The sequence below is a fragment of the Nocardia abscessus genome, assembly GCF_015477775.1.
Classification (GTDB): Bacteria; Actinomycetota; Actinomycetes; order Mycobacteriales; family Mycobacteriaceae; genus Nocardia; species Nocardia abscessus_A.
Window position 1 is genome coordinate 115,343 of sequence record NZ_JADLQO010000019.1, and the last position, 56,697, is coordinate 172,039.

56 protein-coding genes (1 of these 56 running past the window's edge) are annotated in these 56,697 nt (G+C 67.8%); 27 read left to right on the forward strand and 29 right to left on the reverse strand.

From position 1 onward, the window contains the following. Positions 1-255: 255 nt before the first annotated feature. Entirely contained in the window at positions 256-1,185 is a 930-nt protein-coding gene (locus tag IU450_RS34190; RefSeq protein WP_195153850.1) for a LysR family transcriptional regulator, read from the reverse strand. 157 nt (positions 1,186-1,342) lie between these two features. Here IU450_RS34190 and IU450_RS34195 point away from each other — a divergent pair, with 157 nt between their 5' ends. The 3 genes from IU450_RS34195 to IU450_RS34205 all read left to right on the forward strand — a co-directional run bounded on the left by IU450_RS34195 (position 1,343) and on the right by IU450_RS34205 (position 2,967). Beyond that, positions 1,343-1,630 carry a hypothetical protein gene (locus IU450_RS34195; protein ID WP_195153851.1) on the forward strand — a complete coding sequence of 96 codons (288 nt, stop codon included), beginning with the start codon at positions 1,343-1,345 and terminating at the stop codon, positions 1,628-1,630. A gap of 140 nt (positions 1,631-1,770) precedes the next feature. Then, positions 1,771-2,016: a hypothetical protein gene (locus tag IU450_RS34200; protein WP_195153852.1), complete on the forward strand. Its 246-nt coding sequence runs from the start codon at positions 1,771-1,773 to the stop codon at positions 2,014-2,016. A 132-nt stretch (positions 2,017-2,148) separates the two neighbouring features. Further along, positions 2,149-2,967 (forward strand): class II glutamine amidotransferase, encoded by an 819-nt coding sequence (locus tag IU450_RS34205; protein WP_195153853.1) that lies wholly within the window; start codon positions 2,149-2,151, stop codon positions 2,965-2,967. Between the two features lie 93 nt (positions 2,968-3,060). Here the strand turns inward: IU450_RS34205 and IU450_RS34210 are convergent, their stop codons facing one another. After that, positions 3,061-4,041 (reverse strand): alpha/beta hydrolase, encoded by a 981-nt coding sequence (locus IU450_RS34210; RefSeq protein ID WP_228835519.1) that lies wholly within the window; start codon positions 4,039-4,041, stop codon positions 3,061-3,063. 77 nt (positions 4,042-4,118) lie between these two features. On the opposite strand from IU450_RS34210, the gene IU450_RS41085 reads away from it, so the two are divergent. From IU450_RS41085 to IU450_RS34225, 3 genes are all read left to right on the forward strand, one after another. Beyond that, entirely contained in the window at positions 4,119-4,907 is a 789-nt protein-coding gene (locus IU450_RS41085; protein WP_195153854.1) for an AraC family transcriptional regulator, read from the forward strand. 348 nt (positions 4,908-5,255) lie between these two features. Continuing rightward, complete coding sequence (gene helR / locus IU450_RS34220; protein ID WP_195153855.1) at positions 5,256-7,451, forward strand: RNA polymerase recycling motor ATPase HelR; 2,196 nt, start codon at positions 5,256-5,258, stop codon at positions 7,449-7,451. A gap of 262 nt (positions 7,452-7,713) precedes the next feature. Next, positions 7,714-8,559, forward strand: coding sequence for a sulfurtransferase (locus IU450_RS34225; RefSeq protein WP_195153856.1), 846 nt, complete (start codon positions 7,714-7,716; stop codon positions 8,557-8,559). A gap of 137 nt (positions 8,560-8,696) precedes the next feature. On the opposite strand, the gene IU450_RS34230 is transcribed toward IU450_RS34225, so the two are convergent. From IU450_RS34230 to IU450_RS34275, 10 genes are all read right to left on the reverse strand, one after another. Next, entirely contained in the window at positions 8,697-9,869 is a 1,173-nt protein-coding gene (locus tag IU450_RS34230; protein WP_195153857.1) for a hydroxymethylglutaryl-CoA synthase, read from the reverse strand. Beyond that, positions 9,866-10,915, reverse strand: a complete 1,050-nt coding sequence (locus IU450_RS34235; RefSeq protein WP_195153921.1) for a hydroxymethylglutaryl-CoA reductase — start codon at positions 10,913-10,915, stop codon at positions 9,866-9,868. Before IU450_RS34235 ends, IU450_RS34230 begins: the two co-directional genes overlap by 4 nt. 5 nt (positions 10,916-10,920) lie before the next feature. Then, the gene (fni, locus tag IU450_RS34240; RefSeq protein ID WP_195153858.1) at positions 10,921-12,009 is read right to left on the reverse strand and encodes a type 2 isopentenyl-diphosphate Delta-isomerase; all 1,089 of its coding nucleotides are present in this window, start codon (positions 12,007-12,009) and stop codon (positions 10,921-10,923) included. After that, on the reverse strand, positions 12,006-13,112 hold the full coding sequence (locus IU450_RS34245) for a phosphomevalonate kinase (RefSeq protein WP_195153859.1): 1,107 nt from the start codon (positions 13,110-13,112) through the stop codon (positions 12,006-12,008). Before IU450_RS34245 ends, fni begins: the two co-directional genes overlap by 4 nt. After that, positions 13,109-14,245 carry a diphosphomevalonate decarboxylase gene (gene mvaD / locus IU450_RS34250; RefSeq protein WP_195153860.1) on the reverse strand — a complete coding sequence of 379 codons (1,137 nt, stop codon included), beginning with the start codon at positions 14,243-14,245 and terminating at the stop codon, positions 13,109-13,111. The genes IU450_RS34245 and mvaD overlap by 4 nt, the downstream gene beginning before the upstream one ends. Next, positions 14,242-15,264 carry a mevalonate kinase gene (gene mvk / locus IU450_RS34255; RefSeq protein WP_195153861.1) on the reverse strand — a complete coding sequence of 341 codons (1,023 nt, stop codon included), beginning with the start codon at positions 15,262-15,264 and terminating at the stop codon, positions 14,242-14,244. Before mvk ends, mvaD begins: the two co-directional genes overlap by 4 nt. 161 nt (positions 15,265-15,425) lie before the next feature. Beyond that, positions 15,426-16,262: a methyltransferase family protein gene (locus IU450_RS34260; RefSeq protein WP_195153862.1), complete on the reverse strand. Its 837-nt coding sequence runs from the start codon at positions 16,260-16,262 to the stop codon at positions 15,426-15,428. Then, positions 16,253-17,269, reverse strand: coding sequence for a fatty acid desaturase (locus IU450_RS34265; protein WP_195153863.1), 1,017 nt, complete (start codon positions 17,267-17,269; stop codon positions 16,253-16,255). The genes IU450_RS34260 and IU450_RS34265 overlap by 10 nt, the downstream gene beginning before the upstream one ends. A gap of 73 nt (positions 17,270-17,342) precedes the next feature. Beyond that, positions 17,343-18,599, reverse strand: coding sequence for a hypothetical protein (locus IU450_RS34270; protein ID WP_195153864.1), 1,257 nt, complete (start codon positions 18,597-18,599; stop codon positions 17,343-17,345). Continuing rightward, complete coding sequence (locus tag IU450_RS34275; protein ID WP_324197926.1) at positions 18,596-19,735, reverse strand: polyprenyl synthetase family protein; 1,140 nt, start codon at positions 19,733-19,735, stop codon at positions 18,596-18,598. Before IU450_RS34275 ends, IU450_RS34270 begins: the two co-directional genes overlap by 4 nt. A gap of 492 nt (positions 19,736-20,227) precedes the next feature. Between IU450_RS34275 and IU450_RS34280 the strand changes: the two genes are divergently transcribed. Further along, positions 20,228-20,419, forward strand: coding sequence for a DUF6011 domain-containing protein (locus IU450_RS34280; protein WP_195153866.1), 192 nt, complete (start codon positions 20,228-20,230; stop codon positions 20,417-20,419). Positions 20,420-20,469: 50 nt separating this feature from the next. On the opposite strand, the gene IU450_RS34285 is transcribed toward IU450_RS34280, so the two are convergent. Continuing rightward, positions 20,470-21,405 (reverse strand): MerR family transcriptional regulator, encoded by a 936-nt coding sequence (locus IU450_RS34285; RefSeq protein WP_324197927.1) that lies wholly within the window; start codon positions 21,403-21,405, stop codon positions 20,470-20,472. Positions 21,406-21,474: 69 nt separating this feature from the next. On the opposite strand from IU450_RS34285, the gene IU450_RS34290 reads away from it, so the two are divergent. Beyond that, a complete protein-coding gene (locus IU450_RS34290; RefSeq protein ID WP_228835520.1) occupies positions 21,475-22,131 on the forward strand; it encodes a maleylpyruvate isomerase family mycothiol-dependent enzyme in 657 nt (218 codons plus the stop codon). Here the strand turns inward: IU450_RS34290 and IU450_RS34295 are convergent. The 5 genes from IU450_RS34295 to IU450_RS34315 form a co-directional block, all read right to left on the reverse strand. After that, on the reverse strand, positions 22,128-23,633 hold the full coding sequence (locus IU450_RS34295) for a PP2C family protein-serine/threonine phosphatase (RefSeq protein ID WP_195153868.1): 1,506 nt from the start codon (positions 23,631-23,633) through the stop codon (positions 22,128-22,130). The genes IU450_RS34290 and IU450_RS34295 overlap by 4 nt on opposite strands. 54 nt (positions 23,634-23,687) lie before the next feature. Beyond that, on the reverse strand, positions 23,688-24,437 hold the full coding sequence (locus IU450_RS34300) for a GAF and ANTAR domain-containing protein (protein ID WP_195153869.1): 750 nt from the start codon (positions 24,435-24,437) through the stop codon (positions 23,688-23,690). Positions 24,438-24,739: 302 nt separating this feature from the next. Next, complete coding sequence (locus tag IU450_RS34305; protein ID WP_195153870.1) at positions 24,740-25,702, reverse strand: sensor histidine kinase; 963 nt, start codon at positions 25,700-25,702, stop codon at positions 24,740-24,742. Next, positions 25,699-26,010 carry an STAS domain-containing protein gene (locus IU450_RS34310; protein ID WP_195153871.1) on the reverse strand — a complete coding sequence of 104 codons (312 nt, stop codon included), beginning with the start codon at positions 26,008-26,010 and terminating at the stop codon, positions 25,699-25,701. Before IU450_RS34310 ends, IU450_RS34305 begins: the two co-directional genes overlap by 4 nt. Positions 26,011-26,223: 213 nt before the next feature. Beyond that, on the reverse strand, positions 26,224-27,474 hold the full coding sequence (locus IU450_RS34315) for an MFS transporter (RefSeq protein WP_195153872.1): 1,251 nt from the start codon (positions 27,472-27,474) through the stop codon (positions 26,224-26,226). Between the two features lie 285 nt (positions 27,475-27,759). Between IU450_RS34315 and IU450_RS40310 the strand changes: the two genes are divergently transcribed. Continuing rightward, positions 27,760-28,233, forward strand: a complete 474-nt coding sequence (locus IU450_RS40310) for a DMT family transporter (RefSeq protein ID WP_324197928.1) — start codon at positions 27,760-27,762, stop codon at positions 28,231-28,233. 56 nt (positions 28,234-28,289) lie between these two features. Here the strand turns inward: IU450_RS40310 and IU450_RS34325 are convergent, their stop codons facing one another. Continuing rightward, entirely contained in the window at positions 28,290-28,508 is a 219-nt protein-coding gene (locus IU450_RS34325) for a hypothetical protein (RefSeq protein WP_195153874.1), read from the reverse strand. Between the two features lie 387 nt (positions 28,509-28,895). Here IU450_RS34325 and IU450_RS34330 point away from each other — a divergent pair, with 387 nt between their 5' ends. The 6 genes from IU450_RS34330 to IU450_RS34355 all read left to right on the forward strand — a co-directional run bounded on the left by IU450_RS34330 (position 28,896) and on the right by IU450_RS34355 (position 34,447). Then, positions 28,896-29,732, forward strand: coding sequence for a glutamate ABC transporter substrate-binding protein (locus IU450_RS34330; RefSeq protein ID WP_195153875.1), 837 nt, complete (start codon positions 28,896-28,898; stop codon positions 29,730-29,732). A gap of 59 nt (positions 29,733-29,791) precedes the next feature. Next, a complete protein-coding gene (locus tag IU450_RS34335) occupies positions 29,792-30,001 on the forward strand; it encodes a TOBE domain-containing protein (RefSeq protein WP_195153876.1) in 210 nt (69 codons plus the stop codon). 104 nt (positions 30,002-30,105) lie between these two features. Beyond that, complete coding sequence (locus tag IU450_RS34340; protein ID WP_195153877.1) at positions 30,106-30,402, forward strand: hypothetical protein; 297 nt, start codon at positions 30,106-30,108, stop codon at positions 30,400-30,402. Positions 30,403-30,619: 217 nt separating this feature from the next. Next, a complete protein-coding gene (locus IU450_RS34345) occupies positions 30,620-31,669 on the forward strand; it encodes a fatty acid desaturase family protein (RefSeq protein ID WP_195153878.1) in 1,050 nt (349 codons plus the stop codon). A gap of 120 nt (positions 31,670-31,789) precedes the next feature. Next, on the forward strand, positions 31,790-32,962 hold the full coding sequence (locus IU450_RS34350) for an aminoglycoside phosphotransferase family protein (protein WP_195153879.1): 1,173 nt from the start codon (positions 31,790-31,792) through the stop codon (positions 32,960-32,962). Positions 32,963-33,193: 231 nt separating this feature from the next. Then, positions 33,194-34,447, forward strand: coding sequence for a cytochrome P450 (locus IU450_RS34355; protein WP_195153880.1), 1,254 nt, complete (start codon positions 33,194-33,196; stop codon positions 34,445-34,447). A gap of 75 nt (positions 34,448-34,522) precedes the next feature. Here IU450_RS34355 and IU450_RS34360 read toward each other — a convergent pair whose 3' ends face one another. Beyond that, positions 34,523-35,827 (reverse strand): serine hydrolase, encoded by a 1,305-nt coding sequence (locus IU450_RS34360; protein WP_324197929.1) that lies wholly within the window; start codon positions 35,825-35,827, stop codon positions 34,523-34,525. Between the two features lie 197 nt (positions 35,828-36,024). Further along, on the reverse strand, positions 36,025-36,585 hold the full coding sequence (locus IU450_RS34365; RefSeq protein WP_228835522.1) for a TetR family transcriptional regulator: 561 nt from the start codon (positions 36,583-36,585) through the stop codon (positions 36,025-36,027). Between the two features lie 181 nt (positions 36,586-36,766). Here IU450_RS34365 and IU450_RS34370 point away from each other — a divergent pair, with 181 nt between their 5' ends. Beyond that, positions 36,767-37,987, forward strand: coding sequence for an alpha/beta fold hydrolase (locus IU450_RS34370; protein WP_195153883.1), 1,221 nt, complete (start codon positions 36,767-36,769; stop codon positions 37,985-37,987). A gap of 18 nt (positions 37,988-38,005) precedes the next feature. Here the strand turns inward: IU450_RS34370 and IU450_RS34375 are convergent, their stop codons facing one another. After that, a complete protein-coding gene (locus IU450_RS34375; protein WP_195153884.1) occupies positions 38,006-38,959 on the reverse strand; it encodes a hypothetical protein in 954 nt (317 codons plus the stop codon). Positions 38,960-39,512: 553 nt separating this feature from the next. On the opposite strand from IU450_RS34375, the gene IU450_RS34380 reads away from it, so the two are divergent. Beyond that, a complete protein-coding gene (locus IU450_RS34380; RefSeq protein WP_195153885.1) occupies positions 39,513-40,679 on the forward strand; it encodes a hypothetical protein in 1,167 nt (388 codons plus the stop codon). Then, positions 40,676-41,308 (forward strand): ankyrin repeat domain-containing protein, encoded by a 633-nt coding sequence (locus tag IU450_RS34385; protein WP_195153886.1) that lies wholly within the window; start codon positions 40,676-40,678, stop codon positions 41,306-41,308. The genes IU450_RS34380 and IU450_RS34385 overlap by 4 nt, the downstream gene beginning before the upstream one ends. Before the next feature lie 106 nt (positions 41,309-41,414). Here the strand turns inward: IU450_RS34385 and IU450_RS34390 are convergent, their stop codons facing one another. Further along, on the reverse strand, positions 41,415-42,026 hold the full coding sequence (locus tag IU450_RS34390; protein WP_195153887.1) for a TetR/AcrR family transcriptional regulator: 612 nt from the start codon (positions 42,024-42,026) through the stop codon (positions 41,415-41,417). A gap of 61 nt (positions 42,027-42,087) precedes the next feature. Here IU450_RS34390 and IU450_RS34395 point away from each other — a divergent pair, with 61 nt between their 5' ends. The 3 genes from IU450_RS34395 to IU450_RS34405 all read left to right on the forward strand — a co-directional run bounded on the left by IU450_RS34395 (position 42,088) and on the right by IU450_RS34405 (position 45,522). Further along, a complete protein-coding gene (locus IU450_RS34395) occupies positions 42,088-43,452 on the forward strand; it encodes a flavin monoamine oxidase family protein (RefSeq protein ID WP_195153888.1) in 1,365 nt (454 codons plus the stop codon). Positions 43,453-43,698: 246 nt separating this feature from the next. After that, positions 43,699-44,718, forward strand: a complete 1,020-nt coding sequence (locus tag IU450_RS34400) for a BtrH N-terminal domain-containing protein (protein ID WP_195153889.1) — start codon at positions 43,699-43,701, stop codon at positions 44,716-44,718. A gap of 495 nt (positions 44,719-45,213) precedes the next feature. Beyond that, the gene (locus IU450_RS34405; RefSeq protein ID WP_195153890.1) at positions 45,214-45,522 is read left to right on the forward strand and encodes a hypothetical protein; all 309 of its coding nucleotides are present in this window, start codon (positions 45,214-45,216) and stop codon (positions 45,520-45,522) included. A gap of 197 nt (positions 45,523-45,719) precedes the next feature. Here the strand turns inward: IU450_RS34405 and IU450_RS34410 are convergent, their stop codons facing one another. Then, complete coding sequence (locus tag IU450_RS34410; protein ID WP_324197930.1) at positions 45,720-46,622, reverse strand: aminoglycoside phosphotransferase family protein; 903 nt, start codon at positions 46,620-46,622, stop codon at positions 45,720-45,722. Positions 46,623-46,809: 187 nt separating this feature from the next. Here IU450_RS34410 and IU450_RS34415 point away from each other — a divergent pair, with 187 nt between their 5' ends. Together IU450_RS34415 and IU450_RS34420 are read left to right on the forward strand one after the other, a co-directional pair. Next, complete coding sequence (locus IU450_RS34415) at positions 46,810-47,577, forward strand: SDR family oxidoreductase (RefSeq protein WP_195153892.1); 768 nt, start codon at positions 46,810-46,812, stop codon at positions 47,575-47,577. 37 nt (positions 47,578-47,614) lie between these two features. Next, positions 47,615-48,523, forward strand: coding sequence for an RNA polymerase sigma-70 factor (locus IU450_RS34420; protein WP_195153893.1), 909 nt, complete (start codon positions 47,615-47,617; stop codon positions 48,521-48,523). A 5-nt stretch (positions 48,524-48,528) separates the two neighbouring features. Here IU450_RS34420 and IU450_RS34425 read toward each other — a convergent pair whose 3' ends face one another. After that, positions 48,529-49,041 (reverse strand): Dps family protein, encoded by a 513-nt coding sequence (locus IU450_RS34425; protein ID WP_195153894.1) that lies wholly within the window; start codon positions 49,039-49,041, stop codon positions 48,529-48,531. 185 nt (positions 49,042-49,226) lie between these two features. On the opposite strand from IU450_RS34425, the gene IU450_RS34430 reads away from it, so the two are divergent. Further along, positions 49,227-49,964 carry a TIGR02206 family membrane protein gene (locus IU450_RS34430; protein ID WP_195153895.1) on the forward strand — a complete coding sequence of 246 codons (738 nt, stop codon included), beginning with the start codon at positions 49,227-49,229 and terminating at the stop codon, positions 49,962-49,964. A gap of 69 nt (positions 49,965-50,033) precedes the next feature. Here the strand turns inward: IU450_RS34430 and IU450_RS34435 are convergent, their stop codons facing one another. Next, on the reverse strand, positions 50,034-50,888 hold the full coding sequence (locus tag IU450_RS34435; protein ID WP_195153896.1) for an NmrA family NAD(P)-binding protein: 855 nt from the start codon (positions 50,886-50,888) through the stop codon (positions 50,034-50,036). Between the two features lie 567 nt (positions 50,889-51,455). Between IU450_RS34435 and IU450_RS34440 the strand changes: the two genes are divergently transcribed. Next, the gene (locus IU450_RS34440) at positions 51,456-53,078 is read left to right on the forward strand and encodes an ABC-F family ATP-binding cassette domain-containing protein (RefSeq protein ID WP_195153897.1); all 1,623 of its coding nucleotides are present in this window, start codon (positions 51,456-51,458) and stop codon (positions 53,076-53,078) included. A 165-nt stretch (positions 53,079-53,243) separates the two neighbouring features. Here IU450_RS34440 and IU450_RS34445 read toward each other — a convergent pair whose 3' ends face one another. Together IU450_RS34445 and IU450_RS34450 are read right to left on the reverse strand one after the other, a co-directional pair. Further along, a complete protein-coding gene (locus IU450_RS34445) occupies positions 53,244-53,831 on the reverse strand; it encodes a hypothetical protein (protein WP_324197931.1) in 588 nt (195 codons plus the stop codon). A 107-nt stretch (positions 53,832-53,938) separates the two neighbouring features. Continuing rightward, positions 53,939-54,868: an AraC family transcriptional regulator gene (locus tag IU450_RS34450; RefSeq protein ID WP_195153898.1), complete on the reverse strand. Its 930-nt coding sequence runs from the start codon at positions 54,866-54,868 to the stop codon at positions 53,939-53,941. 80 nt (positions 54,869-54,948) lie between these two features. On the opposite strand from IU450_RS34450, the gene IU450_RS34455 reads away from it, so the two are divergent. Next, the gene (locus tag IU450_RS34455; protein ID WP_195153899.1) at positions 54,949-55,794 is read left to right on the forward strand and encodes an NAD(P)H-binding protein; all 846 of its coding nucleotides are present in this window, start codon (positions 54,949-54,951) and stop codon (positions 55,792-55,794) included. 176 nt (positions 55,795-55,970) lie between these two features. Here the strand turns inward: IU450_RS34455 and IU450_RS34460 are convergent, their stop codons facing one another. Further along, positions 55,971-56,309, reverse strand: coding sequence for a hypothetical protein (locus tag IU450_RS34460; RefSeq protein WP_195153900.1), 339 nt, complete (start codon positions 56,307-56,309; stop codon positions 55,971-55,973). Positions 56,310-56,561: 252 nt separating this feature from the next. Here IU450_RS34460 and IU450_RS34465 point away from each other — a divergent pair, with 252 nt between their 5' ends. Beyond that, positions 56,562-56,697: the 5' portion of a hypothetical protein gene (locus IU450_RS34465; RefSeq protein WP_195153901.1), read on the forward strand. The gene runs 11 nt beyond the window's last position; only the first 136 of its 147 coding nucleotides appear in the window; it begins with the start codon at positions 56,562-56,564; the stop codon falls past the right edge of the window.

Consider the following 56,697-nt stretch of genomic DNA (forward strand, 5'->3'; position numbering starts at 1 on the left):
GCGCGTGATCGCATCGGGTCCGGACACGCCTGAGTATCGATTATGGATGCCGGTGAATCGGGTCGACCCAGTGCAGCTGGTCCCGTGTTGCCGGACGTCCGGGTCCGTCTCCGGGACGACATGATCGTACGTCGAGCGCCCGTCGAGGGTGGTCGGTGATTTCGACCGCCTTGTAGTGCGGAGAGCCGGTCGAAGAGATCGGCCCGGTAGCGGTCACGCGGCGCGACAGGTACTCCGGGAGGTCCGGAGGACGCGCTAGCTCACCGAGCGAAGGCGGTGCAGGGTGGCGGGATCGATGTCGAGGGTCAGCTCGATCGGCCCGAGTTCGGTGGCGATGCGCGCGAATTCCGCGACCCAGCGGCTGACCGGCCCGGCACGGTGCACGAGGCCCCAGTTCAGCGTCGGCCCCTCGGCGATCGGGAGGTACACGGCGTCGCCGCGGTCGTAGTACTTGATCGCTTGCCCGCACGCGAAGGCCACCGCATCACCGGATGTCACGGCCCACAGGACCTCCTCCCGCGTGGGCGCGGGAGCGTCCGAATCCCGCGGGCCCGCCGTCACCGGCGAGAACGACTCCTCCCAGTACTCCGGGATCGGCAATCCGGAGGGAAGGACCTGGTAGTCGGCCAAGTCGGCCAAGGACACCGATGCGCGGCCGGCCAGCTCGTGCGTGCGCCCGACCACCAGCACGATGGGCTCGGTGAACGCTTCGGGTCCCACCCTCAGGTCCGGTTCCCGCACGGGCAGAGCCACCAGTGCCACGTCGACCTCGCCATTGCGGATCAGCCCGAAGGGGTCGTCGATCCGGATCTCGCGCATGCGCAATTCGACATGCGGACAGCGGGTCCGGAACAGCGCGGTCATGGGAGCCAAGTCCTGCCACATCGGCCCCAGCACGCCCAGCGTCAACGTGTCCGGTCCACCACGCGCGGTGTTCGCGGCCGACTCCATGCCTTCGAGGATCCGGCGATAACCCGCTTGGAGGTCGTCTCGCAGCTGTTCGCCCAGCGGTGTCAAGGTCACTTTGCGACTGGTTCGCTCGAACAGGGGAGCGCCGATCCGCCGCTCCTGCTTGGCGATCGTCTGGCTCACCCGGGGTGTGGAGATGTGCAACCGCTCAGCAGTACGCCCGAAGTGCAACTCCTCGGCGAGGGTCAGGAAGATCTCGATTTCGCGTAACTCCACCTGGTCATCGTCCTCATCGTTAACCTCCGGCGCAACCGGCGTTTCGCGATTGCTCGTTGTTCGCGAGGCATCTCGACGGAAGGCTATGAGGCGTAGGAGAAATCAACCAGGCGGGAGAAAAGGTGCACACCAGGATCCGAGACGAGAGGGCACGATCATGGCAGTTGTACGAACGCACCGATACGTCGTCGTGACCGGCAAGCTGGCGCAGCTGCTCGAGCAGCGCACCCGGTTGATCCGGAGCATCCAGGCGGCGAACGCGGCGTTCACCGCAGCAACCTTGATTCGGCAGGACGACGGGTCCTACCTCGACATCTGGCGCTGGGAGTCGGCCGAGGCCATGCGCGGAACAACGCTGGTGCAGAACTTCCCGCTGATCGAGGCGACCGCGACACTGACCACCCACCACTGCGTACTGGACGGCAAGGTACTCGACGAGCGGTAGCCCGCCCGCCGGAACCGTCCGGTTGTCACCCCATCCGTGCCTCTCGCGCGGATTCACCTGGAAAACCATCGCACGAAATCGGTGCCGACCGCCGCTGGGCTGCCGTCGCCGATCGGTCGTGCGCAGAAAAGGAGATCACAATGAACCGCAACAACTGGTACCGGCAGCTGCACCGCTGGATGTCCGTCATCTTCACGGCGACCGTCGTGGTCTGCTTCGTCGCCGCCGCGCTGGGGCTCACCGAATCCGCGATCTGGGTGTTCTATCTGCCGCTGCCCCCGCTGTTCTTGCTCATGGGCACCGGCCTGTACATGTTCGTCCTGCCCTACCGCAGGAAGCGGCGGCCGAGCTCCGCGCTCGCCGCTTCCGGTGGGGTCTCCTCCTGACGGGGTGGTCCACGCTCGGACAGCGTGAGCGGCGGGGCGCCCGGGTACCGGGCGCATCGTGCGGCGGCGGGGCCCGCGGTACTGCTGGCCGAGTGCCGATCGTTCTGCTTCAATCGATATATGTGCAGGTGGATGGCTTACTCGGGTGAGCCGATCCTGGCCGAGGACCTTTTGTTCCGGCCGGTGCATTCCCTGATCGATCAGAGCTTGCACTCGCGTCTCGGCGCCACGACGACGAACGGTGACGGCTTCGGCATCGGCTGGTACGGCGAGGGCCCGCGACCGGCGGTTGTCAAGAATGTCGAACCGGCATGGAACGACCGCAACCTGCGGGAGATCGCAGCTCAGGTGCGCACATCGCTGTTCTTCGCGCATGTGCGCGCGTCCACCGGCACCGCGGTGCAGCGCAGCAACTGTCACCCGTTCCGGCACGGGCACTGGTTGTGGATGCACAACGGAGCGCTGCGCGATTTCCACAGGACCAAGCGCGACCTGATGACGGCGGTCGACCCGGCCCTGTTCACCGATATCGAGGGTTCCACGGATTCCGAAACGTTCTTCTTTCTGGCGCTGACCTTCGGACTCGTCGACGACCCGTTCAGCGCGGTCGCCCGTGCGGTCGGCTTCGTCGAGGACGTCGGCCGCGCATACGGCATCGAGGCCCCGGTGCAGATGACCGTCGCGACCACCGACGGCGAGTCCATGTGGTTCTTCCGGTACTCCAGTGAACACCTCACCCGGTCGCTGTTCTATTCCAACGATGTCGCGAAAGTGCGGGCTCTGCATCCGGAGGTGAAGTCGCTGCGCCAGCTGGGTGAAGACGCGCGATTCGTGGTTTCCGAGCCGCTGCGCGACCTGCCGGGGGCGTGGAACGAGGTCCCGGAATCCTCCGCAGGCGTCGTCCGTACCGGTCATGAGGAAACTCGCCCGTTCCAGCCGATCGCTCCGTGACCCGGAGCCATCGCGGATCATCGGCGTCACTCGTTCGGCACGGTGGACGTCTCCCGGAATCCGGCCTGGTCGCCGCCGTGGTGCGGGCCCTTCCTACCGCGTCGGCATGCCCGAGCGCTCCAGCAAGTGGCTGCGCAGGTGGGCGAGGATCTCGGTGCGTGCGGGCCGAGCCGCCGGGACCAGTCCCGGCATGCTGAGGAAGGCATGCACCGCTTCCGGGTAGCGGGTGAGCGTCACGTCGACTCCCGCTTCTCGCAGTCGGTCGGCATAGGCCGGGGCCTGGTCTTCCAGCGTGTCCAGCCCCGCGGCTTGGATGAGCACCGGGGCGAGTCCCGCGAGGTTGTCGCTCGACAACGGTGAGATCACCCGGGGGTCGAACGATTCGGGCAGCGCAATGCGTTGCACGGCACGGCAATTGGCCGGGGTCGCGGTCGGGCTGTCGGCGTTCTCGGTGAAGGAGGGGTACTCGAAGACCCGGGGGGTCCAGTCCAGCTGCGGGTTGATCAGTACCTGCGCGCGCAGCGGCAGCCCGAGTTCGGCCGCCCTGATCGCGGTGAGAGCCGCGAGGGTGGCTCCCGCGCTGGCGCCGAGCAGGGCGAGCCGAGTGGGATCGGCTCCCCATACGGCGGCCTGGTCGACCAGGCGCGGCACAGCGTCGTAGGCGTCCTCGACGGGTGCGGGCACCTGGTACTCGGGTGCCAGCCGATAGTCGACCGAGATGACTACGGCCGGGCAGTTCACCGCGAGGTGGCTGAGCAGCCAGTCGTCCTGATCCGGTACGCCGCCGATGAATCCGCCCCCGTGGAACGCGACGATCAGCGGCAGCCGCGAACCTCCCCGCGCGGGCTGGTACACGCGAAGGTTCAGCCGACGCCCCGGCAGCTCGAGTACGGAGGTGGTGATCCGCGCGCCTCGGTCGGGCTTGCCGGTGGCGAGCCTGCCCAGTGCGGACCGGCGCTTGCGGTCCTGGGCTGCGCGCAATTCGACGACTTGGTCCGGGGTGATCGAATCCCAGTCCGGCTCGGTCGTGAGCGCGGTCAGGATTCGGACTCGCAGTGGAACTCTGCCTCGCATGATGTGCCCTCCGAACGGTTCGTGATCATCGTCGTCGGCCGCCGTGTTCCCGGCGGCCCAGCGATACCCTGGCAGCTGTGACCGTGGGTGCGCTTTCGGAAATATGCGGTCGGGCGAAGTCGCCGACGGTGTGGCTGCGGCCGGGGCATGTCGGGTACATCGGCCCGGAGCTCGGCGTCGACGTGCATTCCGTCTCGGTCGCGGTGCTCAGCGTCGGCCTGGAGGGGCCCTTCGTCCTGGAGGGGCCCTTCGTCCTGGAGAGCGCCACGCATGGGGAGATGCGTACCGGCAGCTCGTTCGCTCCCGCCCGTGCGGCGCACCGCGTCGTCGCCCCCGAGCGATGGATCCTGCTGCTGTTCGTCGATCCCGCGGGAACGCCCGCCACGGGCATCGCGGAAGAGATGACCGCTACCGCCGGGCCCTACGGTCTGGCCCACCGACGGGAAGCCGAACTCGTCGAGCTGTGCGGTGGAGCCGACGCGGATCCGGACCGGATCTTCGCTCGGGCCACGGCCGGCCCCGCGTCGGTCGCCGATCCGCGGATCGAGTCGGTTGCCGCCGCCATCCGCCGGGACCCGAATCACACCTTTCGTGCCGAGGCGATCGCCGCGAACCTGGGCCTGTCCACCACCCATTTCCTCCGCTTGTTCGCCCAGCGGTCCGGCACCACATTCCGCGGCTATCAGCGGTGGACCCGCGTCATCCACACCTTGCGGGACGCCGCGGCAGGCCACGATCTCACGCGCTCGGCCACCGACGCCGGGTTCGCCACCCCGTCCCACTTCAGCGAAACCTTCCACCACATGTTCGGACTCTCCGCCACCGCACTGCTGCGCTCCGGTGTTCGCTTCGATCTCGGAACCTAGCCTGCGCCTCGATATTCCGCTGATCGCGGACGCTCGGAACGATGCTCTCGGCGCGGTCGGGTCGGCGATATCTCGCCGAGCGTGTGCGGGTTCGGTGGTGTTGTCGCAGGCGTGCACGTGTTCGGTGAGCGCAGCCGAGCGCTGAGGGCTTGCGAGGAGATCGACCGTCCACAGCGGACATGGAAAAGGAAAGGAGCGTATCGGCTCCCTTCCACTCTCAACATATAGCGCACCCGGGGGCTTGCGGCAAGACCCGGGTGGTGCCGCAAAATCGCTGGTCGATGCCGAAACGGTCGTCCGTGTTCGCGTGAACCACCCGGATGTCGAGCGACGAAAAGTAAGGGGCCTATGTCAACGCGAGAGTACGAAGACGAATTGCGGTCCGAGCGAAGCTACGTGACCGCGCTCTACGCGCGACTCGACGCCGAGCGCGCGCAAGTGAAGGGCAGGTACGGCGCGGCGCTGCGGGGCAACGGCGAGACACTCGTGGATCGGGACGCCGAGGTGCGTGCGCTGGCCGAACAGGTGAAGCGGCTCGACGTGGCGGACAACGGATTGTGTTTCGGCAGGTTGGACACCCTTTCGGGGGAACATTCCTATATCGGCCGCATCGGACTGTTCGACGAGGGGAACGAGTACGAACCGCTGCTGCTGGATTGGCGCGCGCCCGCGGCGCGCGCGTTCTATGTCGCCACCGCCGCCAGCCCGGAGAACATGCGCCGCCGTCGCCAGTTCCACACCCGAGGGCGTCACGTGGTCGATTTCACCGACGAGGTCCTCGGCCGTCCCGGTGGTGGCGAGCGGGGAGACGCGGCCCTGCTCGCGGCGGTCAACGCGCCGCGCGGGGCGGGGATGCGCGACATCGTGGCGACGATCCAGTCCGAACAGGACGAGATCATCCGGCTCGAGCACCCAGGGGTGCTGGTGATCGAGGGCGGTCCGGGCACCGGGAAGACCGTGGTGGCTCTGCACCGCGTGGCGTACTTGCTCTACACCCAGCGGGAGCGGATGGAACGCCATGGTGTGCTCGTGGTGGGGCCCAACCCCGCGTTCCTGAACCACATCGGCCGCGTTCTTCCGTCGCTGGGCGAGACGAACGTCGTGTTCACGACCACCGGCGACCTGATGCCCGGTCTGCGCGTCACCGCGGACGACACTCCGGACGCCGCGCGGCTCAAGGGCTCGCTGAAGATTCTGGACGTGCTCGCGGCGGCGGTCGCCGATCGGCAGCGGCTGCCGGAGCATCCGCTGCCGATCGAACTGTCGGACGTCACGGTGCGGATCGACGCCGAGACCGCGGAGTGGGCCAGGGAGGAGGCGCGTGCGAGCGGACTGCCGCACAACGAAGCCCGCGCCGTGTTCGGTGAGATCGTCACGTGGGTGCTCACCGAACGGGCGATAGCCCGGATCGGCCGGGGCTGGCTGACCCGGGAAGACCGTGAGGCATGGGAGAACCTGCGGGCGGACCTGCGCGCGGAGCTCGCGGACGACGACCGGTTCACCGCCGCGCTCGACGAACTGTGGCCGATCCTGACGCCGGAAGCAGTGTTGGCACAGCTCTACGCGTCCCCGGAACGGTTGCGAGCCGCAGGCGCCGACCGGACGTTGTGGCGCGCCGACGGCGCCGCCTGGACGGTGTCGGACGTGCCGCTGCTCGACGAACTGGTCGACCTGCTCGGCCGCGACAAACCGGCCGACCGCGCGGCCGAGCGGCAGCAGCAGGCCGAGGCCGAGTACGCGGCCGGGGTACTGGACATCCTCGTCGACCGCGCGGACCTGATGGACGACGAAGACCATCTGCTCGCCCAGGACCTGCTGTACGCCGAGGACCTGGCGGATCGCTTCCTCGAGCGGGACAGCCGCGAACTCGCCGAGCGCGCCGCCGCGGACCGGGACTGGACCTACCGGCACGTCGTGGTCGACGAGGCCCAAGAACTGTCCGAAATGGACTGGCGGGTGCTGATGCGGCGCTGCCCGGGTCGTTCCTTCACGGTGGTCGGCGATCTCGCGCAACGCCGGTCGGTCGCCGGAGCGACCTCTTGGGGCGCGATGCTGGAGCCGTATGTGCCCGGCCGCTGGGTCTACCGGTCGCTGTCGGTGAACTATCGCACGCCGGCGGAGATCATGACCGTCGCCGCCGCGCTGCTCGCCGAATTCGCGCCCGGAGTCCAGCCACCGGAGTCGGTTCGCGCGTGCGGCGTCCAGCCCTGGTCCAGGCGGGTCACCGAGGACGAATTGCCCACTGCCATCGAAGAATTCGTACGCGACGAAGCCGATCGCGAAGGCACGAGCATCGTGATCGGGCCGCCGGGTGTGCCGGGCGCGGTGGCGGCGTCGGAGACGAAGGGCCTGGAATATGACGCCGTGCTGGTCGTGGACCCGGAACGGATCCTCGCCGAGTGCCCGCGCGGGGCGGCCGAACTCTACGTCGCTCTCACCCGCGCCACACAACGACTCGGCGTCCTGTACCGCGACTCGTTGCCGCAGGCTCTGACCGGCCTCGCCGAAGCCCCTACGCGCGCCGGGCCGGCAATCAACGGTTAGCGCCACGGTTCGTGGCCGCGGTGTCGTAGCCGTTGCTCGTCTCGCCACACCTACGGAGCTGCCCGCGGCGGGCGATGCGGCCGTCGTGGGGCATGCTCGTATCCGCGCGGACGGGTGTCGCGGGCGATGCGTGCCGCCCGGCACGCATCGCGAACATCTTTCCGCCGCTTAATGATCCGCGAGAGTTCAACAGTTCACGCCCGGCGGGCGTCGCACTAACGTCGGCCGCGTCACACCACCGCCTCTCGGGCAAAGGATCGCGATGAGCTCTGTCCCTCCCGTAATTTCCGCCGCCGAACTCGCCGCCGCGCTCGACGCGGGATCGGATGTCGTCGTCCTCGAGATCCGCCGCGATCGTGCCACCATTCCCGGTCAGCTGGCCCTCGCGCTGCCGGAGCCACCCGCGGGTCACATTCCCGGCGCGCACGCGGTGGACTTCACCGAGCTGATCGGCCCACGTACCGAAACCTCGGGCCACGCGCCGCTGCCTGAGGAGGCGCAGGTGCGTGATCTCGTCGAGCGCTCGGGAATTCACGAGTCGAGCCTGGTCGCGGTGTACAGCTCCGACCTCGCCTCGAGCGCGACCCGCGCGTGGTGGGTACTGCGCTGGGCGGGACTGCCGGACGTGCGCTACCTCGACGGCGGTGTGCACGCCTGGCTCGCGGTGGGCGGGGAACTTTCTCAGGTGCGTCCGGCCGCGGGTGGCGGTACCGCACGGGTGCGGCTCGGCGCGTTGCCGACCCTGGACGCCGAGGCCGCCGCCGCACTCGCCCGCGCCGGTCACCTGCTCGATTCCCGGCCGCCCGTCGCGTACGCCGGCTCGGCGGACGACGCGACAAGCGGCCACATTCCCGGGGCGCACAGCCTGCCCGGTGACGAGAACCTCCGCGAGGGCTACCTCGGGGACGGCGACACACTTCGCTCGCGCTACGCGCCCTACCTCACCGGCGCACCCGTCGGCGCCTACTGCGGTGGCGGCGTCGCCGCGACCCTGGACGTGCTCGCTCTGAGCAAGCTCGGTGTGACCGCCGCGCTCTACCCAGGCTCATGGTCGCAGTGGATCACCGACCCCACCCGGCCGATCGCCACAGGCACCGCTCGCGGCTGACCGGCAGGCACACGAAGGCGCTAGCGCGAAGCACCGCCCACCAGGGCGTCTCCGACGAGACCTGGGTCCAGGTGCGCGAGCAGTACGACGACGACCAGGTCGATGATGTGCCCACGGGTTGCCGGGGCGAGCCGGTGTCATCGGGATTCGTAGATGCGTTTGTGGCCGGAGATCGCGGCCAACCGGAACGGGCGGGCGGTCTCCTCGGGAATGGCGTGGTACCTGCCGTCGGTGGGGGTTCGGGCTTCGTGGAGTTCGCGGTAGCGGTCGTAGCCGAGGGGTTCGCGAGTGGTGACGGCGTTCCGGTTCGCCTCGGTTCTGAGGTGCTCGTGGTAGCCGGATGCCAAAGTACCGCCGAAGAATTCGGCGACGCTGCCCGATCCGTAGCTGATGAAGGCGACGGGTCGGTCGGTGAGGTCGTCGGCGTGGTCGAGCAAGGAGACCAGACCGAGGTAGAGCGAGGCGGTGTAGCTGTTACCGACGGTGCGGTTGTAGCTGGTGGTATGGCGAATCGCGGCGTCGATCGCGGCCGAGTCCGCGGTGTGGCCCTGGCTTTCGAGAAGGTGGCGATGTGCTTTGGCAGCCATCCTGGTGAACGGTTGGTGGTAGCAGAACGCGGCGAACTCGCCCAGGTCGCGGCCGCCTTGCCGCCGGTAGTCGGTCCAGGCTTCCTGGGTGGCCTTCTGGTACGCGTTGACCGATGTCTTGCCGTCGACCAGCGCGGCGGTGCGATAGTTGGGGCGCCAGAAGTCCATGATGTCGGCGCTGTAGAGCCCGGAGTGGGGTTCCAGCCGCAGGATCGCCGGATTCGCGCTGACCAGCATCGCGACCGCGGCGGCGCCCTGCGTCGGTTCGCCGGGGGTGTCGAGTTCGTACTTGGCGATGTCGGTGGCGATGACCAGTACGCGCTGGGACGGGTCGCGGGCGATCAGTCCGGCGGCGAACTGAAGTCCGGCCGTGCCGCCGTAGCAGGCTTGTTTCAGTTCGACGACGCGGGCGGTATTGGGCAGTCCGATCAGGGGGTGGAGGTAGAGGCCCGCTGATTTCGACTGGTCGACACCACTTTCGGTGGCCAGCAGCACCGTGCGGATGTGGTCGACGCCGTGGCGGTCGATGATGGGCTTGGCGGCGGCCGCGGCGATGGTGACGATGTCCTCGTCGGCGGCGGCGACGCTCATCTTCTCCTGGCCGATGCCGAGGTAGAACTTGTTGGGATCCACGCCGAGGCGCTCTGCGAGCAGGGCGTGATCCAGCGCGTAATGAGTGGTGGCGAAGGACAGGTCGTGGATTCCGACCGGCTGGGTGGTCATGGCAGTACTCCGTTGCTCGTGGTCGACCGTTCGAATCGGGTGTGGGAGCGCATCAATTCACCGCGGTTGGTCTGCGCCGCCATCAGGGACAGTTCGCCGCACAACACGGTGGCCGCCGCGATCACGGCGAGACGGCGGGCGTTGTCGCCGTCCTGCCGCTGCGAACGGCAGCCGAGGCGGGTGAGATTCTCGTCGACGAAACTCTGGTGCTTGCCGTTCCCGACGGTCCCGACGATGAGGTTGGGCAGCGTGCACGAGAAGTAGAGATCCCCGGCGCGGTCCTCGGCGTGCGTGACGCCTTGGGATCCCTCGACGATGTTCGCGGAGTCCTGCCCGGTGGCCAGGTAGAAGGCCAACAGCATGTTGGCGTAATGCGCGTTGGCGGATCGGATTCCACCGGCGAGCAGCGTGCCGATGAGATTCTTGCGGATGTTCAGCTCGACCACCTGTCGAGCGGTGGTGTGCAGTCTCCTTTCCACCACGTCGCGGGGTATGAGTATTTCGGTGACGACATTCTTGCCGCGGCCGAGGATCCCGTTGACCGCGGTGGCTTTCTTGTCCGTGCAATAGTTTCCGGACACCGAGACGTAGCGCAGCCCGGGAATCGTCGCCACGATGTGGTTCATCAGATGATCGGAGGCGAGCGTGGCCATGTTGTGGCCTGCGGCGTCACCGGTGGTGAACGCGAATCGCAGGAACAGCAGATTCCCGGTGATCTGATGGTGCAGGTCGATGAGGCGGGCGTACCGGCTGCTGCCCGCGGCCACCTCCTGCAGTTCGCCGAATCGGCTCACGAGCCGCTGCACGGCGGTGTGGGCGGTGTTCGCGTCGTCGGCTTCGAGCAGGATCGAACGGGTCATGCGGTCGTCGACCAAGGTTGCCACCACACCGTTGTCGGTCAGCGTGGATATCCGCGCGCCGCGCCCGACCGAGGGCCACAGCGGAGATTCGTAGGTGGCCAAGGGAACCTCGACGGCGTCGTCGACGGTATTGCCGGTGATGCGCACGGGTCCCACCCACCGCAGCGGGACAGCCGCATACGACATGTCGTTCACGGGTGGCTCCTTCTCTCCGATTCGTTCCACCACAGGCTCCGGTGGGCGTACGAGGCCGCGTCGATGCCGCGAAGGCGGCAGAACGTCGCCACGTCGCCGGTGATCAGCAGATCGCAGCCGACCAGGTCGGCGGGCGTGGCGGCGCCGAGCACGGTCGCGATCCGGCGCAGTTGGACGAGCCACGCACGGATCATCTCGATCAACGCGGCGGCGCCGCGGCCGACGAGCGTCTCGAGGAAGCGTCCCGCGACACCGGTCGCGCAGGCGCCCAGCGCCAGCGCCCTGGCGATATCGAGGGGCGAGCGGATACCGCCCGAGGCGAACAGATCGATCCCGGTGACGCCCGCGCAGTCCAGCAGGCAGCTCGGCGTCGACTGGCCCCAGCTCTCGATGAAGGAGAAATCCGCGGCCGCGCGCCGATCGTTCTCGATACGCGCGAAATTGGTGCCGCCACGGCCGCCGACATCGGCCACGGCGACTCCCGCGTCGCGCAACCAGGCGACGGTGGGCCTGCTGAGTCCGAACCCGACTTCTTTGACGATCACCGGCACGGGCGCATGGGCCGTGATGTGCTCGATCTGGCGTGGCCAGGACCCGAAGGATCGGTCGCCCTCGGGCATCACGATCTCCTGGACCGAGTTGAGGTGGATCTGCACGGCGTCGGCCTCCAGCAGGTCGATGGCCCGGTGCACTTGGTCCAGGGTGGCCGTCGCGTTGACGTTGGCCATGACGAACCCGCGCGGGTTCTCCTGCCGCAGCACCCGGTAGCTGTCGGCGACCGAGCAGTCGCGGAAGTAGGCGCTCATCGACCCGGATGCGATGGGGATGCCGGTCTCGCGGGCGGCGATCGCCAGCTGGCGATTGATCTCACCGGTGTGCGGGCTTCCTCCGGTCATCGCGTTGACGAACAACGGTGTGTCCCATCGCTTCCCGGCGACGTCGACGGCCAGCGACACGTCTGCGCTGTCGATGCCGGCGAGGGCGTGGTGCACGAAGGTGACCGAGTCGAAGTCGTTGGACCCGGTGCCGTCGCGGTGCTGGTCGACGGCATGCCGGACGTGGTCGTCCTTGCGGTTGCCGGTCATCCGCGGTCCTCCTCGTGCGGGTGGGTGCGCAGCGACAGTGGGTGGATTCCCGCGGCGATCCAGCGCGCGGTGAGTTCGGTGATGGCCGCGCTGCGGGTGCGGTCGATCAGCGCGATGCCGCAATCGCCGCCACCGGCTCCCGACGGCTTGGCTGCGGCGCCTACCGCTTCGCCCGCCTCGCACAGCGCGTGCAGCCGCGGTGTCATGATGCCCACCCGCGCCTTCGCGTCGAGTTCCAGCAGAATTGTTCTGGCGTTGTGTATTTCGCGTTGGATTCCGGCGGAATCGTCGGCTTCCAGTGCCGTGCCGAGCCGTTGGACGCACTGCTCGCTGTTGGCCAGGAAGGCGCCGTGGCCGGGCAATTCCCGGCGGTGGCCGTGGCGGAGTCCCGCGACCAGCGCCGGTGTCGACGCGGGTTCCCCGGTCCACCCGACCTTCATCGCGAGTTGCGTCGGCGGGGGCAGACGATGCACCGACAACCCGGGCCACGGCGCGCGCAGTGTCGCGTCGACCCCTTTGTCTGCGATCGATTCGGATGCGCGCTGCCGGTCGGGGGAACCGTAGGCGATCCAGCCGCCCCAGGTGCTCGCCGCCACATCGCCACCGGAGGCGGCCGGGTTGACCGACAGGGTGGCCACCATCGCCAACCGGTACCGGTCCATCGTGCTCAGGCCGAGCCGGTTGAAAACGCCGAGAGCTGCGACGGTCGCGGCCGTGACCGCTGCGCTGGCGCCGAGACCGAGCTTCCTGCCGTCGGAGTCGGCGAAATCGCCGGTGACCCGCAAACGATAGGGACGCGCCCGGACACCTCGCTCGATTAGCAACCGATCGATGACCGCGGCCGCCGCGAAGACGTATGCGAACTCCGTCGGCACACGGGCATCGGCGGTTCGCGGGATCAATCGGGCGCCGTCGCGCCGGCACGACAGCTTCCCGGCGCCGTCCAGGTCCGTCCGCAGTGTGGTGTCCTCGTCTGCGGATGCCTCGACCACGGTGGCGGTCGCGTAGCGGTCGACCGCCGTGAGTATCGCGCGATGGCCCGGCTCCACGACGGCGTACTCTCCGGCGACGAACAGCTTGCCCGGGGCTCGGTAGCTGATCATCGGTCGCCGCCCCGGACGACGGCGGCGCCGGGGCCGAGATGCGCCGTGTGGGTTTCGACGAAATCGCCGACGTCGCGCAGGGCCGCGTCCACCCGCTGCGCGTCGGCGCGGGCACAGAGCACCGTGACGTTCGGTCCGGCATCGATCGTGGCGTAGGCGGCGACACCGTCGTCACGCAGCGCCAGAACCCGGTCCAGAATCGCCACCGACCCGGGTGAGAGATACCGGATCGACGGTTTCGCCGCCAGCATGGTGGCGTGCATCCCCAAGGCGTTGCGCTCGGCGATCTCGCCGACCGCTGGAAGGTCCAGGCGCGCAATGGCTTTGCGCATCTCATCGAGGTCGGCGGCCGACGACTCGGCCCACGCCCGGTAGAGCGGCGAGGTGGCGCGGGTCCGGCGCATGGCGTCCCGGCTCGACACCGCCTTCGACGCGGTGTCGACCACGGCGACGACCAGAGCCGGGTCGAGCGCATCGCCGTCGATCGGTTCCGCGTAGGAGCTGAGGTCACCCGCCTCGCCGGAGCCGTCGCCGGCATGCCACACCGCGAACCCGCCGAAAATGGATCGGCAGGCCGACCCGGAGCCCCGCCGCGCCAGCCTCGACAGCGCGCGGACGTCCCCGCCCAACCCGTAGCATGCGGACGCCGCCGCGGCCAGTGCGGCGAATCCGCTCGCCGAGGAGGCCAGGCCCGCGCCGGTCGGTCCGGTATTGGTCGAGACGACCAGCGCGTGTTCGGCGCGCTGGGCGCGGGCGCGAACCAGGTCGAGGAACCGCTCGACCCTGGCGTGCGCCGGACCGGTGGCGCGGCAGCCGTTGAGCACGACCACGTCGGCCGGGCCATCGATCAACCGCACCGTCGTCGTGGTGGGATAGATGTCCAGCGTCATCGACAGACTCCCCGTGACGGGCAGGAAGAACGACTCGTCGCGCTTGCCCCAGTACTTCACCAGGGCGATGTTCGGATGGGCGACGGCGGCCGCTTCTTCGCCGATCTCGTTGCCACGGAAGAGGTTCGGATCGTGCCCGAGAAGGTCGATGCCGTCGACGGCGAGAACGGTCGCCGCATCGGGGGCGAAAGTCGTCGGTGTGTACCGAGTTCCGTTTTCGGGCGGGATCGCGGGGTCGGTCATGGCAGCACGCTCCGGGTCGGGACGGTCCAGGTCTGTACGGCTCCGGCCCCGCGTAGCGCCGCACTCACCGTCGAGGCGCCACGGCCCGCCTCGGTGAGGGCGAGGACGCAGCCACCGAGGCCGGCGCCGGTGAGTTTCGCCCCGAACGCCCCGGCCTCGAGCGCTGCCGTGACCAAGGTGTCGATCCGCGGACTGCCGACACCGAGTTCGTCGAGAAGGTCCTGAAAGTACAGAAGCGCCCTGCCCAGCGGCTCGGCGCGCCCGGCCGCCAGGGCCGCGTGAGCGGACTCGACGAGTTCCGTCGCGCGCTCCAGAAGCCGTCCAGCGGACCCGCGATCTCGGTCCAGCCGTCCGCGCACCTCGGCCACCGCCTGCTGTGTGGCACCGGGTATCCCGGTGTCCGCGATCACCAGGGCGGCGTCGAGGCCGACCTCCAGCGGGCGGGCCGTGCCGGCATGGAACCAGATCGGCCCGTCGGCCGAGGCGGCGCGGGCGTCCACACCGCTGGCTCGGCCGTGCGCGAACTGTTCGCCGCATTGCACCAATTCGTAGAGGGAGTCCGGGTCGACGGTCCTGCCATGAAGATCCGCGACCGCCCGCACCGCGGCGGCCGCATCGGCCGCACTGGACCCCAGACCACGCGCCTGCGGAATCTCGCGGTGCAAAACGACCTCGACGACCTCGCCGGGCAGATCCCACCGTCGCAACGCCTCCTCGACGGCGACGCGAGGGCCGGACACCGGAGTCGCCGCGGGAAGACCTTTCCCAGCGAGAAATCGAGAGCCATTGTCGGACAGCGCATAACGCCCCGACACGGCTGGCGGCGACACGGTAGAGCTACCTGCCTCGCCGGAATACGCGACAGCGCGCACCGGCAATGCGGGCAGGGGGAACGCGATCGCGGGCGTTCCGTGGACAACCGTGTGTTCGCCCAGCAGGATCGCCTTGCCGTGGGCGCGCCCGATGCCCACGCCGGGGGCGGCGGGTCTTCCGCCGCCGTGGACACGAGGACTGTTCACGTCGATTCATCTCCAAACTCGAGCAGGGCCGCCCACGCGTTCCCTCGGGGACGCGGCGACGGACGGTGATGGTGAGGTCCGGCGAGGACATCGGCGACGAGCAGTTGCGGGACGCGTCCCGACACGACGTTCGGCTCGGCCGCGGGCGTGCGAATTCGCCTTTAGCGCTGACGAATCGACGGGCGTGACACGCGCAGCCCGCGCAGGCGTGCCCGCACGGACGGGCGCAGCGGCGACGGGAAGAACGCGGGCACCTGGGTCGCGTAGGCGCGGTAGGCAGCACCGAAACGAGCGACGAGATCTCGCTCCTCGAGGACGGTGCCGAGCAGAATGTAGCCGGTCAAGCCGACCGCCCAGAGCAGGTGACCTGCCGTGAGCGTGCTCGCGCACCAGAAACTGAACAGCAGACCGGTCATCAGCGGATGGCGCACCAAGCGGTATGGCCCGTGCACTTGCAGCCGGTCGGCGGTCGGGTCGGGTACCTGGATCACGTAGTGGCGGTAGGCCTGGTCGAGGCCGAGCAGATAGAAGTGGTCCAGCAGCAAGGTGGCTGCGTAGACCAATGCGAAACCGAGCCAGAAACCGGCGTCGAGCACCGTCCCGACGATGCCGTCGGCCGACCAGATTTGGTGCGGCAGCGGCTGCCAGCCCAAGCACAGCACCCACACGGCCAGACTGGCCATGACGACGTAGACGGTGCGCTCGAGGGCTTGCGGCACCCAGCGGGTGACGAACGCCTTGAACGACGGCCGAGCCATGCCCGAGTGCTGCAGGCCGAACAGCGCCAGCAACAGCACGTCGATCACGACCGCCGGGCCGGTCGGCAGGTGCGGTCCGTCGTCGACCGTCTTGGGTAGCCACCAGCCTCCGGCGAACAGCAGGAACAGGGGCACGGTCACCCCGGTGAAGGCATATCCGGCGAACGCGAGCAGGAACGGGACGAGCCGGCGACGGTCGGTGAGCACGCCCCGAACCTGGCGCGGAGTGATCAGATCCATGCGAACCAGGGCAGGAGCCGCGAGCGGACGCCACCCTCCTCCATTCGCTTCTCCAACTCGACCTTCCACCGCTCGCCGTAGGGTGCGTCGAGGAAGCCGCCCGGCACGACCAGACGCCAGGCCGAGTTGAGGGTCATCCAGTAGGGCACGATGACGCCGGGGTCGACCTGCCGCATGAAGTCGAGTTTGTCGGGGATCTGGCTCCAGTGGACGCCGGGGTAGCGGTGGTGCACGCTGTGGTAGCCCTGGTTGAAGATGAAGAAGTTGAGCCAGTTGCCCGCCGTGTTCAACGATTTGCTCGGATCGTCCTCGAAACCGCGCGCCGGGGCGTGGGTCAGCCAGGCGAAGTAGCCGGAGTTCACCTGGGTCACCAGGAACGGGATCCAGTAGAAGAGCACGAATCGGGTGTCGTCGGCGAAGTACCAGGTGACTCCGATCAACACCAGGACCAGCGTGAGATCGAACAGGAACTGGTTGCGCCGCCGGCGCTGCTTGGTCGTCGCGTCGGCGGCGAAGATCTTCCGGACGGTGTGGTTCTTGACGATCGTGCCGTATCTGATCCAGTACCAGACGGCGCCCAGCCCGTGCTCGCGCCCTTCGGTGGAGGTGACGTCACCGGGCCCGTCGTTGTAGCGGTGGTGGTTGAGGATGTGCACCTCGCGCATCTCGGCTGCGGTGAGCGTGGCGGGCATGCAGCAGAACAGATCGACCACCCGGTTCAACCGCTTGGACACGAACAGCGGCCGGTGGGTGTGCATGTGCAGCACGCCGATCGTCAGCGAGAAGTTCAGCAGCGTCAGCGTGATGATCAGCGGCACGGCCAGGTACCAGTTCGTGGCGGCGGGCACGAGCAGTCCCACGGCCAGCAGCGCGACCCACGCCACGATATGGGCCAGCGGGCCGATGTTCGCCGGGTGCTCGAGCTTCAGCACCCGTCGGCTGAAGGGCGTCGGCCCGGACGACGCGTCGGGCGTTCGGGGGCTGGGACGAGGCGTGACGGTGCTCATAAGAGGCTCCTTGGATATGTCGAGTCGAAGGCGGCGAGCGGGGCTTTCGCGACGGTGCTGATGAGCGGCCTCCTCAGGGAGTGGTGTCGTGCGCGGCGAGCTGGAATCTCGTGGCGAGGTTTCGCATCGCCTCGGCATCGCCCGGGTGCACTCGTTCCAGGGCGCCGAAGGCCAGATGATCGGCGATCATCATGCGACGGATCTCGGAGCCGGGCAGTTCGCCGGTCAGCGGTTCCTCCGGCAGGGCGCGCACCAGGGTGAAGGCGGAGTCGACGATCAGCGGCCGCATCGCGGGCGGCATCGAGCGGTAGTCGACCGAGCCGAGCATCTCCGGTGCCGGGCCCGCCCCGGCAGCGAGGTCGGGTGACGCGTCGAGCACCCGATGGACCGCCTGGTCGACGGAATGCAGTACCCGTTGCTGCATCGTCGTCCAGTACGCCGGTGAACCGGCCGCCCGTGCGGCCGCCGCGAGCCGCAGCCGCCGCCGGTAGGGTGCGGGCGCCCCGACCGCGGTACACAGGAAAGCCGTTGTCGTGATGGCCATATAGGCCATCGCGGCCCGTGCACTGAGACCGGGCGTGCGCGGGCCCAGCCGGGCCAACAGGGTGAAGCTGCCCAGCGCCGGGCCCAGCAGCTGTAGCATCACCACTCGGGTCAGTTCTTCGCGGTCGGCGACGCCGTGCAGTGCCAGTTCGCCGTCGCGCAGGTCGTTGGCCAACTGCGCGGTGACGCCGACGCATCCGGCCAGCTCGCCCAGATCGCACTCGGCGCAAGCCTTTTCGGCGACAAGAGAGCAAGCGTAGAGAATCACCCGTCCCAGTACGCCCTCGCCGTAGGCGGACCGCGGCAGGGGCTCATCGAGGTTGCGGGCCATCACGCCCCCGACGTCGAGCAGCATTCGGCCGACACGTTCCCGGCCGTCGGGGGGCAGTGCCGACAGCAGCGCCCGGACGTCGTGAACCCGCTCGGCCAGCACCAGATCAACGGCTTCGCTGTCGCGGACGGCGACCGCGTCCAGCGGCGGGGGAGGCGTATCGGTGGCGCCGTTCAGGTAGGCCACGGCGGCCAGCACAGCGTCGCTCGCCGACGGGCGGTTCATGAGGTCCTCGTAGGCATCGAGCACCCGGCAGGCCAGCAGGGCGGCGGTAGCCTCGGCCCGCTGGTCGGCGGGCAGGAAGCCCACGGCGATGCCGAGGTTCCGAGCCGCCGGAATCAGTGCCAGCCGGGCCAACAGCTCCGGTGAGGGAGCCCTGCGCAGCGCAGCGATATCCGGTGCGCGCCGCAAGTGCCGCAGTCCGCGGGCCAAGACGCCGAGTCGCTGCCCGATCATCGCGAGACCACCCGCGTCGAGAGTTCGCGCAGGTGTTCACGCGCGGGGGAGGGCGGGAACACTTCTATCGCCCGGCATGCCGTCTCGGCGGCGTGGACGGCGACCGCGCAGGCGACCTCGGTGGCCCCGCTGGTCACCAGCTCGCTCTGCAGGGCGGCACTGGAAGTTTCCGTGGAAAGCCACATTTCATGAGCGCCGTGCCGCATGGCCAGCCATTCGATCACCGGCCAGGTCGGCACGCGGCGATCGAGGTCGCCGCAGGCGTCCTTGCCGAGTGCGGGGTCGCCCTCGACGTCGCGCACGTCGTCCATGATCTGGAAGGCGAAGGCGAGTTGGTCTGCGTACCGCATCAAGGCGCGCAGCCGTTCGTGATCGATGGCGCCCGCCGTGCCACCGTAGGAGCAGGCCAGCCGGAACAGCGTGCCGGTCTTCGCACCGGCCACGAGCTCGTAGTGCCTGCGCAGGGCGGAGTCCTCGACCGTGGGTGGGAGCGTCTCCACGAGCTGGCCGAACGAAAGGTCCGAAAGCCGGTCGAGGTAGGTGACGCCGGCAGCCGCACCGAGTGTCGCGAACGCCGCTGGGTTGTCGGCCACCACCCGTGCGAGCACCTGTAACGCGATGCCCGCCAGATGAAATCCGGCTCTGGCCGCCGTGCGTATGCCGAACTCGGCCGGCACGGAAGGGGCGTCGCGCCGCAACAGCGAACCGTCGCAGATGTCGTCGTGCACGAGCGACGACTCGTGGAACATCTCCCAGACGCAGGCCATGTCGACGGCGTCGCGCAACGGCACCGCGTCGGACGACGGGAGCAGTTGGGCGCACGCCAGCGCCAGCCCCGCCCGGACCCGCTTGCCCGGTGCGGCGAGAATGTGTCGGTAAATGGAGTCGAAAGGTCCACCGCTGACGAGGATTTCGCGCATTCGATCGTTGACCAGAGGTAGTTGATCGGTGATGCGGGCGAGCGGCTGAGTGATCCGATCGGAGTCGGTACCGACAGAGGTGAGGATCTCGTCGGCCGATTCCCGCAGGGAGCTGGAGGCGGTTGGCGGCGGGACGTCCGCGACTGTTGTTGTGGCGCCGAAGAATTCGGCTCCGACCGATGGTCGGTCGGCGGGGTGTTCCAGAGGCACGGTCACGTGCGCGGTTGGGTGGAGTGCTGGCGGTAGGGCGGAATAGTCCATGGCGGTGAGCCCCCTTGGCATGATCACGATGGGTAGGAAGGATCGAGCGGGCAGCGCACAGCCGTGTATCCGAAAAAGATTGTGTCGCAGTACATTTCGATCGATCCGAGCCGGGCAACTACATCGTCGCCCCAGATGGCCCCGAACTCCTGCGGTCGTCGAACCCCGCTTCCCAAGGCTAGCGCCCGACCTGGTTGATCAACCAGGCTCCTTGGAGGAATCCCGAAGATCATGCCGGGGGGCTGTTCGATGTCACACCGCCGTGTCACCCACGCGCCGCGAAACAGACTCGGCCACAGGGAATGTGGTCTCGATCGGTAGCGGGACGGTCAGGTTCGGGCCTGCGCCTGCCGCGGCCGACATAGGACTGCCCGGTGAGACGGCCCGGCAAGGTGTCGGTCCCTCGTGTCAAACTGGCGACGTTGTTGCCTGGCCGGAGGAGAATGCATGGGCACCACCGACGACCGACCCACGGTGAGATTGGTCGCGCATTGCCGTCGTTGTCACGGTTGGCTGCTGTCGCCGCACTCGGTCGCGCAAGGAATCGGACCCACGTGCGCGATCCGGGAGCGCGCGGAACTGCGCGCCGCGGCTGCGACGCAGCCGCACGAATTGACGTTGTTCGACGTCGCAGCGTGAGTGCGCCCGGCCGCGGAACCGCTGAGCGACGGCCTCCGGTCCAGCAGTCGTCACCGGTAACGCGTCATCGGATCGGTCCATCGTGCCAATGCTCGGTAGAGCCAGTATTGGGCGGCGCCCGAGGTGGTGGTTCCGGTGATCTCGGTGGTGAGCTCCCAATAGCGGTGGATTGCCGGGTGCGTGTCGGTGGCGCCGTCGAGGAGTCGGTGCCGTAGGCGCGGCGTGTCGCGTTCGCGTCGTGCGGTGGCGTGGACGTCGATGAACTGGTCGAGTTCAGGGCCGGGGCGTGGTTCACAGCATGCGGCGACAAGCGCGTCGACGGTTTCGCATACTTCGGCGACCCCTGTCACCAGTGCGCGTTTGTCGTGGATTCCGGTCGGGTCCGTCCGCCACAGTTGGCGCGACATCGCGGCGGGCAGTGCGGGATCGGTGATGTGAGCGGTGAGTTCGGCGTAGGCGACGACTTGTCGCGGCGGCGGATCAGCCGGTAGGTCCGGGATGTTCATCGCGACGAATCCGTCGAATATCGCCGATGGCAGCGGCGTGAGCAGTCGCCGCCAGAATCTCACGAGACGGTCGTGCGCATGATGGCGATCTTGCACGGCGGCAAGCAATTCCAGCCGTGCGGCACGTTCGGCGGGCGGGGCGTCCTCGACGGCGAGTAGCGATGCTCGTCGCCAGGCCAGCGTGCGCAGTTCGGTGTCGAGCGCAGCGCGTTCGGCGGCGACCGCGTCGGCGATGGAGGTGTCACCGCTGAGGACGTCGGTGATCGCGTCCAGGCCGAGGCCGAGCGTTCGGAGTCGGCGCAGCAGCAGTACCCGGTCGACCGCGCTCACCGAATCGAACAATCGGTGCCCGCCGGTGCTGCGCTGGGCCTCCAAAATCCCCTCGTCGCAATAGAAGCGGAGCGTGCGCACGGGCACACCGGTCGATCGCGACAGCTCTCCGATACTCACCAGGCCGTCACGGTGTGTGTTCTCGGTCACGATCGCTGGAACCTCCACTCCAGTGGAGTTCCTACCGTACTGGAACACCCACTGAGAGAAGGAGCTCCGATGAGCGAGCACACCACGATGAGCACCGAGCAGATCTGGCGGGCCGTCGCTGCCGAGCGGGCCGGATTGGCCGAGCTGCTGGCGCCGCTGCCGGAAGCAGGCTGGGACCATCCCTCGCTGTGCGACGGCTGGCGCGTGCGTGATGTGGTCGCGCACGTGGTGCTGTCGGCTCGCGCCGATATCGGCTGGATCCTGGTCAACCTGATCCGAGCGAGAGGCAGCCTCGACCGGGCGATCCGCGACACCGCTGTTCGTCACGCGAACCATGTGACGACCGGGCAGTTGCTCGGCGAGTTGCGTGACAGCATCGATGCGCGGGTCACGGTGTTCGGCACTACACCGGCCGATCGGTTGATGGATCTGCTGGTGCACGGCCAGGACATCGCGCTTCCGCTCGGCATCGCACGGGAAATGCCGAAAGCCGCCGCAATCGTGGCGATCGACCGGATCTGGACGACGGGCGCCCCGTTCCACGCCCGAAAGAAGTTCGCCGGTTACCGCCTCGTGGCATCCGACGCCGAGTGGGCCGCAGGCGACGGACCGACCATCACGGGCCCGGTCGCCGCCCTCTTGCTGATCCTTACCGGACGCCGCGGAGCGTGGGACGAGATCACCGGAGACGGGGCGAGGCTGTTCGCCGATCGATCGGGTCGCTAGGCATCGGGCATGAGTTGCCGGGGGTGCGTCCAGCGGGCGAGGAGGACGGTGGCGTCGTCCTGGAGTGGCTGGTGCTGGTGCTCGAGGACGGCCTTGATGAGGCGCCGGGCCGTCTCCGGTGGCGGGTGGCCCGCTGCGGCTTCGCGGCGGAGGAAATCGATGAGACGGGTCTCGCCGAAGAATTCGCCGGTGTTGTCGCGTGCCTCCGGGACGCCGTCGGTGTACAGGAGCAGCCAGTCTTCGGGTTGCAGGAATTCCTCGCCGATGTGCAGTTCCCCGATGCCGAGGCCCAGCGGCAGGCTGTGACCGCCGTTGAGGGGCTTGACGATCTTGCCGCCGCGCATGAGGAGTGGCTCCGGGTGACCTGCGTTGATGTAGCGAAGTCGGCCGGTGGGCAGGTCGAGTTCCGCGAGCACGGCGGTGGCGAACAACGCGTGACCGAATTGATGGCCGATGGTCTCGTCGATGGTGCGTGCCTGTTCGTAGAGGCCGTGGCCCGCGTGCCGGGCGCTGCGGTAGGCGGCCACCGCGGCGGCGGCGATCAAACCGCTGCGCAAGTCGTGGCCGACGGCATCCAGGACGATCAGATTCGCGGTGGTTTCGGACAGGGCGTAGTCGAAGGCGTCGCCGCTGACGCTGTGCCGCGGCTCGATGACGCCGGTGACGACGAAGCTGTCCACGCCGGCGGTCAGCGGCGGCAACAGCGACCAGATCAGCTCGGCGTTGACGGTCCTGCGGGTGCGCAGCCGGGTCCGTTCGAGTGCGTCGCCGTATTGGCTCATCGCGGTGACGAGATGGCCGAGCAGGTGCGACACCCATTGGCACTGCACTCGAAGACCGGGATCGTAGAGATCGTCGACGCCATCGACCCGAACGTCCAAGACGCCGAGACGTTCGACTCCGTCCATCAGCGGCACCCAGAGTCGGTACCGATCAGTGGTCTGTGAAGGCAGGATTTGCACCTGCCGGAACGCCCGTCCCGGCAGGGTGTTGTCGATCTCGAAAGCTCCTGCCGGTACCGCCTCCTCCTCGCCGACGGGGGAACCGGTCGGAAGGGGGCAGAGGTATCGCTGCTCGTAATCGGCCAGGTAGAGCGCGATGTGGACACCCAGTGCCCGGCCTGCGGTTTCGGCGATGGCGGGCAGACGGTCCGGCGGTGCGAGTTCGGCCCCTTCGAGCAGTCCTACCAGGGCGGACAAGGGAGCGTCGCGTGGCTCGCGGGCACGCAACGGGCGGCTGTAGGTGGCGCGCTTGGCCCAGGTCAGCTCATCGATGCGTTCGTTGACCGCGTGGGCGAGGATGTCGCGGTCCAGAGCTGGTGTCTCGCCTGTGCCGTGTACGTAGGCATCGACCTCGGGGTAGCCGGCTTCGCCACCCATACCGAAGTAGCGCATCCACAGTTCCTCCACGGACAGCTGTGCGCCCTTCATCGCCAACGCGAGACTGCGTTGCTGCTCGCGGCCACGGCTGTCGGCTCGGTCAGCGGCCGAGTTGTCGGTCATCGCGGTCACCGTCCGCACGGTCGGCATCGACTTCGAGGAGCACTGGACCACCTTTCAGCGCAGACGCCGCACGGTCGACTGGGCAAGGCGTTCGGCGACCCGGCGCACTGTGGTGCCCTGCTCGCCTGCGGTATGGGCCAACGTCAGGAACGCGGTCCGCTCGTCCACCCCGTCACGTGCCATGACGATGCCCTTCGCCAACGTGACCGCTTCGCGCCCGCGCAAATGCTCCGCGATCTGAGCGCTGACCCGCTCGGCGTCCTCGGCGGCGCGCATGTTGGACAACAGCATGGCCGCCTGAGCGGCGAACATCGTCAGCAAGTGTTCCTCACGCGCGCCATAGGTGTGCGGCTCTGGGGCGTAGACCTTGATCGCACCCAATGCCTGGGTACCCGCGACCAGCGGCACGCTCAACGACGACCGCAGTCCCAGCCGCATCGCCTGGCGCGACCAGGACGACCAGCGATCATCCACCGCGAGGTCATCGACCCGCAGCACCACCCGATTCGCCCACGCGGCCAAGCACGGCCCGGTCCCCAGTCGGTACTGCAAGCTGTCGGCTTCTTCGACCACGTCATCGGTGGCCGCTGCGGTAACGCGTTCGCCCGCGCTGTCCACCAGGGTGATACCGGCTCCGGCGGTCCGGGGAACCATCTCCATCGACAATGCCGTGATCAACTTCAATGCCGTGGTCACCGTCTCGACGGAAAGGAACAGACCCGACATACGCGCGAACGCCGCCGCGATCTGCTGCGTAACCGCAACCTCACTCAGGCTCTCTGTCGGCGGGAGATCCGCGGGCATCGCGTCATGCACCTCCTCGACCTCCGGCCGGCCCGGTCTTGCGGTGGTCCGTGCGCCGGCCCGTTCGGGCCATTCCGGCGTCCTCCCCTCGGCAATCACCGGACGCGGGGGGAGGGCTGATCGGTGCGCAGACAGCGCGTGCCATAAGGATAGCGGACCGCTGGTGGTCTCGAACCCGACCGGACCGAAGCCGTCGGCGCTGGTTTCACGCGGTTTCGAGGCGGCGGTCAGCCGGGTCGTCGCGCGCTGAGCATCGACGCGCTCGCATACCCGGGTGGAAGTTCCGGTCCCGCCGTACGGCGCTAGGGCAGATCGCGGCCGAAGCCGAAGTGGAGCTGGATGGTGGTGCCGTGCTGGGTGGTGTGGATGCGCACGAGATCGGTGAGATGGTTGACCAGCAGCAGCCCGCGGCCGCCCGGTCGATAGGTCTGTGCGGGCAGGCGGCCCGCGAGCGGATTCGTGATGTGGCCGCTGTCGCTGATCTGGCAGCGGAGCTCGTTCTCGTCGGTCCACATCGTCAGCGTGCCGTGCCCGCCGCCGTGGACGACGGAGTTGGTGGTGGTCTCCGCGATGACCAGTTCGACATCGATCAGACGGTGCTCGGGTATGCCCGCGTGGTGGGCGTGGTCTGTGGCGACGTGCCGGACGTGGGCCAGGGACGTCGCGTCGAAGACCACGGTGGCCGCGGTGGCGGGCGGAGCCGGGAGCGGTCGGTTGTAGGACTCGACGATGTGGTCGGGGTCGTAGCCGTCACTGGTTCGCTGACCGGCGGCATCGATCAGGACGGGGTGGGTGGCGTGCGCGTCGGCCAGGACATCAGGCGGTAGGCGTTCGGTGTCGTAGGGGCATAGGATGCTGACTTCGCGCCCGGTGAATGCCGCGTTGATCAGAGCTTCGTGCTGAACGCACGCTGGATACTCCAGCGCCGAGCGGCCGGCCCAGATGGGTTCACCGATGATTCGCACGCGTCCGGACCGGTGTTCGTCGGCGAAGGCGCGTAGTACCCCGGGGATGATGCGACCAGGGTTGCGGCCTTCGACGGTCATGTCCATCAGGTGCACCGAGGCTGCGTCGGAGCCCAGTTCGGCGCGCAAGAGGGCCAGGTTGGGACCGGGAACCGCCACCGCGACCGGTTCACCGTTCGCGAGCCCTTCGCGAATGAACCCGAGAGTGCCCGCGAGGTACTCCTCGGTGTCGCGGTAGAACAGCGCGGGGTGCACGAAGGGGTCGGTCGAAGCGGCCGACGCAGCGCCAAGGGAGCTCATGTGTGCACTACCTCGATCGTGTGTAGGAAGGGCCAGAACACTTCGAGGATCCGAAGCATCATCGGCGGGGGCCGATGCAACACGATTCGTCGTGCCTGCGGGGGATCGCTGGCAACCTCGACCAGAATCGACGTCCCGTTGACGTCGATGAACGTCAGCTCGGACAGGTCCAGGTGGACGTCGCGGTCCACGGCGACCAGCTCGGCGAGAACCGTGCGCCAAGCATCGCGGGTGGTGAAATCGACGGCGCCCGCGCACCGCAGGCCGGAAGGGCCGCTGCTGATCCTGGACGTCCGGAGGGTCGACACATCCGACACCCGCGGACGACGAGGTGGGGTCGACGGTGCGGAATCCACTGCTCACCGACCTTCCACTGATCACGACGAAACGACGTCAGGATATTACGCGTTCGCCTGACGCCGGCCGGACGCCGCCGGACAGCGCTCCCGCGGTAGCGCCCCGTGCGCCGTTCGGTCACGACGACGATGACCGAAAGCAGCCCACTCATGGGCGAGGTGCGATCATGCGGGTTCGGTGGCCGGTTCGCGTTCGCTCGGTGCGAGGTGTTCGTGCCGGGGCAGCAGCAGGGGAGTAGCCAGCAAAAGCGCCCCGGAGACGGCGATGGCGACACGTGGGCTGGTGGCCGCCGCGAGCAATCCCCACGAGGCGGTCAGGACCGCGGTGGTGGCTTTCGCGGTGATCGTCCAAGCCGACAGGGTGCGGGTGACACGGTCTGCGGGGGTCTGGTGGAGTCGGTAGGTGGCCATCAGCGGGTTGGATACGCCTATACAGACGATCAGTCCGAACTCGACCACTATGACGAGCAACAGGCCGGGGACACCGGGCCCGACGAATGCCAATCCGAGTGGCCAGCAGGCGCGCAATGTCGCGGCGGCGACCAGGACGCGATGGTGACCGAATCGGGTTGCCAGTGGGCGGGCCGCTCGGGCACCGATCAGACCTCCGACGCAGGGTGCGGCGAAGGCAAGTCCGTATTGCCAGGGCGCGAAACCCAGTTGCCCGATCAGCAATACGGCCAACGGCGGCTCGGCCGCCAGGAGCAGCCCGGAGAAGAGCACCGAGTTGGCCATCATCGCCCGAAGTCCCTGATGGCCGAGGATGTACCGCCACCCGTCCAGCACCTCGCCCACCCGGATCCGGGATGCGCGGTGGTGCGTGGAGCGGGGTTCGCTGTCACCGATCGCGCCGATACCCACTGCCGACAACAGGTAGCTCACCGCATCGGCCAACACCGTCACCACCGGGCCGAACAGTGCCATCGCAGCCCCACCCAGGGGTGGTCCGATCACCTGAGCGCTCCAGGTCGTTGCCTCGAATCGAGCGTTGGCGACCAGCAGGCCCTCCGGCGGGACAAACGTTTTCAGGTACGCCCCACTTGCGGACCTGAAGGTGATGTCCGCCGCGGCGGCAACGACCGACACGATGAGCAATTGGGCAAAACTCAACAGCCCCGACACGAACGCGGCCGGAATGCTGGCCAGCACGACGAACCGGGACAGATCCATCGCGATCATCACGGGGCGTTTGCGACGGAACTCCACCCACGGACCCAACGGCACCGCGACCAGCGCCCCCACTGCCAAACCCGAGGCCGCGAGGGCGGACACCTCCGTCGGTCCGGCGTGCAGCACGGTGATCGCGATCAACGGCAGTGCGCCGAAACAGAAACTCGAACCGTAGGCGCTGACCGCATAGGCTGCCCACAACCACCCGAACCGCCGTCCCAGCGACTCGCCGCCCGAGACACCCACCGATGCGTCACCTCACCTGAACAACCTCATGTTGACCAGCGGAATGAAACCAGGCCGCCTATCAGGGATTCCAACAACCGAGCCTCGGTAAGTCACAACTCGACGTTGTCGCGCGAGGTCCGGCCGCGTGGATCTCGACGCCCTGTACCCACCGTCGGTGATGTCACCGACACCGACAGACCGCCACTGAGCTCGAGATCGTCTGGTGAGCCGCCGCCGGCACGCTGGGCCCAGCGGCTGGAAAATCTTTGGTCAGGACGGTGACCCCTCAGGGAAACTGTGGGAGTGGCCGTACCGGAGAAGGCCGCGCGGGCGCCGAGCCGAGCCCGGGCGACCGGGCTGAGTCCGACCTCGGGCCGGCTCACCGCGCCCGTGGCACTCGGCGGCCTGCAGGCCCCGGTATGGCTGGCTCTGCTGGTACTGGCCGTGGTCGGCACCGTGCTGCCCTACCTGGCCGGGCTGCGGGCGCTGCGCGTTCTGCCCTCGACTCTGGCCGGCGTGCTGGCCCTGGTGGAACCGCTGGTCGCCGCCGTGCTGGCCTGGCTGCTGCTCGGCGAAGTGCTCACGCTGACGCAACAGGCCGGGGCGGTGATACTGCTCATCGGAGCGGTGCTGGCCCAACTGGCCCGGCCCGAAACCGCTTCTGGACGGCCTCCCGAGCCGAGACATGAGAAGCGAGTCGTCCCAGACTCGACCACCCCTACCGACAACTGCAACGCCGTCGGCAGATCCCCCGACCGAAGACGCTCGACGCCGTGAACAAAGCCGCGCGCAGCGCGGCCCGAGCGCACGCTGCCGCGTCGCCGACGGTGACGTTATGCGGTCGACAGCGCCGCCAGCAGCAGCGCCGAGGTAATGGCGAACGCCGACAGCGCAATGCCGAAGGCACGGGTCCTGCCTCCTGCCGGGAAGACGAAAGGCGACGCGAGAGCGGTAAGGAGTCCAGCAGGAATGGCCAGGACCGTACCGAAGATCAGCCCATAACCGTGCGGATCGTAGCCGGGATCGGTCGAGAAGCGCGAGCTGAGCGTCAAGAACCCGCACCACAACCACAACGAGCCGCTGCAGACGCCTATGGCACACGCGACCACTCGCAGCGCGACAGACCACCGGAAGCGGTCTCGGGCAGGAAGTGGATCTCGATCCGAATCGAGTACATGGTGTGGCTTGTCCACCCTCTCAGCGTGTCATGACGGTGGGCGAGGGAGCCACTTCGGCGGGCCTCGATATCGCCGAATTCGACGACGCCCGAGAAAGACCGGTGCAGAGCCGGTGATTCGGCATTCACGAGGACGAAACATCTTTCCACCAGCGGGAAGGCATTCGAACCAGGTGCCGATTCTGCCGGGAAAGATGACGTGTCGTCAGCACCCGGCCTCCGATCCGGCCTGGCAGCGCACCGTGAGAGGGAACCGAATTCGATGAGGATCAACCGACCATTCCGCCTCGGCATCGGGGCGATCGCCGTCACTCTCGTCGCAGCCGCCTGCGGTGGCGGCAGCGACGCCGCGACCATCGATGATCACTTGCGGGAGGGCAAGCTGACCATCGGCATCAAGTTCGACCAGCCCGGACTGGGCTTTCGCGATACGGACGGCTCGTACCAGGGTTACGACGTGGAGATCGCCGAGTACGTGGCAGGCAAGCTGGGCGTGCGGCCAGAGGGCATCACCTTCAAGGAGGCGCCGACGGCTCAGCGCGAGACGATGATCATGAACGGCGACGTGGACTTCATCGTCGCCACCTACTCGATCACAGACGAGCGGAAGAAGAAAGTCGACTTCGCCGGACCGTACTTCGTGGCAGGGCAGGCTCTGCTGGTGAAGAAGGAGACCACCGACATCACCGGTGTCGAGTCGCTGACCGGCAACAAGAAGCTCTGCTCGGTCGGAGGCTCCACCCCCGCGCAGTACGTCAAGGACAACTACGCCAAGGACGTTCAGCTGGTGGAAGTCGACACGTACTCGCGGTGCATCGAAGCTTTGCGCAGCGGTTCGGTCGACGCGGTGACCACCGACGACATCATCCTCGCCGGTTTCGCGGGGCAGGCATCAGGAGAACTGAAGCTGGTCGGCGACACGTTCACCACCGAGAAGTACGGCATCGGCCTGAAGAAGGGCGACCAGAAGACCCGCGCCAGGATCAACGATGCGATCGAGCAAATGATCGCCGACGGTTCTTGGACGAGAGCGTTCGAGGAAACGATAGGTCCGCTCCGGGACTCGACGCTGACACCGCCCGCCATCGACCGGTACTGAGCACGAATCCCAGCTCGAACATCCGATGCGCGGGCATCTGCGCTGCGTAGGATCATCGGATGCGACTATCCACCCGTAACCAACTCAACGGAACAGTCGTCTCGGTCACCCGCGGCGAAGCGATGGCCGTCGTTCGCGTCCGGCTGACCGGCGGCGACGAGATAACCTCCTCCATCACCCGCGCCGCCGCCGACGATCTCGAGCTCGCCGACGGATCGCGGGTCACGGTACTCATCAAGTCGACCGAAGTCGCCCTCGGCGTGGACTGAGGCTCGCCCGAGCAGGGCGCGATCTTCCGCCACCCGGGGCTTCGCCGGTCACCAGGTGGCCGCGCCGTCCGATTCCGGCTGCTCGGCTGCCGACGGCGGAGATCGTGTCCACCGCGACGGCGCCGGTGGCGATCGAGGTGAGCGCGGCGTCGACGGCTCCGACCGGTGCGCCGGTGAGCGCGGGCGCGTGCAGGGCGTCGATCTCGTCCGAGTGCCTGTTGCAGGGCGGTGGCGAGTCGTTGTTGCATCGCGGCATGGCGCAGGCGCGGAGTGCGGGCCTTCGCGGTCTCACCGCCTATATCGGCGGAGTGGGCATGCGCCCGTCCTTCGCGCGCCGATCATCGGCCCATCCCGCTCCACGCACCGGGCCGGCTGAGATCCGTCGCACCGACCGACGCTGAGAGTCGCTGCATTGCGAGCAATTCCGTGATGGCCGACGGTGGCCCGCCGTGGGCGCTACGGCCTCCGATGGTCGGTGGTCACGCAGATGTGTGGCGGACCGGTACATTTGTTTACCTAGTGGTGGTCCGAGCGCGGCATTCTGTTATTCCGAGAAGGTTGAGCTGTCCTGTGCTCGACATCGGATCGGACACCCCGTAGTCGGATAAGGTCCGGCGGATGACGCGAGAGCAGGACGGTAGGCGGCCCGTGGTGATGGAAAGTGCTGTGGTTCCGCGTGGCAGCGAGTACGCGGTGTTGTTGCGTCGGGTGCAGGGAGCAGGGCTGCTGGAACGGCGGCTGCGGTACTACGTGTGGAAGAGTGCGCTCACCGTCGTGGCGTTGGCGGCCGGGTGGACGATGTTCGTGGTGGTCGGCGACTCGTGGTGGCAGTTGGGCGTCGCCGCGTTCCTGGCGGTGGTGTTCGCCCAGATCGCCTTTCTGGGTCACGATGCCGGACATCGGCAGATCTTCGGCTCACGGCGCGCGAACTACCTGTTCGGCGTGCTCTTCGGCAATCTCGGCATCGGGGTGAGCATCGGCTGGTGGACCAGCAATCACAACCGGCACCACGCACATCCGAACACCGAGGGGGCGGACCCCGACGTCATGGGGGTGTTGGCGCACTCCGGCGATCGAGCCCGCGCCGGCCGGGGGCTGCGGCGGCTGATCTTCCGGAACCAGGCCTGGCTGTTCTTTCCGATGCTGTTGCTGGAGGGTTGGAGCCTGCACTTCGCAAGCGCGCGTGCGGTGACGCGGTGGGCGATACCGCACCGGGCCTGGGAGGCGTTGTTGCTCGCCGCTCACGCCACCGGGTACCTCTGCGCGGTGTTCCTGGTCCTGTCCCCAGCCAAAGCGGTGGCATTCATCGTCGTGCAGCAGGGTCTGTTCGGGTTGTACATGGGCTGCACCTTCGCGCCCAATCACAAAGGGATGGAAGTACTGACGGCCGCCGACTCCAGGGGCTTCCTGCGCCGTCAAGTGCTCACATCCCGCAACGTCCGCGGCAGCCGGCTCATCGATGCGGCCTTGGGTGGCCTGAACTACCAGATCGAGCATCACCTCTTCCCGTCCATGCCACGGCCCAACCTGCGCCGAGCCCAGCCGCTGGTCGCGGAGTACTGCGCCGAACTCGGACTGCCCTATTGCCAGACCGGCCTCCTCGGCTCCTACATCCAGGCGCTGCGCCACCTGCACAGCGTCGGTCGACTCGCACGCCCGCTTACCTAGCTCGGCAATAGCTCTGTCCTACAACGATTCCGAAAGCATGGGTTACTGTCCTGCGGGCCCGTGTACTGGCGATCCAGTTGCTCGGGCCGTCAAGTCGTACTCCGGAATCGAGGCAAGCGAATGAACCACAAGCTCTGGTTGCTCGGACGGTCTGTCACAGTCGGCGCGCACATCCTGGGCGAGAAGTTGACCCGGCCGAAAGCCCGGGATGTCGACGACGTCCCGGTGTCCGGCGAAACCCTGACACCGCAGTGGCTGACCGCCGTCCTGTGCCGGGATGTGCCCGAAGCCGAGGTGCTCTCGTTCGAAACCGCCAACGGCAGCCGCGGAACATCCACCCGCGTCGCGATACACGTGGAGTACAACGACGGGGGCAAGCAGGCCGGCTTGCCGACTGATCTCTTCGCGAAGACGACAACAGCCTTCTCCCAGCGGATTCTGCTCGGTGGCGGGAAAATGATCGACGGCGAAACCCGTTTCTTCAGGGACTTCCGCCCCCAGGTCGATATGGAGGCCCCGATCGGCTATTGGGGCGCCGCCCACGCGGGATCGTGGCGTTCGATCGCTCTGATGGAAGACATCGCCTCGACCCGCGGTGCGCGGTTCATCGAACCGAACGCTCCGGTCGCCCGCGACCAGATAGAAGATCTGGTGCGCAATCTCGCCCGGCTGCACCGCACCTTCTGGAACCACCCCTCGATCGCCGACCTCAAATCCACGACCGAAGCTCTCCAGGCATATCTCGCCGCCATCGACATGAAGAAGCGTTGCGAGGTCGGCTTGCGGCGGGCTCAGGAAGTGGTTCCGGAGGCCCTGCACGGCCAGGCGGATCGGCTGTGGGCCGGTGTCGAACGAGCGATCGACAAGGCGACGAACGAGCTGCCCCAGACCTTGCTGCACGGTGACCCGCACATCGGCCAGACATACGCAACCGGCTCGGGACGTATGGGATTCGTCGATTGGCAGGTGGTGATGCGGGGAGGCTGGGCACACGACTTCGCCTACACCGTCAACTCGGGATGCGAGCCCGAGGACCGCCGTGCCTGGAACCGCGAGTTGCTCGCCGCATATCTCGATGAACTCGGATCCCTCGACGGCCAGGCTCCGTCCTTCGATGAGGCATGGCTGGCGTATCGGCAACAGTCCATGTTCGCCTACGCGGCTTGGGCATTCACGATCGGCAGGGCGGCATATCAACCCAAGATGCAGCCGGTGGAGACCTGCCTGACGCTGCTGAAGCGGATCACCACGGCCATCGACGACCATGATTCGCTGGACGCTCTCGGCGTCTGATACGGAACCTCTTCCGCTGCCCATCGCTGCGTCGCGGCCGGGCGGGAGTTCGGCCGCGGAGGGACAGAAAACATTCTGGTCGGCACGTTTTCGTGCGCTCGCGATCCTGTTTTCTGTCCGCTATACCATCGACCGGTTCCGGCGTAGACCCGGCGACTCGCTCATTGCCTGCGCGGGGAGCCGGTACTTCAGCAATCGTGCAGTGCATACCAACAGTTGGGAGTTTGCTCCTTGAGCAGGCCGCAGTCTCAGGTTTCAACTCAGTCGTGCCCGGTCGGGCACGGCTCGCCGATCGATTCCGACGTCACACGGGCGCCCATGTATTCGCCCGAGTTCGCGGCGGATCCGCACCGTGCTTACCACGAAATGCGCCGACGGTACGGATCTTTGGCACCGGTGGAGTTGGCGCCCGGAGTGCCGGCCACCTTGGTGATCGGCTACAGCACCGCGGTGCGGATCCTCAACGACCCCGAGCACTTTCCCGCCGACCCGCGCGCCTGGCAGAAGAACATTCCAGCGGACTGCCCCATTCTCCCGCTCCTGGAGTGGCGGCCCATGGCCAGCCGCAGCAGCGGGCCCGACTTCACTCGCTACCGTGGGGCGATCACCGCAAGCATCGATGAGGTCGATCTGTATGCCCTCCACTCCGTCGTGGAGGGGCTTGCCGTTCCGCTGATCAACTCCTTCTGTCAGGACGGTGCCGCCGACCTGATCCGCCAGTACGTATTCCCTCTGGTATTCGAAGTCGTGAACTACCTGCTCGGCTGCCCGCCGGAGATCGGCGGGCAGGTCGCCGCCGGTACGGCCGCCCTGCTCGAGGGGGTCGACGCCGAAAAGGGCAACCAGATGCTCGGGGAGGCGCTGATGAAATTGGTGACCCTCAAACGCGCTGAACCACAACACGACATCACCTCGGTACTTCTCCAGCATCCCGCCCGGCTGGACGACGTGGAGGCGTCCCACCATGTGTCACAGGTCTACGGCACCGGGATCGAATTCCAACTGAACCTGATCGCCAACACCCTGCTGCTGATCCTCACCGACGAGCGCTTCGGCGACAGCTTCCTCGGCGGCAACCTGTCCTCCCGCGATGCCCTCGACGAGGTCTTGTTCAACGACCCGCCACTGGCGAACCTGCTGATCACCTACCCCCGCCATCCGATCCTCATCGATGACGTCTGGCTGCCCGCGCACCAGCCCGTCGTCATCAGCATGGCCGCCTGCAACAACGACCCCGCGATCCGCACCGGAGACTTGACCGGCAACCGCTCCCACCTGGCCTGGGGCCTCGGCCCGCACGCCTGCCCGGCGCGATCTCTGGCCTACCTGATCGCGCAGGACGCCATCGACCAGCTCCTCGACGCACTGCCGGAGATCGAACTGAACCTGCCGGACCAGACGCCGAACTGGCGTCCGGGGCCCTTCCACAGGGCACTGACCGAATTGCCGGTCACCTTCCCACCTACCGCTCCGCTGAACACCTGACGATCTCACCCACGCACTCAGCCGACGGGGATCGGCGCACGCCGCAACCCGGCGGCGACCGGTGCAGACGCGCCGCTACCGAATTCCAGGGGTGGCGGGGTGCGGGCCGACGCAGCCGAGGATGAAGCAGCCCGGTGGCCAATTCGCGAACGGCGCGGACATGGGCTTGCCCAGGCAGGACAGCGGGTTGCAGCCCGGGTAGGCCATCGGGCCGATGCCGAGTGCGGCGAGGGTCGCGTCCGGATTCGAGATCATCGGATCGGACAGTTGGACATCCGATTGCTGTTCGTAGGGTGCCGCGGCGGGTATGCGGGGCTCCCGGAAGGCGGCGCCGACCGCACGCAGGACATCGTGCGGGAAGCTCAACGCGCTCCCCGGAACCGTGACGCCGGTCCAACTGACCATCAATCCGAGGCTCGGCACGATGAAGTTGTCCTGGCGCATCATGCCCGACATCTGCATCGCGTCCGGCGGCAGACCGGGAAAGTAGTTGGCGCAGTCCGGCCCGTTCACGACGAACAGGAAGCCGTAGCAAGGGTTCGTCGGGGTGGGCCGGCCGGCCTGCGCGAGATAATCCGCCGAAATGATTTGATGACCGCCCCACTGGCCGCGGTTGGTGAGCAGTAGGCCGAGCTTGGCGAAATCGTCCGGCGGCAGCAGCAGATGCGCGTAACCGTAGGTGTTTCCGCTGCGGTCACGCCCCCAAAAGTAATCGGTCGGCGGAATACCCAACGGATCGAACAGCTTTCGCTGCGCATACGCCTGGAAGTCCTCGTCGACCGCACGCTGGATGACGTACACGAGCAGATCGACAGCCCGCTGACTGTAGCGCCACTCGGCGCCCTGCTGTTGATCGATCGGCATCGCCAACGCCTGCGCGACCACGTTGGGGTCGATTTGCGCCAGCCCGGTGATGCCCTCGGAGGCCACCGCCACCCGCATGCCGCTGGATTCGATGAGCAGATTCCGCACCGTGATCGCGCGATGTCCGGCATCACCGAGCTCGGGCGGCAGATAGGCGCCGATCGGGTCGTCGAGCCGCAGCCGCTGCTCGTCCACCGCGATCCCGGCCACCATCGAAACCACACTCTTGGTGCTGCTCCATAGATTCCACGGCACACCGGCGGCCCGCGTGTTGTTCGGGCCGGTCGCGATCAGGCAATTGTTCCGAAAAATCTGCAGCGTCGTGCGCGTCGAATCCGCCGCGAGCGCCACAGCCTGGCGCAGCGCCGCCGAATCGAGTCCGACCTCCTCCGGCGTCGCCGTTTCGGGTACCCGTCCACTGCTGACCGCGCAATGCCTCACCCCGTCCGGCGCGGCCTGTGCCAACACCGGTGCACCAACCCCCAGCATCGCCGCGGCCACCGTAATGGCAGCCACCGCAATGCTTCTCATACCTCGACCCACGCCGGCCTCCGCTCTCGACGAACTTCACCTGGCTCATCGCCCCCACCTCACCCCCGGTTACCACCTTGAGTGCCCCCACTTGTAGGGGGCGAACCTGCACCGACACCGCAGCCGCCCGCCGGACGACGCGAAAGTGCCCGTCGCGGTGCCAGGTGCTGGATCGCTCTCGGTCAACCGCGCGCCGGTTCGATGTCGAGCGCGCGTTGGAGTTGGCCGGCCCACCAGCGCAGGTGAGCGGTCGAGTCTTGTGCTGCGGCGCCGGTGAGGCCCGCACTCCGACGGAAGTCGCTGCCGTAGAGGGGCTCGGTTGCCATCGCCTGGTGGAGGGCCGCGACCGCGAGGCGCGTCTCGTCGAGGGAACTTCCGGGGGGTCGACTCCGATGGAGCGCGTCGACGACCGGGTCGAGCATGCCGGCGCCACGGTCGCGCCATCCCGCCGCGTGCAGCGCCACCGCGAGTTCGCCGTAGCCGTGCCGGTACACGGTCTCGAGCGACTCGACGAGGTCGAGGAGATCGGTGCCGTGCTCCAGCCATGCGGCGACGACGTCCTGGAGCGCGGCTCGAAGCCGCCGTCCGCCGTGGCGAAGGAGTTCGGCGAGCAGCTTCTCGCGATTGCCGAAGTGATGCGTGACGCCGGCGTCGGTCATGCCGACCCGCGCTGCCACTGCCCGCACCTGTACGGCGGCGACGCCTCCCTCGGCGAGCAGCGAAGCCGCGGCATCGAGGATCAATCGGCGGGCTTCGTCCGGTGGTCTGCGCGTTCTCGGGTTGGTCACCGTCAAATATTACCTTGACTGGCCAAGGTTTCACTGCGTACCGTTACCTCGACAGCTCAAGGTAGATCGGAAAGGGCAGGACGATGTTCGAAATCACGGCGCCGAGAGGTCAATTCGGCACGGAGGTGGATCGGCGATGACAGACATGAGCCTCACGCTGCACGACGTCACACTTCGAGGCACGGTGACCGGCACGGGCCCCACGGTCCTGCTGCTTCACGCGGGCGAAGAGCGTCGCGAGGTCTGGGCACCGGTCACGGAGGGGATGACCGAGTGCGGACTGCGGACGGTGGCCTTCGATCTACGCGGGCACGGCGAGAGTTCCGGGCGAGCAACCACTTTGCGGGCGGTCGCCGGCGACGTGATCGAGATGGTGGCTCGCGAACCGGCGCCGATCGTGGTGGTGGGCGCCTCCCTCGGCGGGTTTGCCGCGGTCGACGCCCTCGCGGAGCCGTCCGTCGCGCAGCGCGTCGCCGGCCTCGTGCTCGTGGACGTCGTTCCTGATGTCGACGCGGGTCGGGCCCGCCGCTGGCTCGACGACCACGGGCTCCTCGCGCGCAACGCCGAGCTCGCCGACGACATTCTCGCCTCCCGCTCCGAGCTGCACGCGATCGTCGCGGCATCGGACCTGCCCATCCTGCTCGTGCGGGGAGGGCCACGGTCTCCGCTCGGCGACGCCGACGTGGACCGGCTACGCATGGCCAACCGACGCGTCACCGTTACCCGCATACCGGACGCCGGGCATCTCGTCGCTCGCGACGCCCCGGCGGAACTCGCGCGGATCGTTTCGGCGCACGCGAGCAAGTGGCTCGCCACCGACGAGGTCGTTCGCCGCGCGTTCGAGCTACAGCGCACGCTAGGCGCAGAACGGATCGATCACCCAGGGGGGACCCTGTTCGAGCACCTCCGCCGGGTGTACGCCCTCACTGTCGAATGGAACGCCGCGCCGCGAACCCGGCTGGCGTCGATCTGTCACGCGTCGTACGGCACCGCCGGGTTCGGGCACGCCCTGCTGCCGACCACGGATCATCGACGGCTGCACGAAGTCATCGGCCCTGACGCGGCAGCGCTGGTGTACCTCTACGGCGCATGTGATCGCGCGCGCACCTACCGTGAGCTCGGCCGACGACCCTTGCCCGTGGCCGACAGATTCACCGGCGGCTCGAAGATGATCGAAGGAACCGAGCTCCGTGATTTCGCCGTCCTGACCATCGCCAACGAACTCGACATCGCCCGCCACGCCCAGTTGCCACCGTCGATTCGCAGCGACATCTGCGACCTCTTCGCCGCGCTGGCCACCTACGCGCCGGACGAGGCGGCGGTAGCGCTCGCCGAAGCCGGAGAGACGTGCCACTGAGCCGCGCCGCTGAGGCGCTCAGTCTTCGAGCCGCCAACCGCGGCTGATGAAGAGGGGCACAAAGTGCTGCGGAATGTAGAGGCGGTCTTCTGGGTTGGGGATCTCGAAGTATCGCTGTGCGGCGCGCAGTGTGTCGTCGTTGCGGCTGAGGTCGATCACCGCACGGTCCGGTGGTTGGCGTCGGGCAAGGTATCGGATCTCGAATGCCTCGAAACGGAGTGGCTCCTGCGGATCGAACACTCCCTTCTTGTCGGCCCGGGCCTGCTTGACGAAAGCGCGGGCGCGTTTCAGCGGCAATGAGTTGTCGGCGACGTCGTTTGCGGTGCCAGGTTCGAGTACGCCGTCGAGCAGGGTGATATCGCGGAAGGGATCGAGGTTGGGCCAGATGAAGAACGGCAGCGCGGCTCCGCGTTGCAGCTGGCGTTCGTTGTAGGTCAGCGGCCGCGGACTCGGCACAGTGGGGTTCTTCTGATCGCGGTTGACGAAGGCGAGGAAGCGGCCGTGGGAATCGAACACCTCGAACTCGAAGGCCAGGAAGTAATGGAAGTCGGCTACGGTCTGGCCGAGTGCGGTCATGTCCGACTGCACGAGTTCTCGAAGCGAGTCGCCGGCCTTCTGGGCGTGCTGGTGGTGATTGGCGGCCGCGCCGGCGCCGATCCTGGTTCGTAGATGCGCCTCGAGCGACGGATCGAGTTCGAATGCGCCGAATTCGGGTCGGAAGGGATCCGACAGATAGGTCTCCCAGTCATCGGAGTCCAGGGATGTCTGGGAGTCGGCCCCGGGAAGATCGATCTTCTTTTCCGGGGTGTCGATTCCGAGGAACCGCACCGTCATGCTGCCCTGCACGTGGACGCCGGTCGTGTCGCCGTCGGGTATGGATCGTTCGAGTGATTGCGGGACGCCGCCGCTGTCGCGTCGGATGCCGGACACAGATCGGGGGCGGTTTTTCACAGTGAAGAAGGCGTCGGTCATGTCGCGCTTCCTATCGTTCGATCGGGCGCCCCCCGCGATAGTCAGGCCCCATCCTCGGCCGTTCCGCAAACGTCGACGCGAGTACTCGACTACGCGAATCAGAGATCGACCGACCGAATACGCAGCCGCTGGAGGACCAGTACTTCCGCGTGCACGGCGAGGGCGGCCGGTCGAATGCGGCTTCGACCCCGCCGCCGCGTCAGCTCACCGAAGGGCGCCGTCGTTGGTTCGGGTAGTCATTTACTCGCAACTCGGCGACCGGTCCCGAATCTATCGATGTTTGCAATGCCTCGTGGAATCGTGACAGTGGGAGCGGGGTAGCGGAAACCCCGCCCTCGCCGCACCGATGATCGCCCGCGTCATCGACGCGTGGGACCGACCCGCCGGGAACGAACGCTCCGAGTCGCTCCTGCACGAAGGGGCAGGGTTGGCTGCCCGTAAGGGCAAATCGAGTCGTGCGGGGCGTGTGAAACGTACGATCGATCACGCTTGCGTCGGCCGCGGTTCGGTGCGGTCGAAGCGGTCGCACGCTCATCAGCCGCGGAGGCCACCGATGCGCATTGCCGAGAATTACGAGACCACCGCGCAGGTGCGTCCGGCGCATCACTCCCGCACGTCCGCGGGGAGTCCCGGTCCGGGGAATATCGCCCTGCTACAGCGGTCCGCCGGGAATGCGGCGGTCGCTCAGTTGTTGGCGAGGCAGGTCACGGTCCAGCGGTGCGGGGCGACGCCGTGTGAGGAATGCGCGGATAAGGAGCGGGAGCACGATCGCGGGGCGGAGACCGTACAGCGAGTGTGCGACCCGAGCACCCAGAGTTGTCCGCCGGTCGATCCCGGCCCCGGCGCGGATGTCTCGGCGGTCGATTTCGAACTGCTGTCGACTCTGGCGCAGATCGACGCGCAGCGCCCGACCACGAATCCGGCGATGAACCGCGTGCTGTCGCGGGTCATTCCGGCGTCGGCGCTGGCAGGGGCCGCGCCGGTGGTCGCCTATGCCGGGATGGTCGGCGTCGGCGGCGCGGGCGCGAGTTCGAGTGTCCCGACGGGGCTGCTCGCCACGGAAGCGCTTGCGGGCGAAGGCATTGCCGCCGCGCAGGGAATCGCGGCCGCGCAGGGCGTCGCGGCGACGAGCACGGCGGTGGTCGAGGGCGGCTCGCTGGGGGCGGCGCTGATGAGTGCCGGTGAGGGGCTGCTGGCGATCGAGGCGGCCGGCGGCGCGGAGATCGAGGCGGCCACCGGGCCGCCCGGATGGGTGGTCGGCGCGGTCGTGCTGATCGCGGCGGGTGCGGCGATCGGCGCCGGCTACATCCTGCTGCGCCACCCGGACACGGTGCGCGCCGCGAACACCACGAGCACACCGACCACCGCCCCGGTGACATCCACCCGCCGATACCCCAACCAGACGTGCGAGAACGAGGAATTGGACCGGTTGCAGGCCGAGAAGGAAAGGATCTGCGGGCGCATTCCCGGGCAGAGTTGCAGTCCGTCCAAGGTGAGTCCGAAGAAGCTCGACCGGATGCCGTGCTCGCTGATCCGGTTGCGAATCCAGGCGCTGCGGGACTGCCTGGCCATCCGCAACGACATCCAGAACCGGTGTTTCGGCGGTGTACCCGACCCCCGCCACCAGCAGGCCATCGCCGAAATCCAGAACGCGATCAATCAGTGCCTCGCGCTGGAGGCGGTCAATTGCGCGCCGGGGCACCCGATGGCGAATCAATGACCGCAGGAAACCTTTTCGCGCTCATCGCCGACCACGACGTGGCCGGGGTCGCCGCGGCCTTGGCCTCGGGCGCCGACCCGAACGGTCTCCAGAACCGCGCACCCCGCTGGCGGCCGTTGCACGCCGCGCTCGAGGAGCTGGAGGACGGCGGCTCGACCGACGTGATCGTCCTACTCCTCCGGCACGGCGCGGATGTCGACGGGTGGGACGGCGACCGCGATGCCACGCCGCTGCTGATGGCGTTCTTCCGCGAACAGTGGGGTGCGGTGCGCCTGCTGGCGGCCGCGGGCGCGTCCATGGACACGGTCGGTTCGGAGGGCGACACGCCGCTACTGTGCGCGGTGGAATCCGGTGATCCCGAACTCATCCGGCTGGTGCTGCTGTGCGGTCCCGGTGCGACGCTCGAACGCCCGCGCGGGCTGGACGGGGTCACCCCGCTCGGGCTCGCCGTGTGCCGAGGCGATGTCGCCACTGTCCGCGCCCTGCTCGCGGCGGGCGCGAATCCGCACACCCCCGACGCCGACTATCGGCGCGCGCTCGAACGACTGCCGGAGCGCACCGACGAGAACGCGGCCGCCGTGGACGAAATCGCGGCGTTGCTGCGCGCCACCCGCCCTGAACCTTCCTGACTGATGACCCTCTCGGCCACTCGATCGATAAGGGGACCCGGCCGCGCCCCGGCGGGCCGACGCAGCACGCCTTCTGGGCGTTGGACCGATCCACATAGGGGGGCGATCACGAGGGTGATCGTGAGCCGGCTCCGGCCGCCAAGCCTTCGAGGAGGTCGTGCACCAGGCTCGCCGCTTGGCCGCGAGCGCGGTGCCGGTCGTCGGTCTCGGTGATGGTCAGTGACAGTTCGGTCAGGGCGCCGTAGAACGCACTGGCGATCAGTTCGGCGGGGTATGGCCGGATGAGCGCGACGTCCAGGAGATTGCGTACCGCCTCGACGACCAAGCCGCCGAGATGGCGCTGATCCAGTTCACGCCAGCGCTGCCAGCCGAGGCCGATCGGGCCCTGCAGGAGCACCACGTGCCGGTACTCGCGTTCGGCGCAGACGTCGAGGAATTCCTCCACGCCACGGTCGACGCGTTCGAATGGGTCAGAGACCGAGTCGATCGCGCTTCTGATGCGTTGGGCCGCTCGATTCTCGAGATCGTCCACGATCGCTTCGAACAGTCCGCGCTTGCCGTCGAAGTGGTGATACAGCGCGCCGCGGGTGAGACCGGCGGCGCGCACCAGTTCCTCCGCCGACAGGTCCGCGTACTCACGTTCGGCGAACAACCGTCCTGCGGTGTCGAGCAGCACCTGACGGGTGTTCTCCGCGTACTTCTCGCGCAACGCTTCCATACATTATGGATATCACATACAGTGTGTATGTCGGATACATGGTGTACGAAGGCGGTGCGAAGTGGGCAACGCAGTGGATGCGGTCGTCATCGGTGCCGGGATCGCGGGTCTGGTCGCCGCCCGCGATCTGGTGCGGAGCGGGGCCGAAGTGGCTGTGCTGGAGGCGCGCGACCGAGTCGGCGGGCGGCTGCTGAACGGTGAACTGCCCGGCGGAGCCCCGATCGAGGTGGGTGGTCAATGGGTTGGGCCCGGTCAGCATCACGTGCTCGCGTTGATCGATGAACTCGGCCTGCGGACTTTTCCCACGCACACCGCAGGCCGTCACATCGCCGAGATCGGCGCGGCCCGGTCGGAGTACCGCGGCCGGATCCCCAAGTTGACCCCGCTGGCGCTGGCCGATGTCGCGCAGATCCAGTGGAGGTTGGACCGTGTAGCACGCCGTGTCGCCGCAGGGGAGCCGTGGCGAGCCGACCAGGCCGAAGACCTGGACGCACAAACTTTCGCCACCTGGCTGCGGCGGACCGCCCATACCGCCGGCGGACGGTCTTTCTTCCAGCTGATCACCGAGGCGGTGTTCTCCGCCGAGCCGGAGGATCTGTCCGCGCTGTGGGCCGCCTTCTACGTCGGCGCGGCTGGTGGGCTGGACGCATTGATCAATACCGCGGGCGGGGCGCAGCAGGACCGTGTCGTCGGCGGTTCGCAGACCATCGCGTTGGCTCTGGCCGAGGAACTCGGTGACCGTGTCGCCCTCGGCGCCGCGGTGACCGATATCGAGTGGGACGCTTCGGGTGTCCGAATCGTCGCGGGCGGCACGACCGTTCGCGCCCGCCGAGCGGTGATCGCGGTGCCGCCGCCGCTGGCGGCGCGTATCCGTTTCACCCCGGGACTGCCCGGCGATCGTGACCAGCTCGTCCAGCGCATGCCGATGGGAAGGGTGATCAAAGTCAATGTCGTCTACGAGGAGCCCTTTTGGCGTCGGGCAGGCCTGAGCGGTCAAGCCAACAGCGATCAGCGGCCACTGGGCACCGTATTCGACAACACTCCGCCGGAGGGTTCACCCGGCGTGCTCGTCGGATTCCTCGAAGGACGGCACGCCGATATCGGTGCGCGACTGGACTTCGCCGATCGTCGGGCCCAGGTGATCGACGACCTTGCCGGCTACTTCGGGCCGCAGGCGCGCCACCCGATCGCCTACATCGAACGCGACTGGGCCGAAGAGGAATTCAGCCGCGGCTGCTATGGCGCGTTCACTACTCCCGGCACCCTCACTCGCTTCGGTCCGGCCCTGCGCACACCCGTCGGCCCTCTGCACTGGGCAGGCACCGAGACCGCTACCCGGTGGGCCGGCTACATGGACGGAGCCGCCGAATCCGGCCACCGCGCAGCCCGCGAAGTCGCCCCTGCCCTCGTTGGTAGCCGCGCCTGAGGGGTCGGTGGTTCACGGCGGCAGCCGCACAAAGCCGCAGTGCGTTCCACGCAACGTGCCGTGACCAACGTGGGCTACTGGGTGCGGCGTTGGACTCTCCCGCCGGGGGAGGGGCCACCATGATGGCGTGGAAGACGGACTCCTCACCATTGGGCGACTCGCTCGCGCCCATCTCATCGGACCGGCACAGGCACCGCAAGGAGAACTGATGACCCGGCTGATCATCCCCGTTCAGCAGAGCACGGCATGGCCACGGTGATCGACATCGATGCCCGCGCTACGCAGCACTGCGAGACGACAGCTCTCGGGGTACTGCTGCGGCACCAAGGACTCGATCTGTCCGAGCCCATGCTGTTCGGCTTGGGCTCCGGTCTGTCGTTCATCTACTGGGACAGCAAGAACATCGGCTTCCCCTTCCTCGGGGGACGGGTCAAGCCTTTCGAACTCACCAGGAATCTGGCCACCGGACTCGAGCTGGAACTCCTGGTCCAAGAGACCACCTCGCCCCGCAGAGCATGGGGGAACGTGGTGGCCGCTCTCGATGCCGGTCGCCCCGTCGGGCTGCAGCTCGACAGCTACTACCTGGACTACTTCGGTTCGAAGGTGCACTTCGGCGGTCATATCGTGGCCATGTACGGCTATGACGACCACGACGCCTACCTGGTGGACACCGATCAGCAAGGCGGAACGGTATCCACCAGCCTGACCAGCCTCGCCCAGGCGAGGGCCGCGCGCGGCCCGATGACCGCTGCGCATCGGTCGTTCACCCTCACCGCTCCGACAAACCTGGCCCTCGCACAGGGCCGGGTCATTTCCGCCATCACCGCCTGCGCCGACGCATTCCTCAACCCGCCTATCGGCAACCTCGGCTACCGCGGCATCGAAAAGGCGGGCAGGCTGGTTCGCACATGGCTCCAGCGCACTGACGACCCGCAGCGGGACCTGCCACAGGCCGCCCTTTTGATGGAGAAGGGCGGCACCGGCGGCGCCCTGTTCCGCAACCTCTACCGCGACTTCCTCGCGGAATGCACCGAGCTGTTCGACAGCAACCACTTGCGCACCGGTCACGAGCGCTACGGCGAGGCGGCCACTCTGTGGACCGAAGTCGCAGCGCTGATCACGAAGGCTGGTGAATCGGGCAATGCCCAGTGCCTCGTGCAGGCAGGCGCCATCCTCTGCGATCTTTCACGTATCGAGCGCGAGGCCATGCAGGCGCTGAGCTGCCTGGGCAGTGAGACCGTGAGTCCGAGATCGAGCGGGGAGTAGAAGGGGACGGCCGATCCCCGGTCACGAATAGGGCCTTCTCGCCGTGTTGGGGATCCCGGGCGCGGCGGCTCACGATGGCGAGCACTCCGCTCTGGCCGATCGATGCTTCCCGCCGAGCGTGATTCGGCGACGGGCGCGACGATCATGCGCGTGAAATCGCAGGTGCTCATCTGCACCTGAGGAAGGCCGCCGGCCGGGCACTCACCACTTCGACACCATGCAGGAGCGCCTGTGGATCGCGGATTAAGTGACGAAATATTCGAGTCATTTATAAGGGCCGGAAGGCTGGCAGATGCAATGCGCCGGATGTCTCTTCCTTCGACGTATGGAAGCTTTGAAGTGCGGCGATACGGCGCGACACTACTGGTCAAAGCTGCTAACCGCGGTCGGAGCACGTGCCGCAGGTGCCGATCGTTGCTCCGGTGATTCTCCGTACAGCAGGGCATCCGCTTGCTAGCATGTGAACGGTCATTCTTCTAGCAGAGGAGCGCGATGATGCGTACCCCCCTTCACCTTGTAGCCGCCTCGGTCGCTGCGGCGACTCTCGTCGTCAGTGCAGCCGGCGCGACGGCCGAACCGATCGGCTCCGCCCCGGTGACCGCTATCGCGGCCGAAAGTGGTTCGGCGGCGGCGGACTCCGGATCGGCGGCGGTGCGCACGGGCGTGGGATTCCTCCAGCGTGGCGACATCATCGGACTCATCGTGCTGCTGGGCGTAGCTCCTTTTCAGATATTGACCAGTGGCATCTGCGACCTGGCCACGATGTCGGCACTTCCGAATCCGTGCGCCACAGGGACTCGGTGAGCCAGGTTCCGCTCGAAATGTGGTCGCGATTGTGAAAGCGGTTGGCGGAAAAGAGGTTCGCCGAGTGCAGCGCCCCGCCAACGCCGAACCATGGCGCGATAGGCGAAAACAACTGGCCCGGCGTCCGGTTCACACGAGCGAACTACACAGCGCCGACAGATAGGGTCGCTGAACTCGGAAAGCCGGACGACGGCACGTCACTCGAGGTCGTCGGCAAGGATCTCCGTGATGACCCGCAGACAGGCTTCCGCGCGCTCGGAGTAGCTGTCGCCGAACTCGGCCAAGGTGATCAAGGCTTTCCATAGTGCCCAGCCCCTTGCCCGTGCCCAAGTGCCGTCATCGTGGCCCAACACCCGGCGAAACGTAGCGCGACTGTCTGCGGACAGCATCGTCCAGGCGAGAACCAAATCGCAGGCGGGGTCGCCGACACCGCAGGTCCCGAAGTCGATGACCGCCGTCAATCTCCCACCGGAGACCAGGAGATTGCCGGCAGCGATGTCGCCGTGGAACCACACCGGGGTCCCATTCCACTTCGCGGTCAGGGCAGACTCCCAGACCTGGGTGGCCCGTCGAACATCGATGCGCCCGGCCGACACCCGCAGACAGCGCCGGGTCTGCTCGTCGTAGTGCGCTGGATGGTGACCGCGGTAGAAGCTGTGCGCCCCGGCCTGCGGGGCGCCGGTTCCATCGCATCGCTGGAGCGCACGAATGAACTCCGCGACGTCGGCAGCGAATTGGGTCATGTCGGTGATCGCGGCCCGGTCGGCGGTGTCGCCCGGCAGCCAATCGCGCACCGACCACGAAAAGGCATAGCCACAACCCGGCGCTCCGACGGCGAGCACTGTGGGTATCGCGACCGGCAGCACGGGCGCCAGCCGGGGCAACCAGACGCTTTCCTTCTCTACCGCAGGCGCGTACGAAGCCGCGGTCGGCAGCCGCACCGACATGTCCGCACCCAACCGGTAGGTACGGTTGTCCCAGCCGTCCACCGGGACCGGCGAGACCGGCAGATCACTCCACTGCGGAAACTGTGCGCGGATGAGGCGCTCGACCAACAATGCGTCGATCCCAGCGCGACCATCGAGGGGAACATCACTCACCGCGTCATCCTCGACCTCGACCATGGACTCCCACAACCCAAGGTCTACCGCCTATTCGTCACACCGCCGCACGATCTTCTCTCGGATATTTTCCGTCCGCATGTCACAGGGGGCCGGGCTGTCTCGTCTCGTGTTTCGCAGACAGGTTCTGCGAAACACGCACCCCTCTCATAGCAAGGAGCTGGTCATGAGCGAGCGGATCACACATCAGAAGGTCGCGCTGGTTACCGGGGCGAACAAGGGGATCGGCCGTGGGGCTGCCGAGCAACTCGCGGCCCAGGGCATGGTTGTCCTGATCGGTGCCAGGGACCCGCGGCGCGGCGAGGAGGCCGCCGCGGCGCTGCGCGCGGCAGGTGGCGCCGCGCACGCGGTCACTCTGGACGTCACCGACCGCACGACCATCCAGGAGGCCGCGAAGCAGATCGAGGAGCGCTTCGGCCACCTCGACGTGCTGATCAACAACGCAGGCATCACCGGCTCCGGGCAGGTTTCGCCCCAAGACGCCTACGATCAGGTCCCCAGCACCGTCGACCTGGACATGGTCCGGGAGGTGTTCGAGACCAACGTTTTCGGGGTGATCGCGGTGACCAATGCCATGCTGCCGCTGCTGCGGCGGTCAGCGGCGCCGCGCATCGTCAACGTCAGCAGTCATGCCGCGTCGCTGACCCTCACCAGCGACCTGGACGGTCCCTTCGCAACACTGCTGCCGTCGGCGGCGTACTCGCCGTCGAAATCCGCGGTGACCGCGCTGACCGTGAACTACGCCAAGGAACTGCGCAAGGACGGGTTCCTCGTGAACGCCGTCGCTCCCGGCTACGTCGACACCGACAGCAACAATCACACCGGTTTTCTCACGGTCGCGCAGGGCGCCGCGGTCTTGGTGCGTCTGGCCACGCTCGACGCGGACGGGCCGACGGGCGGGTTCTTCAGCGAAGACGGCTCGGTGCCCTGGTGACGGTGCTCGAGGACCAGGAACTCGATAGGGAGTCGGCGTGAGGCGAGACGAGGAGTTCCAAGAGCTGCGGCCGCTGCTGTTCTCGATCGCCTACCGGCTGCTGGGCAGCGTGACCGAAGCCGAGGACGCGGTCCAGGAGACCTGGCTGCGTTATGCGGCATCCCCGACCCGGCCGGCGTCGGCCAAGGCATTCCTGGCCGCCACCGTGAGCAGGATCTCGATCGACGTGCTGCGCTCGGCCCGTGTCCGGCGGGAGGAGTACGTCGGGCCGTGGTTCCCCGAGCCGCTGCTGGTCGACCCTTACGAGGACCCGCAGCGTTCGGCGGAACTGGCCGACTCGTTGTCGATGGCGGCCATGCTGCTGCTCGAGCGGCTCAGCCCGCTCGAACGCGCGGTCTTCGTACTGCGGGAAGTGTTCGGATTCGGCTTCCCCGAGGTCGCCTCCGCGGTGGGACGCACGGAAGCCGCGTGCCGCCAGCTCGCAGTGCGGGCACGCCGTCATATGGACGCGGCCCGGCCTCGGTTCGAAGCCGACCGCGCCCAGCGCGAGAAGCTCGCCGCGCGATTCCTCGACGCGTTCCGGGACGGGGATGTCGACGGGCTTACCGAGCTGCTGGCCGCCGACGTCCAGATGGTCGGCGACGGCGGCGGCAAGGCCCCGCAATGGGCCGACCGATTCATCGGAGCTCAGCACGTGGCTCGGGCACTCGCCGCGCTCGCCGGGATGTTCGCTCGGATCGACGCGAAGATGGAACCACACCTGGTGAACAGCCAGCCGGGTGCGATCTTCCGCGATCAGGACGGCGGGATCCTCAACACCTGGGCACTGGACATCCTCGACGGACAGATCCAGACGATCCGGACGGTGAACAACCCGGACAAGCTCGGGCACGTGGGCCCCGTGGCGGACGCTTGGGCGGCCCTCCGCTACGGCGGGTCGCGGTAGGGCGGTCAGACGCTGCGGTTCTCCGACTTGATCATCCACGCCAGCTTCTCCAGCGAGTCGATGACCTGGTGCAGCAGATCGCTGGTGCTCGGGTCCTCGGCGTCCACGGTGTCGTGCACGTCGCGCATGGTGTCGATCGCCGCGTAGGTCCGCGTGGTGATCAAGTCGACGACGTCGGCGCTGTTCACCTCTTGGGCGGGGAACGGTGGGAGGCTCGTCGTCGCGGCGACGGTGTCGGAACGCCCGTCGGGGACGGCGTCGAGGGCTCGCATCCGCTCGGCGACGGTATCGCTGCTCTCGCGGGCTGCGTCGACGAGTTCGTCGAGCTGCAGGTGCAGGTCGCGGAAGTTGGCTCCGACGACGTTCCAGTGGGCCTGCTTGCCCTGCAGATGCAGTTCGATGAGATCGACGAGGACGCGTTGCAGATCGGCGGCCAGCCGGGGGGAGGCGGTGAAATTCCGGACATCGTCGGCGAGACGGCGATTGGTCCGCTGCTGAGTGCGAGGTGCCGCAGTCATGGTTGTGCTCCTTTCCAGAATGCTTCGCCATGAACAACGACCACCTTTATTGGAATCATTCCAGATTGTGCTGTCGGGTGGGTCACTGTGCCGCAGGACCTCGGTCGACTCGGTGTGCGGGCGCGTAAACGTACAAATCCGGCGATGGCTTCGGCGGCCGCGTCCGCGCGAATAAGATCGGCTGGGTGGACCCGCCATCGGCGTTGCGGGAGTTCTCCGCATACGGGCCATCACACTGGGTTGTGCTGGCCGTGTTCGCGGTCGGTGCGGCGTTGGTTGTCCTGGTCGGCCGTAGGCACCGTAGCCCGGAGGGGGAACGCCGATTCGGTCGCGTAGCCGGTGGCGCGACGCTGTTGTTGTACCTGGCGATCTACTTCGCCGCGATGGTTCCGCCGACTGTCGGCCGCTCGGTTCCGCTGCGACTGACCGATCTCGCGACCATGGTCGCGGCATACGCCCTGTGGTCGCACCGCCGCTGGGCGTATGCGCTGACCTATTACTGGTGCCTGACTCTCAGCACACAGGCCCTCGTGTCACCGGCACTCGACAGCCCGGATTTCCCGCATCCCGAATTCCTGGCCTTCTGGGCGATCCACCTGGTCGTGGTCTGGGCGGCCATCTACCTCACCTGGGGCATCGGCATGCGACCGGACTGGCGAAGCTACTGGCTCGCCGTCATCGTCACCGTGGTGTGGGTCGCGGTCACGTTCGTCTTCAACTCGATCGCCGGTACCAACTACGGATTCGTCAACGGGAAACCCGCGACCCCCTCACTGCTCGATGTGCTCGGCCCCTGGCCCTGGTATCTGGTCACCGTGGCCGTGCTCCTGCTTGCGGTGTGGGCATCGATGACCTGGCCGTGGACTCGGAGATCACGCGTTGAGCGACCACATCGCAGCACACGCTTCTCTCCGCGCGGATAGCGTGGACAGGTGCCGATTGCGGGGTTGTCGGGCCCTTGCCGGTCGGCTCCCGTCCAAGCTTCGGCAACGTCAAACGTTACGCTCGTGCCCTCGAACCCGGCCGGCTGCTGACGGCTCCTGGAAACGTTCCGCGTGCTCGGCCACCCATTCGGCGAAAGTGCGGGCTGGGCGGCCGGTTACCCGCTCGACGGTGTCGACGACCGTGGTGGAGTCCGCGCTGGGTGCGGCGTACCAGCCGATGACGTATTCGGCATCGGCTCGGGGAACGCCGGTGGCCAGGAGCCTGTCGATGGCCTGCTCATGGGTGATCGGGACGAAGGCTATGTCCCGACCGACAGCCGGAGACAGGATCTCGATCCGCTCCCGCGGTGTCAGTGACTGCGGGCCGGTGAGGTTGTAAGCGCGCCCCGCGTGGCCGTCGTCGAGCAGCGCGACAGCTGCGACGGCCGCTATGTCGGCCTCGTGCACCAGCGCGCTGGGGAAGTCGTAGGGTTCCCGCACGACGCCCTCGGCCCGGATCGATTCGATCCAGGTCAACGTGTTGGACATGAACTCTTGCGGTTCCAGTCGTGTCCACTCCACACCCGAATCGGCCACGGCCTGTTCCACCGGTCCGACCGCACCGCCCCACACCACGGTGATACGCCGCACGCCCGCCGCGACAGCCCGCCGCACCAACTCGGGACCGGCTTCGGCCAGTCCCGCCGTTACGGTGACATGCAGTCGGTCGACGCCTTCCAGGGCCGCGTCCAGCATCTGCGGTGCGGTATGCGTGCCCGCCACCAGCTCCACACCGGGCGGCAGCATCCGCGCAGCCGCAGCGGGATTCCGGGTCAGCGCCCGAACGCGCTCGTCCCGGCGCACCAGTTCTCTCACCACGTGGCGGCCGGTGTTTCCGGTGGCGCCCGTAACCAATGTCGTCATCAACGAACTCCTATCGTCGTGGACGACGCTAGAAGCTCAACTTTGCTCGAGGTCAAGACGGCTGGTCGGCAGCGGTGGTGCGTCACACCCGGCCGTGTGGGAAGGGGAAGCCGCGGGGAGTATGTCGCGTCGTGCGGCCCTGGATCAGGAACCCCGGCAATGAGCTCGGTACATCCGAGAGGGTGGCGTGGACGGAATCCTCCGGACGCCGAGCCGGTGGTAGGGTGACGCCGTGCTCATCGAGGTCGACAGACTGTAGCCGCCTGTTCGAAGGCGGCGACTCCGGGTTGGGCGTTCATCGCATCCGATGAACCGCCGTGTCGCGCATGCGTAGCGCGCGAAGTCACCATCGTGTGCACCATCACCACGTCCGTTGGTAAGTCGTGGAATCGTCCTGGGCGCACGATGCCCGTCGCCTGAGCCTTCGTAATTCTTCGCGCGGTAATCGCCTGCGGGTAAATGGCTTCGGTACCACTCGGTCTCCGCTGCTGCCCGCCGCCGCGTGCGCAGCCCGCATTCCCGGGCTTCAACGCAAGCTTCCCCCACGGGCACAAGGAGTTTCACCATATGTCGACATCCACGCATTCGTCGATCGCGTTGCACAACCTGTCGTTCGAATGGCCCGACGGCACCGTCGCGCTCGCACAGCTCAATGGCGCATTCGGCCCCGGGCGCACCGGGCTCGTCGGCCGCAACGGCGCCGGAAAGTCCACACTGCTGCGTCTGATCGCGGGAATCCTGACACCCACTTCGGGCCGCATCGAGGTCGACGGCGAAGTCGGATATCTACCCCAGACACTGACCCTCGGTCACGACACCACCCTCGCCGAACTGCTCGGCATCGCGGGCACGCTCACCGCGTTGCGCGCGATCGAATCCGGAGACACCGACGAACGACACTTCGAGGCGGTCGGCGACGACTGGGACATCGAAGCGCGCGCCGACGAGGCGCTACACGAAATCGGTTTCTCCGCAGCCGATCTCGACCGTCGCGTCGACCAGATATCCGGCGGCCAGGCCGTGCTCGCCGCCGTCACCGGGCTACGGATCCGCCGCACCCCGATCACTCTGCTCGACGAGCCGACGAACAATCTGGACCGTGCCACGCGCGCGCAGCTCGGCGCGTTCGTCGACACCTGGCCGGGCGCTCTCGTTGTCGTCAGTCACGACCTAGAACTGCTCGAACGCATGGACAACACCGCCGAGTTACACGCGGCGGCAGTGGAAGTGTTCGGCGGTCCCTACGGCGCCTGGAAACAACACCTCGAACAAAGACAGGCCGCGGCTGTGCAGGCGGCCCGCACCGCCGAACAAGTCTTGAAGACCGAGAAGCGCCAACGGATCGAGGCCGAGACCAAACTCGCGCGCCGCGAACGCACCGCACGAGCGACACAGCAGCACGGCGGGATCCCGCGCATCCTTGCCGGCAACCGCGCCAGCAAGGCCCAGGCCTCGGCGGGCGCGATGCGCACCGGTCTCGACGCGAAAGTTCGCGCTGCTCAACAAGTTCTCGAAGCCGCCGAGTCTCGCGTACGCCGCGAGGAACACATCCACCTCGACTTGCCCGATCCGGACGTGCCACAAGGCCGCCGCATCGCCGAACTACGCGATGGCGACCACACGATCGTCATCCAGGGCCCCGAACGGGTCGCGCTGGTCGGACCGAACGGCGCGGGGAAGTCGACGCTGATCGAGAACCTGCTCGGCACGAGGACTCCTACGCCGGGACATGTGACGGGCACCCTGTTCACCGACCGCGTCGGTCATCTGCCCCAACGCCTGGACGGACTGGCCGAGGACGCCGGCGCGGTCGACAACGTTCACGCCGTCGCCACCACCACGCCACCGGCCACCATCCGCAATCAGCTGGCTCGGCTGCTGCTGCGTGGCGACAGCGTGGACCGGCCCGTGTCGACGCTCTCGGGCGGTGAACGCTTCCGCGTCTGCCTGGCCCGGCTGCTACTGGCCGATCCGCCCGTGCAGCTGCTGATTCTCGACGAGCCCACCAACAACCTCGACATCGCCAGCGTCGAACAGCTCGTCGAGGCGCTCGCCGACTATCGGGGCGCGGTCCTCGTCGTCAGCCACGACCACCCGTTCCTGGCGCGGATCGGCATCGACACCATCATCGAACTCGGTCCGGACGGCCATCTGCGGCAGCGCGGCGCCTTCGAGGAACTCGACCACTGACGAGACCGGCGCGGCCACTGTGCACGGTAGGTTCGCCGCCACCGATTCGGCTGACCGACCTGGTGGCCGCGCCACCCGCAGGGTCGCGGCGGACCCGCGTCCGGCTGGGGCACGGATAAGGGGTGCCGCTGGTCCGGCGATCACCGTGGCGGTCGGCACGTGGGGTCAGCCGGCGAACGGGGGCAGTGCCGCGAAATCCGGGGCGAGCCGGGCGGTCGGGACGGTGTGCGCGATCCAGCGACGAGCACGGCTGAGCGGATGATCGGGGAATTTCGCGTCCCAGCGGATGTCGTCGGCCGCGTTGTACGGCAGCCGGCCCTGCACCTCGGGCGCGTAGGGATGCGGCGGATACATGTGGTCGAAACCGATCTCGGCGGCGAGCGTGGCCTCACGCAGGCCGGTGGTGCCGGTCTCGGGACAAAGGATCTGCAAGACCGCGCTGCTGCGGGCCTTCGGGATGATCACGGACGCGGCGAACACCAAGCCCTGGGGCGGGTTCGGCAACGGTAGCTTCTCCATTCGCAACAGCGCGGGCTGCGCGTCCAGCCACACCACGAAAGCTTCGATCAGGCAGCCGTTCTCGGCGCTTCTCTCGGCCAGGCGACGGCGCAGAGCCGGCAGATCCTCCAGTGGAGCAGGCAGATCCGGGACCATGTCGAAGTACGACACGTTCACCATGTCACCGGTCCCAGGATCCCGCCAGGTCGCGTGGTCGACCTGCTGCATTTCCCCGATCTCGAACGAAATAGGCACCGGGCCAGAGTATCCCGCGGTCCGCACCGCCCTCATGGGTGTGCGCCGCTGGTGAGAACCGGTCTCTGCCTGGTAGGCAGCACCCGGATGGACGCTCGCAAGCGTCCTCATTCGGCCCGCCACTCCGATTTCGGGCTCCGGTGGTCACTGGGCCGCGTGCCGCGTATCCGCTTGAACGCCACGCTCAATGCGAAGGCGTTGGCGTAGCCCACCTTTCTCGCGATCGTCCCCACCGTGTGGTCGGTCTCCCGCAGCAGGTTCGCGGCCGAGTCGATCCGCCAGCCCGTGAGGTAGGACATCGGCGGCTCGCCGACTAGCGCGGTGAACCGCCGGGCGAGCGCAGCGCGCGACACCCCCACCTTCGACGCCAGATCCGCCACCGTCCATGGGTAGGCGGGTGTGTCGTGCAGGAGCCGAAGCGCCGCACCTACGACCGGGTCGTCCAGTGCGCGGCACCAGGCCGGGGCATCGGTGTCCGGGTTGTCGAACCAGCTGCGCAGCGCGGAAACCAGCATCAGGTCCAGCAGCCGGTCCAGCACCAGCTGCTGTCCCGGCCGGTCCCTGGCGACCTCTTCGGCCACTGTCTCCACCGGCGGGTAGGGGCTCTCCTCGCGCGGCACCACCAGCACGGCGGGCAGCGCTCGCAGCAGTCGTTCGCTGAGCTCGCCCCGGCGCTCGAAAGCCCCGCTGACCAGCACAGCGGCCTCTTCGGACGGCGTTCCGCAGGTCCGGGCCTGCTCGATGCCCTCGGCTCCCGGGCAGTAGTCGGCGCTGGTCACCACGAGCGAGGGTGTGGTCGCGGGGTGGTCGGCCACCGTGTAGGGCACGTCGCCGCGGACGACGGCTATATCGCCGACGCCGACGGGTACCGGTTCGTGCTGGTCCGGCACGATCCACGCCTGCCCGCGCAGCATCGTGGCCAGCGTCAGCGGGGCGCCGCTGGCCATCCGGAGAGCCCAGGGCGGGCGCACGATCGTCTGCCGGAAGACGGCGCCGCGCGCCCGTACTTCTGCCAACAGCTGCGACACTGCGTCCATGTCGTCAGAGTAGACGCCCAGACATCAACTGGCGCTTCCTAACCATGGATCGTCTCGGTATCAGCCGGTTGACTGGGGTCATGTCTGAACATCCGATTCTTGTCACGGGGGCGACCGGCAAGTCCGGCCGCCGCGTCGTCAGCCGATTGCGGGCGAAGGGGTTGCCGGTTCGCGCCGCGGCCCGGAAGGGCGAGCATGTCTTCGATTGGACCGACCGCGGCACCTGGGACGCCGCGCTGGAGGGCGTGCGGTCGATCTATATCGTGCAATTGGACGGCACTGAACTCGTTCGCCCGTTCGTCGAGCGGGCAGTGCGGCACGGAGTGCGGCGGATCGTGCTGGCGTCTGGGCGCGGAATCGACGATCCGGACTATGCCAAAGACAGCGGCGGTGTGTTGGAGGGCATCGTCGACAGCGAGGCCGCTGTGCGGGAGAGCGGTCTGGAGTGGACGATCAGCAGGCCGGGCTGGTTCGCGCAGAACTTCAGCGAGGGTTTCTTCGCCGATGCCATCCGCGCCGGTGAACTGCGGCTGCCCGCAGGCGACGGGGCTGCCAGCTTCATCGATGCCGAGGACATCGCCGCGGTGGTGGTCGCCGCGCTGACCGAAGACCGGCACGCGGGCCGGATCTACGAACTGTCCGGTCCCCGGGCGGTGACGCTGGCCGAGGCGGTCGCCACGATCTCCGAGGCTACCGGTCGCGAAATCCGTTACGTGCCGCTGTCCGTCGAGGACTACGTCGCGGAACTCGTTCGCCAGGGATTGCCGCCTGCGGACGCCGCGGCTTTCGCGGACGTCATCGAGCCGCTGGGGGAGGGGAAGGACGAACACGTCTCCGACGGCGTGCAGCGGGCCCTCGGTCGCCCGCCGCGGACCTTCGCCGAATTCGCCCGGTCCACTGCTGCCGCGGGGGGTTGGCCGAACTGACCAGCGAGACCTGACAGCGCAACTCCGCCCGCGGGGGCGAGCAGTGAAGCCCGCGCAGATCGGGGTCGCTGATCCGATGACGCCCCCGCCCGGCGAGCGGGCGGGTTCTCAGCAGCTACCACGAACTCCAGTGGGGGCGGTCGCGTCCGGGTGGTGGCAGAAGAGAATCGGGGTGGTCATCGGCTCGACTGCGCGAGCCCCCGCCGCTCGAACGCATCGAGCACGTCGACATGGGTGGCCGGAACCTCGACGTGCAGCACCGGTCGGTTCTCGTCCCCGTCGAAGGTGAAGGTGAAGAACGAGCAGCAACCGCTCTCCCGGGCCGTCAAGTCACGGCCCTCCGGTTCGGCGCCGCCTACCAGCACCAGATCCAACCGTGTGCGGTCCGGCCGTGCGATCGCGCGCACGGAGGCGGCGAAGAAGGCGTCGAACTCCGCTATCCGGACCGGCTGCTCGGCAGTCGGCAGCGTGCACGAGTCCGGAGCCCAACCGGCAGAACCGAGATTGATCGTCATGAATCGACGGTAAGCCTGTACATGGGTACAGGATGCAAGTCCGATTCCGGCAACAGACCTTCACTCCCATGCAGGAACGCGCCGGCCTTGCCAACCGGATCCGCGGACCGACTTCTCCGCCGTGCAGAAATCGACCAGGGCGCGGGTGACGCGACCGGGGGCGTTCTCCGCGGGGATGCGTGCGGATCGCCGCCGCGTTCTCTGTCGTTATCCTCGCAGTACTGTCCGCCCTCTTTGTCCTCGGAAATCTCGGTGACCGCCACCCCCATTCGCGCCCTGAATCTCTACCTCGACGGCTCGCCCAGCCGGGCCGCCGCGGCCGGGGAAGGGGTAGTCGCTGCTCAGCGTGCCGCCGGGTCGATCGTCCCGCACCCAACGGCCGTGAGCG

Bases quoted from the DNA above. Each gene is read 5' to 3' on its own strand.
- IU450_RS34195 (WP_195153851.1), top strand. From the start codon at position 1,343: ATGGCAGTTGTACGAACGCACCGATACGTCGTCGTGACCGGCAAGCTG.
- IU450_RS34200 (WP_195153852.1), top strand. From the start codon at position 1,771: ATGAACCGCAACAACTGGTACCGGCAGCTGCACCGCTGGATGTCCGTC.
- IU450_RS34205 (WP_195153853.1), top strand. From the start codon at position 2,149: ATGGCTTACTCGGGTGAGCCGATCCTGGCCGAGGACCTTTTGTTCCGG.
- IU450_RS34210 (WP_228835519.1), bottom strand. From the start codon at position 4,041: ATGCGAGGCAGAGTTCCACTGCGAGTCCGAATCCTGACCGCGCTCACG.
- helR (WP_195153855.1), top strand. From the start codon at position 5,256: ATGTCAACGCGAGAGTACGAAGACGAATTGCGGTCCGAGCGAAGCTAC.
- IU450_RS34225 (WP_195153856.1), top strand. From the start codon at position 7,714: ATGAGCTCTGTCCCTCCCGTAATTTCCGCCGCCGAACTCGCCGCCGCG.
- IU450_RS34230 (WP_195153857.1), bottom strand. From the start codon at position 9,869: ATGACCACCCAGCCGGTCGGAATCCACGACCTGTCCTTCGCCACCACT.
- IU450_RS34235 (WP_195153921.1), bottom strand. From the start codon at position 10,915: ATGTCGTATGCGGCTGTCCCGCTGCGGTGGGTGGGACCCGTGCGCATC.
- fni (WP_195153858.1), bottom strand. From the start codon at position 12,009: ATGACCGGCAACCGCAAGGACGACCACGTCCGGCATGCCGTCGACCAG.
- IU450_RS34245 (WP_195153859.1), bottom strand. From the start codon at position 13,112: ATGATCAGCTACCGAGCCCCGGGCAAGCTGTTCGTCGCCGGAGAGTAC.
- mvaD (WP_195153860.1), bottom strand. From the start codon at position 14,245: ATGACCGACCCCGCGATCCCGCCCGAAAACGGAACTCGGTACACACCG.
- IU450_RS34260 (WP_195153862.1), bottom strand. From the start codon at position 16,262: ATGGATCTGATCACTCCGCGCCAGGTTCGGGGCGTGCTCACCGACCGT.
- IU450_RS34265 (WP_195153863.1), bottom strand. From the start codon at position 17,269: ATGAGCACCGTCACGCCTCGTCCCAGCCCCCGAACGCCCGACGCGTCG.
- IU450_RS34270 (WP_195153864.1), bottom strand. From the start codon at position 18,599: ATGATCGGGCAGCGACTCGGCGTCTTGGCCCGCGGACTGCGGCACTTG.
- IU450_RS34280 (WP_195153866.1), top strand. From the start codon at position 20,228: ATGGGCACCACCGACGACCGACCCACGGTGAGATTGGTCGCGCATTGC.
- IU450_RS34290 (WP_228835520.1), top strand. From the start codon at position 21,475: ATGAGCGAGCACACCACGATGAGCACCGAGCAGATCTGGCGGGCCGTC.
- IU450_RS34295 (WP_195153868.1), bottom strand. From the start codon at position 23,633: ATGACCGACAACTCGGCCGCTGACCGAGCCGACAGCCGTGGCCGCGAG.
- IU450_RS34300 (WP_195153869.1), bottom strand. From the start codon at position 24,437: ATGCCCGCGGATCTCCCGCCGACAGAGAGCCTGAGTGAGGTTGCGGTT.
- IU450_RS34305 (WP_195153870.1), bottom strand. From the start codon at position 25,702: ATGAGCTCCCTTGGCGCTGCGTCGGCCGCTTCGACCGACCCCTTCGTG.
- IU450_RS34330 (WP_195153875.1), top strand. From the start codon at position 28,896: ATGAGGATCAACCGACCATTCCGCCTCGGCATCGGGGCGATCGCCGTC.
- IU450_RS34335 (WP_195153876.1), top strand. From the start codon at position 29,792: ATGCGACTATCCACCCGTAACCAACTCAACGGAACAGTCGTCTCGGTC.
- IU450_RS34345 (WP_195153878.1), top strand. From the start codon at position 30,620: ATGACGCGAGAGCAGGACGGTAGGCGGCCCGTGGTGATGGAAAGTGCT.
- IU450_RS34350 (WP_195153879.1), top strand. From the start codon at position 31,790: ATGAACCACAAGCTCTGGTTGCTCGGACGGTCTGTCACAGTCGGCGCG.
- IU450_RS34370 (WP_195153883.1), top strand. From the start codon at position 36,767: ATGACAGACATGAGCCTCACGCTGCACGACGTCACACTTCGAGGCACG.
- IU450_RS34375 (WP_195153884.1), bottom strand. From the start codon at position 38,959: ATGACCGACGCCTTCTTCACTGTGAAAAACCGCCCCCGATCTGTGTCC.
- IU450_RS34380 (WP_195153885.1), top strand. From the start codon at position 39,513: ATGCGCATTGCCGAGAATTACGAGACCACCGCGCAGGTGCGTCCGGCG.
- IU450_RS34385 (WP_195153886.1), top strand. From the start codon at position 40,676: ATGACCGCAGGAAACCTTTTCGCGCTCATCGCCGACCACGACGTGGCC.
- IU450_RS34390 (WP_195153887.1), bottom strand. From the start codon at position 42,026: ATGGAAGCGTTGCGCGAGAAGTACGCGGAGAACACCCGTCAGGTGCTG.
- IU450_RS34400 (WP_195153889.1), top strand. From the start codon at position 43,699: ATGGCCACGGTGATCGACATCGATGCCCGCGCTACGCAGCACTGCGAG.
- IU450_RS34405 (WP_195153890.1), top strand. From the start codon at position 45,214: ATGCGTACCCCCCTTCACCTTGTAGCCGCCTCGGTCGCTGCGGCGACT.
- IU450_RS34415 (WP_195153892.1), top strand. From the start codon at position 46,810: ATGAGCGAGCGGATCACACATCAGAAGGTCGCGCTGGTTACCGGGGCG.
- IU450_RS34425 (WP_195153894.1), bottom strand. From the start codon at position 49,041: ATGACTGCGGCACCTCGCACTCAGCAGCGGACCAATCGCCGTCTCGCC.
- IU450_RS34435 (WP_195153896.1), bottom strand. From the start codon at position 50,888: ATGACGACATTGGTTACGGGCGCCACCGGAAACACCGGCCGCCACGTG.
- IU450_RS34440 (WP_195153897.1), top strand. From the start codon at position 51,456: ATGTCGACATCCACGCATTCGTCGATCGCGTTGCACAACCTGTCGTTC.
- IU450_RS34450 (WP_195153898.1), bottom strand. From the start codon at position 54,868: ATGGACGCAGTGTCGCAGCTGTTGGCAGAAGTACGGGCGCGCGGCGCC.
- IU450_RS34455 (WP_195153899.1), top strand. From the start codon at position 54,949: ATGTCTGAACATCCGATTCTTGTCACGGGGGCGACCGGCAAGTCCGGC.
- IU450_RS34460 (WP_195153900.1), bottom strand. From the start codon at position 56,309: ATGACGATCAATCTCGGTTCTGCCGGTTGGGCTCCGGACTCGTGCACG.